Origin of the sequence: Pseudomonas sp. JV241A (genome assembly GCF_900275665.1) — a bacterium.
Taxonomy (GTDB): Bacteria; Pseudomonadota; Gammaproteobacteria; order Pseudomonadales; family Pseudomonadaceae; genus Aquipseudomonas; species Aquipseudomonas wadenswilerensis.
This window is the reverse complement of the sequence record NZ_OPYO01000026.1, coordinates 1-50967: the sequence shown is the minus strand read 5'-3', so window position 1 is coordinate 50967 and position 50967 is coordinate 1. Positions and strand designations below refer to the sequence as shown.

Genomic DNA, 50967 nt, shown 5'->3' with positions numbered 1-50967 from the left:
CCCTGGTGGACAACGAAACCCATGCCGCAGCCAATGGCATCAACAGTCTCGGTGAGAGCTTCACGGTCAGCGTGACCGACACCGATGGCAGTACCGCCAGTGGCGCCATCGACGTCAATATCGTCGACGACATCCCGACCGCAGCGGGCGATACCAACGCGGTCACTGCCACAGAGAACCAACTGACCCTGACCGGCAACGTGTTGACCAATGACGTGCAGGGCGCAGACCGTGTGGCGACCGGGCCGATCACCGCCGGCACCTTCGTCGGCACCTACGGCACCCTGGTGCTGGCCGCCGACGGTTCCTACACCTATACGCTCAACACCAACGATCCGGACTTCTTCAACCTGCAGGGTGGCGGTAACGGCGTCGAGACCTTTGCCTACACGCTGACCGATGCCGACGGCGATGTGTCCACCGCCAACCTGGTGCTGAACGTCAGCAACCTCAACGATCCGGTGACCCTTGATGGCCTGAACGTCAACGGTGGTGAGCTGACGGTCTACGAGAAGAACCTCGGCGACGGCAGCAGCCCGAACACGTCGGCCCTGACCCAGTCCGGCAGCTTCACCGTGACCGCGCCCGACGGCCTGCAGACCCTGACTGTCCAGGGCATCAGTGTGATTACCGGGGGCGTTGCCAATACCTTCCCGCAATCGGCAACCACGGCCCTGGGCAACACGCTGACCATTACCGGCTACAATCCGGCCACCGGAGTCGTCAGCTACAGCTACACCTTGCTCGACAATGAAGCGCACCCGAGCGCCAATGGCACCAACAGCCTGAGTGAAAGCTTCACGGTGACCGCCACTGACACCGATGGCAACACCGCCAGCGGCTCTATCGACGTCAATATCGTCGACGACATCCCGGCCGCAGCGGGCGATACTAACGCCGTCACTGCCACCGAGAACCAGCTGACCCTCACCGGCAATGTATTGACCAACGACGTGCAGGGTGCAGACCGCATTCCAGCCGGGCCGATTACTGCTGGTACCTTCGCTGGCACCTACGGCACGCTGGTGCTGGCCGCCGATGGCTCCTACACCTACACACTCAACGCCAACGATCCGGACTTCAAGAACCTGCACGGTGGCGGCAACGGCATCGAGACTTTCACCTACACCCTGAAGGACGCCGACGGCGACACCAGCACCGCCAACCTGGTGCTGAACGTCAGCAACCTCAACGATCCGGTGACCCTTAACGGCCTTAACGTCAACGGTGGCGAGCTGACGGTCTACGAGAAGAACCTCGGCGATGGCAGCAGCCCGAGCAATCCGGCCCTGACCCAGACCGGCACCTTCACCGTGACCGCGCCCGACGGCCTGCAGACCCTGACTGTCCAGGGCATCAGTGTGATTACCGGGGGCGTTGCCAATACCTTCCCGCAATCGGCAACCACGGCCCTGGGCAACACGCTGACCATTACCGGTTACAACCCGGCGACGGGTGTGGTGACTTACACCTACACCTTGCTCGACAACGAGAATCACCCTACGGCCAACGATACAAACAGCCTGAGCGAGAGCTTTACCGTCACGGCCACCGATACCGATGGCAGCACGGCAAGCGGTTCGATCGATGTGAACATCGTCGACGATGTACCGAAGGCGGTTAACGACACCAACGCGGTCACTGCCAGCGAAACGCAACTGACCCTGACCGGTAATGTGCTGACCAATGACGTTCAAGGTGCCGACCGCGTAAGCGGGCCGATTACCGGTGGAACCTTCGTCGGTACCTACGGCACGCTGGTGCTGGCTGCCGATGGGTCCTACACCTACACCCTGAACGCCAACGATCCGGATTTCATCAACCTGCCCGGTGGCGGCACTGGGGTCGAAAACTTTACCTACACCTTGCGCGATGCCGATGGTGACACCAGCACCGCGACACTGAAGCTCAATGTCAGCAACCTTGATAACCCGGTGACCATTGACGGCCTCAACATCAACGGTGGTGAGCTGACCGTTTACGAGAAGCACCTCAGCGACGGCAGCAGCCCGAATTCACCGGCCCTGACCCAGACCGGCAGTTTCACCGTAACCGCCCCTGACGGCCTGCAAAGCCTGACCGTCGGCGGTGTCAGCGTCGTCAGTGGCGGTGTGGTCAATGGCTTCCCGCAAAGCGGCACCACGCCATTGGGCAATGCCATCACCATCACCGGCTACAACCCGGCGACCGGTGTGGTGACGTACAGCTACACTTTGCTCGACAACGAAAACCATCCCAACGCCAATGGCACCAACAGCCTGAATGAGGCGATCACGGTTGTTGCCACTGACAGGGATGGCAGTTCAGCCAATGCCACCCTTGATGTGAACATCATTGACGACGTGCCAAGCGTGGTCGGGGCCGAACGTTCGGTGACGCCGGGGCAGGTGGATTCCAACCTGCTGCTGATCATCGACGTGTCCGGCAGTATGAACGAAGCTTCCGGCGTACCGGGGCTGACCCGCCTGCAACTGGCCAAGCAGGCGATCAACGCATTGCTCGACAAGTACGACGAGATGGGCGATGTGAAGGTGCAACTGGTGACCTTCTCCAGCGGTGCCGACCAGCAATCGGCAGTCTGGGTGACCGTCGACCAGGCCAAGACTATCGTCAACGGCCTGAGCGCGAACGGCTCGACCTATTACGACTCGGCGATCGATACGGCGCAATCGGCCTACACCACCGGTGGCAAGATAGCCGGGGCGCAGAACATCGTGTACTTCTTCTCCGACGGTGCTCCGACCTCGGGGCATTCCATTACCGCGCCTCGGGAAGCCGCCTGGGAGACTTTCCTCGACAACAATGGCGTCAAATCCTATGCCATTGGCCTGGGCGGCGGCGTCAATGCCGAAAACCTCAATCCATTGTCCTACGATGGCAGTACCCACACCGACACCAATGCTACCGTGGTCACCGACCTCAGCCAGCTCAACTCGGTGTTGTCCGGCACCGTGCAGGGCGCGCCGATCACCGGCAGCCTGTTGAGTGGCGGAATCCTCGGCGCCGACGGCGGCTTCATCAAGTCGCTGCTGGTCGACGGCACCACCTACACTTACGATCCCAAGGCCAATAATGGCCAAGGCAGCTATACCGCCAGTGGAACCGACCGTGGCAGCTTCGATACGGTGACCAACACCTTCAACATCAAGACCGTGCTCGGTGGCACCTTGCTGGTCGACATGGATACCGGTGAATTTACCTACACACCGCCGAAGGACACTGGCAGCACCAGGACGGAAAACATCGGTTTCACTGCCAGCGACAACGACGGCGACCTGAGCAGCGCCAACCTGGTGGTGAAGGTCTACACCAACACCGCGCCGGTAGCGGGCGCCGATCACATCATCAGCAACATCCTCTCCAGCAGCATCGTGGTACCGGCCGCGGCACTGCTGGCCAATGACAGCGATGCCAACAATGACCGACTCAGTGTGGCTTCGACGACCACCTTCGAAACCGGCTGGGCAGCCAAAGGCGCCGGCTTCACGGTGGGCAGCGCAACACCGCCGCAGGTCAACTTCAGCAGTACCGGCAACTCGGCTGCCAACCAGCTCCGGGACCTGCCGCGCAGCGCTTTCAGAGGCCCGGCCAACGCCATGACTGCCGCGCTGATCGTCAACGGCTACCTGGGCAACGTGACCGCGAACAATGCCAACGACGAGGACGTGCTGACGGTCACCTTGAAAAAAGGTGAGACCCTCAAGCTGGATCACGACCGGCCGACGGGCAACATCCTGATGGAGTGGAAGGATGAGAACGGCAGCTATCAGACCATCGCTGACGGAAACACCTTTACCGCCAGTCATGATGGTGTCTACAGCATTCACCTGGTCAACCTGACCAACACGTCGGGCAGCAACGTCAACAACGCTGAAAACTATGCGTTGACCATGACAGTCGACTATTCCAACGCGCAAAACGAGACCTACAACGGCACCTATACCCTCAGCGACGGGCATGGCGGCAGCAGCACTGGCAATGTCGACATCACGTATCAGGAGGGCAACACCCTCACCGGTACCGGCGGCGACGATACCCTGCTGGCAGGCGCCGGTAATGACACCCTCAATGCCGGTGCCGGTAATGACGTCCTGATCGGTGGGGATGGCAACGACTTCCTTTACGGTGGTGACGGCAATGACCAGCTGATCGGTGGTGCCGGCGATGACCTGCTCGACGGTGGCGCAGGTATCGACACCGCCAGTTATAGCGGTGCCGCCAGCGCCGTGACGGTCAACCTCAATACTGCCGGTGGACAGAATACCGGTGGCGCGGGCACCGACACCCTGGTGGCGATCGAGAACCTGATCGGTACTGACTACAACGACACCCTGACCGGCAACGGCAATGCCAACCTGCTCCACGGCGGCCTGGGCAACGACACCCTGATCGGTGGCGGCGGCGACGATGTACTGATCGGCGGGCCGGGCAACAACACGCTGACCGGCGGCACCGGCAGCGATACCTTTTTGTATCAGCAGGGCAACACCGGCCATGACGTGGTCACTGACTTTACGCCTGGCACCGATCATCTGGACCTGTCGCAACTGCTGCAGGGTGAGAATACGACGACAGCGTCGCTGGATGACTACCTGCACTTCAAGGTCACCGGCAGTGGCGCCAGCGTGGTGTCGACCATCGAGGTCAGTTCGGTAGCGGGGGCGGCTCCGACCCAGACCATCGACCTGGCAGGGGTAAACCTGGCCCAGCACTACGGCGTGACGGCAGGGGCGGGCGGGGTGGTTGCGGCGGGGCAGGACACGGCGACGATCATCAACGGCATGCTCAATGATCATTCGTTGAAGGTGGATACCGTCTGACGGTGTAGGCCTGTGGGAGCTGTCTCAGGACGGGCGCCGCAGGGTCTTCTGCCGCAAGATGTAAATGCTCACCAGCACCGCGCTGGTGAGCATGAAGCCCCGCGCCCAGATCAGCGGCACCAGGTAGCAGGACAGGCCAATGCTCAGCCACATCAGGGCGATGGCGTAGAGCTTGCCTTTGAGGGGAATGCCTTCGCCGCTGAGGTAGTCACGAATCCACGGCCCGAGCCGCGGGTGGTTGACCAGCCAGTGGTGAAAGCGCGGCGAGCTGCGCGCAAAGCACGCAGCGGCCAGGAGCAGAAACGGGGTGGTGGGCAGTACCGGCAGGAAGATCCCGATCACCCCCAGCGCGACGCTGAGCCAGCCGGTGGCCAGCAGCAGGTAGCGCATTGACGCCGACTCAGTGGTGGCGAGGTTTGAGCAGGGCTGGCTTCTCGTCCGGTGCGTGCAGCAGCAGGTACAGCGCGGTGAGCGCTTCCGGGATCTGCACAATCATGTCGTCCATCAGGTTGGCATCGCTGGCGATGTCGGCGAACTCAGGCTGCTCATCAAACAGGCCGGAACCGACCATGATCGGCAGGAGCATCTCGCTGACTTCTTCTTCAGCCGATTCGAACCAGGCCTCTTCGCGCAGGAACACGCCCTCCATGAAGCCGATGCACCAGCCGCGCAGGTCGGAGTCGTCCGGATCGTCACCCAGGTCGAGGTCGCATGGCAGCTCGAACTCTTCGTCGCTGGCCAGCTGGCGGGCGATGTGGGCCTTGAGGGCGAGCAGGGTGGCTTCGATGGCTTCGCGCTCGGCGTCGTCCTTGTAATGCGGCTCTTCGGCGAACAGGGCGTCGATCCATTCGCGGTCCGGGACCGACTCGGCACAGATCGACAGCGCGGTCATGTAGCCGTGGGCGGCAACGTAGTCCAGCGCCTCTTCGTGCAGCTCGTCGGCGTCGAGGAAGGCTTGCAGGCGGGTCAATTGCTCGGCGAAGGACATTACGGGGCTACCTTGGGAATAAACGATACTGAATTCTAGCACCTTGCAGCGCAAACGAGGCAAAGGAAGACGTCTATCGCAGAGCATCCTGCGCGGGCGCAGGCTCCGGTATAATGCCCGATTTTTATCCCGCGACCCTCGCAATAACGGGGGCGGGTAAAAACCGCTTACGCATTTTTGAGTGTGGCAGGCGGGTTTTTCGTCCAGCCTGTGCCCAGGATGGTTCTGCGATTTTTGGAGTTTTTATGCTCGAACAGGCTCAGCGCGTCCTCAAGGACATCTTCGGTTACGACAGCTTTCGGGGGCGCCAGGGCGCGATCATCGAATGTGTGGCCAAGGGTGGCGATGCGCTGGTACTGATGCCCACCGGCGGCGGCAAGTCCCTCTGCTTCCAGGTCCCGGCCCTGCTGCGCCCGGGCCTAGCGGTGGTGGTGTCGCCTTTGATCGCGCTGATGGATGACCAGGTGGCGACCCTCGACGAGCTGGGCGTCGCCGCCGCCTCGCTGAACTCCACCCTCAGCGCCGAGCAGCAGCGCGAACTGGCCGGACGTATCCGCCGGGGCGAAGTGAAGATGCTCTACCTGGCCCCCGAACGCCTGGTGCAGCCGCGCATGCTCGACTTTTTGCGTACCCTCGACATCGCCCTGTTCGCCATCGATGAAGCCCACTGTGTGTCGCAGTGGGGCCATGACTTCCGCCCCGAGTACCTGCAACTGGGGCAACTGGCCGAACTGTTCCCCAATGTGCCGCGCATCGCCCTGACCGCCACCGCGGACATGCGCACCCGTGAAGAGATCGTCACCCGCCTGCACCTGCAGAACGCCGAGCGCTTCCTGTCGAGTTTCGACCGGCCGAACATTTTCTACCGCATCGTGCCCAAGGAGCAGCCGCGCAAGCAGTTGCTGGCGTTCCTCGGCGAGCGGCGCGGCAACGCCGGTATCGTCTACTGCCTGTCGCGCAAGAAGGTCGACGACGTAGCGGCCTACCTCTGCGAGCAGGGCTTCCCGGCCTTGCCTTATCACGCCGGCCTGCCTGCCGAGACCCGGGCGTCCAACCAGCGGCGCTTCCTCAACGAGGAAGGCCTGATCATGGTTGCCACCATCGCCTTCGGCATGGGCATCGACAAACCCAACGTGCGCTTCGTCGCCCACCTGGACCTGCCCAAGTCGCTCGAGGCCTACTACCAGGAAACCGGCCGTGCCGGTCGTGACGGCCTGCCCGCCGACGCCTGGATGGCCTACGGCCTGCAGGACATGGTGATGCTCAAGCAGATGCTGCAGAACTCCGAGGGTGACGAGCGTCACAAGCGCATCGAGCAACACAAGCTCGACGCCATGCTTGCCCTGTGTGAAGAAACCCGCTGCCGTCGCCAGATCCTGCTCAACTACTTCGATGAAGAGCTGCCGCAGCCGTGTGGCCACTGCGACAACTGCATCGATGGCGTGCAGACCTGGGATGCCACCGAGCCTGCGCGCCAGGCGCTGTCGGCGGTGTACCGTACCGGTCAACGCTATGGCGTCGGTCACCTGGTGGACGTATTGCTCGGTCGCGATAACGAAAAAATCCGTAACTTCGGCCACGAGAAGCTGGCCGTGTATGGCGTTGGCAAGGACCGTTCCGAGCACGACTGGCGCTCGCTGTTCCGCCAGCTGGTGGCACGCGGTCTGGCCGACATCGACCTCGAAGGCTACGGTGGCCTGCGCCTGTCCGACACCTGCCGGCCGTTGCTGCGCGGTGAAATCAGCCTCGAGCTGCGCAAGGACCTCAAGCCACAAACCAGCAGCAAGGGTGGCAGCAGCAGTGGCGGCAGCCCGGCCAGCCAGCTGGTGCGTGGCGACGAGCGCGAGCAGTGGGAAGCCCTGCGCGCGCTGCGCCGCAAGCTGGCCGAAGAGCACGGCGTACCGCCTTATGTGATCTTCCCCGACTCGACCTTGCTGGAGATGCTGCGCAGCCAGCCCACCAGCCTCAGCGAGATGGGCCGGGTCAGCGGCGTGGGTGCGCGCAAGCTGGAGCGTTACGGCGACGCTTTCCTCGAAGTGCTGGGCGGCGGTGTCGAGGCGCCGAAAATCGTCACCGACCTGCGTCACGAACTGGTCAGCCTGGCCCGGGCCGGCATGACCCCGATGCAGATCGCCGGGCAGTTGAACTGCAGCGAAAAGAACGTCTACAGCCTGCTCGCCGAAGCCATTGGCCGCCAGGAGCTGTCGCTGGACCAGGCCCTGGACCTGCCGGAAGACCTGTTGGGCGAGATACAGGATGCCTTCCTCGATGGCGAAGGCGAGTTGCCGCCGGTGTCGGCCATTGCCGAACAGTTTGGCGGGCGAGTACCTGAAGGGGTGCTGTATTGCGTGCGCGCGGCACTGGCCGCCGAATTCGAGATGTAAACCCGGCTTTGTCATCATTTATAACGATTATCGAGCCACCGGCAGCTGTATGAGCCTTGCCTGTGGCTCAAGGTCATGGTTAGCTGACTAATAATTAGTTCTGATAATGAGTTTCTCTATGCCGTTGACCGACCAACACAAATTCGGGATGCAGCTGGCACACATGTCCCGCGGCTGGCGTGCCGAACTGGATCGCCGCCTGGCCGGTCTGAACCTGTCTCAGGCCCGCTGGCTGGTGCTGCTGCACCTGGCCCGTTTCGACGAGGCGCCGACCCAGCGCGAACTGGCCCAGAGCGTCGGCGTCGAAGGCCCGACCCTGGCCCGTCTGCTCGACAGCCTGGAAACCCAGGGCCTGGTTCGCCGGCAGGCGGTGCTTGAAGACCGCCGGGCGAAAAAAATTCTTCTCTGCCCGCCGGCCAAGCCGCTGATCGACCAGATCGAAACCATTGCCAATGCCTTGCGCGCCGAGCTGTTTGTCGGTGTCGATGAAGAGGAGTTGCGCGTGTGCATGCGTGTCCACGCGCGGATCCTCGCCAACCTGGAAAAGTCCTGATCACCCTCAGAAGGTGTGACCGAGATTGAGGTACAACGCCTTCTGATTCTCGCTGTTGGCCCCGTAGCTGAAGTTCAGCGGCCCCAGGGGCGTCTCGAAACCGACGAAGATGCTGGCTGCATTGATGTAGCCACTGTCGAACTCGTTGTCGTTGTTCCAGGCCCGGCCGCGCTCCAGCGAGCCACCGAGGTACAGCGGGAAGTCCAATGGCAAGTAGGCGCGCGGGGTCAGGCGACGGTAGTAGACCATGCGCATCAGGCTGACGTTCTGCCCGGACACCGAGTCCTGGCGAAAGCCCGACAGCTGCCGGGCGCCGCCGAGCACGAAGCTTGAGGTCACCACCTCGGCGTCATCCAGCGTACGTCCGTACTGGCCGCCCAGCACCCAGGTGTTGGGGCCGCTGCTCATGGCCTTGTCCAGCTTGAATGCCCATTGCCGGTAGCGCTGGTCGGATCCCAGACCCTCGTCGTACTGGCGCAGCACCAGGTTGATGTCCTCGCCACTGTGGGGGAAGTAGACGTTGTCAAGGGTGTCGAACGAGTACTTGAGCTCGTAGAAGCCTTCGCTGAAGCTAAATCTTGGCAGGTCCTGATCGCCGATCCGGACATCGGCCTTGCCCCAGGCCTGGCCGACGCCGAAGCGCACCTCGCCGCTGTTGCCGATCTGTCGTCCGAGGTTAAGACCGAAACCATACCGCTCCAGGCGGTATTCGGCGACCGGGTCATCGTCCAGGGTTGCCTCGATATTCTGCGAGCCCAGGTTCAGGTAGGGGGCAATGAAGTAGCGCGAGCCGGCATCCAGCGGCTGGTAGAACTCGCTGTAAAGCTCCTGCTGGTCGCCGATCTGCGCCCGGGTCAGCCATTCGGCCCCGAGCGTGTTGATGCCATTGACCCGGTAGCTGGCGCCGATGTTGAAGGCGCTGTCGCCGCGCATGTCGTCCGACAGGTTCAGGCCCAGACGCAGGTAGTCGGTACCGCCTCGACGGCCGCGCGCGTTGATCACCAGGGTGTTGTCAGCACCTTTGTGTACCACCCGGTATTGCACGCGATCGAAGTAGTCCAGGCCATAAAGGGTACCCATGTCGGTCTGCAGGCGGTCCAGCTCCAGTGGTTCGCCGATGGGTTGGCGAATGTAGTAGCGGATCACGTCGTCACTGACCTTCGAGTCGTTCTCGATACGGATCGCGGTGATCACCGGGGTGCGCTGGCTGGGCGAGCGCGCGGCCAGCAGTTCGCCGTCGCTGGCTTGCGGGCGCTTGAGCACTGCCAGGCGCGCGTCCAGGGCGCGCGCGGCTCGGTAACCGGCGTCGATCATGTCCTGGGCCCGGCCGAAATCGGTGACGCCGAAGCTCGACAGGGGGGGCTGGATGAGGATGTCGTCGCGGTGCAGGGCCGCCAGTTGCTCCTCGGAGTTACGCCGGGTCATGAGAGTGATTGACTGGTTGAGCACATCAACCACGGTCGCCAGTTGCTTGCGGCTGCGTAGCGGGGTACCGATATCGACGACGATCGCCACGTCCACGCCCATCTCGCGCGCGACATCCAGGGGAATGTTGTCGACCATGCCGCCATCGACCAGCAGCCGGCCATCCAGCTCGACCGGAGCGAACACCGCCGGGATCGACATACTGGCGCGAATCACCTGGGGCAGGTGGCCACGGCGAAATACCACTTTTTCGCCGCTGGCGATGTCGGTGGCGACGGCGCGGAAGGGGATCGGCAGCTTGTCGAAGTCGCGGGTGTCGCTGGTGTGGGCGAGCATGCTTTCCAGCAGCAGCGCCAGGTTCTGGCCCTGGATCACCCCCAGCGGCAGGCCCAGGCTGCCGTCGTCGCGAAAGCTGAGTTTCTGTTTGACGAGGAAGTCGCGGTCGTCCTGTTTACGCCGGAACGGCACGTCCTTGCGCGGCGGCGCGTCGGACAGCGCCTGCTGCCAGTCGATGTTCAGGGCGAGTTTCTCCAGCTCGTCGATCTTGTAGCCGGAGGCGTACAGGCCGCCGACCACCGCGCCCATGCTGGTGCCGGCAATCGCATCGACCTTGATGCCCTGTTCCTCCAGGGCCTTGAGTACGCCGATATGGGCCAGGCCGCGGGCAGCACCGCCGGAGAGCACCAGGCCGACTTTCGGTCGGGGCGCTTCGGCTGCCAGCAGCGGGAAGGAAACGAACATCAGCAGCAGGGATAACAGCAGGCGGTGCATCATGGCTCTCGGAGCGAAGGCTAAAGACCGCTAGTATAAGCGTGCCCACATGTCAGGAGACCTTCAGTGTATGTCCGCGCCTAAACCGGAAATTGTCATTACCTACTGCACCCAGTGCCAGTGGCTGCTGCGTGCCGCCTGGCTGGCCCAGGAACTGCTGAGCACCTTCAGCGACGACCTGGCCCGGGTGGCCCTTGAGCCCGCCACCGGCGGCACCTTCCGCATTACCTGTGATGGCGTGCAGATCTGGGAGCGCAAGGCCGATGGCGGCTTCCCGGAAGCCAAGGTGCTCAAGCAGCGCGTGCGCGACCAGATCGACCCGCAGCGCGACCTCGGCCACAACGACCGGCCCTGACCCTCAGCCTTCTACGGCCGCGGTCTTGCTGATCTGGCTGCCGGCCGCCAGACGGCTGGAAATGACGATGGCGAGGATGATCAGGACGCCGCCCAGGAGCATGCGCAGGGTCGGGGTTTCGGCAAAAATCAGCCAGGCCATGGCAATGCCGTAGACCGGCTCCAGGGCAAAGACCACTGCGGCGGTGCGCGCCTTGATCACCGCCAGGCTGGCGACGAACAGGCTGTGCGCCACACCTGTGCAGAATACGCCGAGCAGGCCGATCCACAGCCAGTCCATGGCGCTGACGGCGCCCAGCGCTGGCGCCGCCGCCGGCAACAGGCACAAGGCGACCACGGCGTTCTGGCACAAGGCTGCCTGCACCGCCGGAATCCGCCCGGAGCCGGCGCGGTTGGTCAATGACAGCAGCGAAAACAGCAGGCCCGAGAGCAACGCCCAGAGCAGCCCGCCGGTGGCCTGGCTGGCCAGGTCGAAGTCCGGGGTTACCAGCACCAGGCCGATGCTCACCAGCAGCACCAGAACGATCTCGTTGCTGCGGATGCGCTCGCGAAACAGCAGCCCTTCGAGGATCACGGTAAAGGCCGGGAAGCTGGCAAAACCCAGGGTGGCGATGGCGACGCCGGCGACTTTCACGGCGATGAAGAAACTTACCCAGTGCCCGGCCAGCAACACCCCGCCGAGCAGCAGACGGCGCCAGTCTTGAGCCTGCAGGGGCTGCCAGGCCTTACGCGCAAATCCTGCGAATATGGCCAAGGCCAGCACGGCAAAAGCGGCCCGGCCGAAGACGATGATTGCAGGCGCGGCGCTGGCCAACTTGCCGAACACGCCGGTGAGGCCGAAGAACAGTGCGCCGATGTGCAGGGCGCCGAGGGCAGTGCGGTGATTCATGGAGATCCTTGTGGTAGGCCAGGGCAGCGGCGCCAGTTTACGAGCCGGGCGCTGGCGCTGTCTGTCGCGGTCCTCGCGTCAATTGTCTGCAGAGTCGCGCCGCAGGGCGCCGGGGGAGCGGCCAAAGGCCTTGAGCATGGCGGCGGCAAAGGCGCTTTGCGAGCTGTAGCCGACCTGGCAGGCAATCTCGCCGATCGGCAAGCAGGTATCGCGCAGCAGTTGCCGTGCACGCAGCAGGCGGCGCTGGCGCACATAGTCCATGGGCGTGACCCCGCATTCGGCCATGAACCGCGCATGCAGGCGCGCGCTGGACAGCCCGGCCAGGCGCGCCAGGTCGGCCACCTGCAGCGGGTAGGCGGCGTTCTGCTCGATATGGGCGTCGAAGCGCGCGTAGGGCAGTGACCTTGTTGTCGCCGCCCGCGATGCGTCACTGCTCAGACTGGCCAGCAGCAATACCGCACCTTGCTGGGCAATCAGCGGATCGTTGATCGGGCTGGCCGCCAGCCAGTCGACCAGTTGCTGCTGGCGATGGTCCAGGTTCAATGGCCCGGCCCGCTCCAGCAGGCGCTGGCTGGCGTCCAGGTGCCCGCCCAGACACTGGCTCAGCCAATTGTCGGTGGGGATGTCCAGCACCAGGCAGTCGCTGCCGGCAGCACTGCCGCAGGTGTGGTGGCGGCCGGCCGGGACCACCATCAGTGCCTGGCGGTCAAGCCGCGCGCCGCGGCCTTCGACCTCGAATTCCAGGCGCCCGCGCAGGCCGAACACCAGTTGCGGGTGTTCGTGGCTATGGGCGATCAGGTCGTGGCGATAATGGCGCAGGGAAAGTATCGAGCCGCTGCTCATCGAAAGGTCCTCCGGCAATCGCCGCAGTGTACAGGCTGGGAGGCGGGCCGGGCATGTCATCAGATCGACACCTGGCGGTCACGGTCGATTCACCGCCGGTTGGCAAGCTGGCGCAAACCTTCCCGGAGCCTGCCGATGACCCGTGCCGAGCTTGCCAGACCCTCGCGCAAACAGCGCGTACGCACCTTGTGGATATCGGACGTGCACCTGGGTACCCGGGATTGCCAGGCCGAGCACCTGTCGCAGTTCCTCAAGGGCTACCAGGCGGACCGCATCTACCTGGTCGGCGACATCATCGATGGCTGGAAGCTGCGTGGCGGCATGTACTGGCCCCAGGCGCACACCAACGTGATCCGCCGTCTGCTGACCATGAGCAAGCGCGGCACCGAAGTCATCTACGTCACCGGCAACCATGACGAGTTCCTGCGCCGCTATTCCAAACTGGTGCTGGGCAACATCCAGCTGGTCGACCAGGCCGAGCACCTGACCGCCGATGGCCGGCGCCTGCTGGTGATTCATGGCGACCAGTTCGACGTGATCACCCGCTATCACCGCTGGCTGGCGTTTCTGGGCGATTCGGCCTACGAGTTCACCCTGACCCTCAACCGCTGGCTCAACCACTGGCGTGCGCGCTATGGCTATGGTTACTGGTCGTTGTCGGCGTACCTCAAGCACAAGGTCAAGACCGCGGTCAGCTTCATCAGCGACTTCGAGGAGGCCATCGCCCATGAATGCGTCAAGCGCGGTTTTCACGGCGTGGTCTGCGGGCATATCCACCATGCCGAGATCCGCAAGGTCGGCGAGGTGGATTACCTCAACTGCGGCGATTGGGTCGAGTCGTGCACGGCGCTGATCGAGCACTGGGATGGCACTATCGAACTCTATCGTCTGGCGGACGCCCAAGCCGAAGCCGCCCGGCGCCTGGCCGGGCTCGAAGAGCTGGTTGATTCAGGCAGTGGCGGCGGGTTGTTGTAGCGCGGCCTTGTAGATCGACTGCCGGGGCTGGGCGAACAGGCGCTGCAGCATCGGTTCGAAGAAGCTCAAGGGCTGGCTGTCGTAGCCCGGATCGAACGCCGCCGCATCGTAGCGGGTGCAGAACTCGATGGTTTGCTGGTATTGCGGATGGTCCTGGAATTGTTCGCGCAGGTGCCGGTCCATGCCCAGGTGGTGGAAAAAGTAGTAACCCTGGAAGACCCCGTGTTTTTCCACCATCCACAGGTTTTCCGGGCTGATGAAGGGCTTGAGGATGGCGGCGGCGATGTCCGGATGGTTGTAGCTACCGAGGGTGTCGCCGATGTCGTGCAGCAGTGCGCAGACTACATATTCCTCATCGCGCCCGTCGCGCCAGGCGCGGGTCGCGGTTTGCAGGGAGTGGCTCAGGCGGTCGATGGGAAAGCCGCCAAAGTCGCCGTCGAGCAGGCGCAGGTGCGCGAGGATGCGATTGGCCAGCTGGCTGGTATAGGCCCTGAAATCATCGGCGATGATCGCCCAGTCCTGCTCGGTACCGTCCTGCATGTGGATAAAACGGGCCTGCTGATTCATCGGCACTCCGAAGCGCGGTGTTTCAGGGCACTCTACCCCCACCATCGGTCGGGGCAGTGGCCGCGCGGGACGGGTTTCTGACCTTGCGGGCCGAAATCAGAAGCTGACCTTGCCGCGCAGCATGTCGCGGTACATGGCAAAGTCGCCGATCAGGCTGTACAGCGGGTGCTTGAAGGTGGCCGGGCGGTTTTTCTCGAAGAAGAAGTGGCCGACCCAGGCAAAGCCGTAACCGGCAAAGGGCAAGGCCAGCAGCAAAAGCCAGTTGCCGCTGCCCAGGGCAAAGGCGAGCAGGGCGATGACCAGGCTGGTACCGACAAAGTGCAGGCGACGGCAGGTGGGGTTGCTGTGCTCGCGCAGGTAGTAGGGGTAGAACTCGGCAAAACTGCGAAATTGCTGAGGGCTGTTCACGACACTGCTCCAGGGTCTGGTCGATCTGACGAAGATACACGGCGTGGAGCCTGATCTGAGTCTAGAGTGAGTAACACTACAGAGCAGTGACAATAGGCGCCAATTGAGTATCCTTTGAGTTCGCCGCAGGAGCGGCTTGTCGGTAAGAAAAGAAGCCAGCCATGAGCGAAAGAACCACTTCAGCAAGCTGGGCATCAGGGATCGTCAAGGCACTCGAACTGGAAGGGCTCGATTGCCGTGCCATGTTCAAGCAGCTCGGCCTGGATTTCGCCGCGCTCGATGACCCCGACGCACGTTTTACCCAGGATTCGATGACCCGCCTCTGGCAATTGGCGGTCGAGCTCTCCGGCAACCAGGCGATCGGCCTGAACATGGCGCGGGTGGTGCGCCCGGCATCCTTTCATGTGGTCGGCTATGCGTTGATGTCGAGCCGCACCCTGGCCGAGGGTTTCGAGCGGCTGGTGCGTTATCAGCGGATCATCGCCGAAAGCTCCGACCTTAGTTTCCGTCTGGAGCCCGACGGCTATGCGCTGGTTCTTACCGTTCATGGCGATCACCTGCCGCCCACCCGACACAGCGCCGAAGCCTCGCTGGCCTGCGCCCTGTCGCTGTGCAGCTGGCTCAGCGGGCGGGTGATACAGCCGCGGCGGGTGCTGATCCAGGGCCCGCAGCCCAGGGACCTGACCCCTTACAAGACGGCATTCCATGCCCCGCTGGTATTCAGCGCGCCCTACGATGCGCTGGTGTTCGAACGTGCCGACATGGAGGCACCGCTGCCGACTGCCAACGAAGCCATGGCTGTGCTGCACGACCGTTTTGCCGGCGAATACCTGGCGCGCTTCTCGGAAAGCCGGGTCACCCACCGCGCACGCCAGGTGCTGTGCCGGGTCTTGCCCCAGGGCGAGCCCAAGCGCGAAACCATCGCCCAGGCCTTGCACCTGTCCCAGCGCACCTTGCAGCGGCGATTGCAGGAAGAAGGCACGAGCTTTCAGACGCTGTTGGACGATACCCGCCGCGAGCTTGCCGAGCAGTACCTGGCGCAAGCCAGCATGACCCTGCTGGAAGCCGCCTATCTTCTGGGGTTCGCCGACCCGAGCAACTTCTTCAGGGCGTTTCGCCGCTGGTTCGATATCACCCCGGGCGAGTACCGGGCGCGTTTGAGCGGGGCCGCGGCGGCCCCGGTAGAGAACGAGTCGGTCAGTGACGCCAGAACGCAGGCATACACAGCACCAGCACCGTAATGATCTCCAGACGGCCGAGCAGCATGCCGAACGCCAGGATCCACTTCGCCGCATCCGGCAGGGTGGCGAAGTTGCCGGCCGGGCCGATGGTTTCGCCCAGGCCCGGGCCCACCCCGGACACGGTACTGGCGGCGCCGGTCAGCGCGGTCATCCAGTCCACACCCAGCAGCGACAGGGCCAGGGCGATGACACAGATGGTGATGGCGAAGAAGAACGAGAAGGTCAGGATCGAACGCACGATCTCTTCATCGAGACGGTGGCCGTTGTATTTCTGCTTGATCACCGCCCGTGGGTGGATCAGCTGATTCAAGTTGGCCTTGAGCAGGATGTAGGCGACCTGGAAGCGGAAGATCTTGATGCCGCCGGCGGTCGAGCCCGAACAACCGCCAACGAAGCCCAGGTAAAAGAACAGCATCAGCGAGAAATTGCCCCACAGGCTGTAGTCGCCCAGGGCAAAGCCAGTGGTGGTGACCACCGAGGTCACGTTCAGGGCCACGTGACGCAGGGCGTCGAGCCAGTGCAGGTTGGTGGTGGCCCAGTACCAGGTGCCCAGTACCAGCCAGGTCGCTACCAGCATTGCCAGCAAACCCTGAACCTGCTGATCCTTGATCAATGCCTTGCGATTGCCACGAATGGTCGCCACGTACAGGGCGAACGGCATACTGCCGAGAATCATCACCACCACCGCGACCCAGTGCACCGCCGGCATGTCCCACTTGGCCAGGGACTGGTCGGAGGTGGAGAAACCGCCGGTGGAGATCGCCGACATGGCGTGGTTGATCGCATCGAAGGGGTTCATGCCGGCCAGCCAGAAGGCCAGGGCGCCCAGGGTGGTGATGCCGATGTACACCAGCACGATCGACTTGGCGACCATGTGCGAGCGCGGCATGACCTTTTCCGAGCGGTCCGAGGATTCGGTCTGGAACAGGCGCATGCCACCGATACGCAGCAGCGGCAGGATCGCCACGGCCATGGCGATAAAGCCGATACCGCCGAGCCAGTGCAGCAGCGAGCGCCACATCAGGATGCCCGGTGACATGTTGTCCAGGCCGCTAAGCACGGTGGCGCCGGTGGCGGTGATGCCGGACATGCTTTCGAAAAAGGCGTCGGTGTAGCTGATGTGCTGGGTCAGCAAAAACGGCAGGGCGGCGAAAATGCACACCACCAGCCAGCTGCTGACCGTCAGCAGGTACATGTCGCGCGGGCGCAGGTGCACATGCTCGGGGCGGCCCTGAATGACCAGGGCAAGGCCTGCAATAAAGGTGATCATGCTGGCCCAGAGAAACGACGGCAGATCGCCCGTGCGGTCGAAGATCACCAGGGTGGCCATGGGCACAACCATGCTGATCGCCAGGGTGATCAGGAAGATGCCGATGATGAAACCAATGATCCTTAAGGTCGGCAACGCCATGTGATCTGCTCTGACTCGAAACGGAAGGGCGCCATTCTACCTATGGCCCCCTTTAAGTAAACGCTAGAATAGCCCGACATTTATTCACAAGGGGTAGCCAATGGAGGCTCTCGACGCATTGCTCAACCGTGTTTCGGTCCCACGCCTGATGGAGCCGGCACCCAATGCCGCACAACGCGAGGCGCTGTTCCAGGCCGCGCTGCGGGCGCCGGACCACGGCCAGTTGCGGCCCTGGCGCTTTTTGACGGTAGAAGGCGAGGCGCGGACGAAGCTTGGCGAACTGCTCGCCGAAGCGGTAAAGCTCAGCGGTGAGGCAAGTGAGGCGGCGCTGGACAAGGCCCGGGCCATGCCATTGCGGGCGCCGTTGCTGGTGGTTGTGGTAGCGCGCCTGCAGGATCATTTCAAGGTGCCGGCATCCGAGCAGCGTCTGGCGGCCGGTTGTGCCGCCCACGGTATTCTGCTGGCCGCCCATGCCCAGGGCATCGGCGCGGTGTGGCGCACCGGTGAGCTGTCGTACAGCAAGCATGTGGCCAAGGGGCTGGGGCTGGCGGATAACGAAGAGATCATCGCCTTCCTGTACCTGGGTACCCCGCAGCATGAGCCGCGCACGGCGCCAGTGCTGGCGACGGCTGACTTCGTCAGTGCCTGGGGGTAAGTTTTTGCAGGGGCTGTGCCGCCCCTACCGCCGGCAAGGCCGGCTTCCACAGTGGACCTGTGTGCACCGGACCTGTGGGAGCTGGCTTTGCCAGCGATGGGCTGCGCAGCAGCCCCGGCATTCTCAAGCCTTGCCCGGCCCGACTAGCGGCAATTCCAGCCTGGCCACAAACCCGCCTTCCGGGTGATTGCCCAGGCTCAGGTTGCCGCCGTGGCGCTCCGCCGCCTTGCGCGCAATCGCCAGGCCCAGGCCGTGGCCGGCGGCGCTTTGCCCGGGCGCACGGTAGAACGGCTCACCCAGTTGCGCCAAGTGCTCCGCGGCCACTCCCGGCCCGTGGTCACGCACGCTCAGCACTATCTTGTCGTTATCCCGTACCCCGGTAATTTCAATCGGTTGCCCAACCGGATTGAAACGCACGGCGTTGCGCAACAGGTTATCCAGCGCCCGTTCCAGTAGCGTCGGCCAGCCTTGCAGGTTGAGCCCGGTTTCATGCCGCAGCTGGATGTCCTGCTCCGGCGCACCCAATTGCGCGTCCTTGTGCACGGAGGCCAATAGCGCATCGAGGTCCACCGGCTCGGCCCGCGCCTGATCGGCATCGACCCGCGCCAGCACCAGAATCTCGCTGATCAGCGCTTCCAGGCGGTCGCATTCACGGGTAAGGCGTGGCCACAGGGCCTGGCGCTGCTCGGGTTCGGCACGTTCAGCCAGGGCCAGGGCGATGCGCAGGCGCGCAAGGGGCGAGCGCAGTTCGTGGGAAACGTCGCGTAACAGCTGGCGCTGGCTGCCGATCAGGCTCTGCAGCCGTGCACCCATGCGGTTGAAATCGTTGGCCAGCACGCCGAACTCGTCACGGCGGTTGGCCAGGCGCGCCAGGCTGTTCTGCTGGTAGGTGGTCTGCCCCAGGTCATGCACGGCGCCGCGCAGGCGGCTCAGCGGGCGGGTGATCGACAGCGTCACCAACAGGCTGAACAGGGTCAGCACCACCAGGGCGATCCCCAAGGCACTCAACGGCCAGAGCAAGCTGTCACGGTGCCAGGCGTCCAGCTCCGGGTGCGGGATGCGATAGATCAGCAGGTAGGTCTCACCGCTGTCGGGGCTGGTGTATTCCTCGGTCAGCCGTCGCCATGGCAGGCGCCGGTCATCATTGTGGCGGCGCGCCTCGAAGGCGGCTGCGCGGCGCGGGAAGGTGCCGGGAACCACCGCATCGCCACTGTCGTTGAGCACCTGCACATCGATGTTGTAGCGGCGCTTGCGGTGTTCCAGGTAGTGCTGGGCATATTCCGGCCCTTGCTGCTCATAGCGCTGGGTCCAGTTCTTGGCCAGGGTGTTGAGTCCCGGGTGGCGGCTGAGAATCCAGGCGTCCTGGTTCAACATGTGGCCGAGCAGGATCGACAGCCCGGCAACCAGGGCGATGGCCAGCCAGAAACTGGCCAGGACGCGCCAGAACAATGAACGCAAAAGAGGCACCTCTAACGGAAAAAGCCCGGCCTGCTGGGGCAGGCCGGGCGGGTGGCTGACAGCTTACTGGGCCTTGTTGGCTTTTTCAGCTTTCCAGGCTTTGAACTCGGCCCATTCGGCGCGGCGCTCGTCCTGCTTCTTCGTCATCTCGTCAAACTGCTTTTGCTGTTCAGGTTTGAGCAGGGCGCGAATTTCGGCCTGGGTTTTGTCTTTCTTGGCTTTGAGCTCGTCTTTCAGAGCCTTCTGGTCAGCGGCCGGGAGCTTTTCCAGGTAGCGCTGGGTGATTTCGTGGCGGCTTTTCATCTGCTCGCCCATCAGCGTGCCGATCTGCTGGCGCTGTTCACGGCTCAGGTCCAGCTGGGCGAAAGGCGCTCCACCGCGGTGGTGCTCGCCGTGACGCGGGCCGCCGGCATCTGGCATGGCCATGGCGACGGTGGGCAGGGCGGCAGCGAACATCAGGGCGATAAGGGTCTTGCGCATGGTGACTCTCCTTTCTGAGGCCGGTCGTTACCGGATGTGCCCAGTCTAGGGAGATCAAGGTCAGCGGCGGTCAGGCAAGGGTAAAGCTTGGGTAAAGATGCCTGCGCGCCGCGCTGACATTACAGGCTGTAGTAGTAACCGCGACTGCGCAGGGCGACGATGCGCGGGCGGCCATCGGCGTGCGGGCCGATTTTCTTGCGCAGGTTGCTGACATGCATGTCCAGGCTGCGGTCGTACAGGGTCAGCTTGCGGCCCAGGGCGAGCTGCGCCAGTTCCTGCTTGTCCAGCGGCTCGCCGGGCTGGCGCAGCAGCGCTTCGAGGATGCGGCTTTCGGAGAGGGTCAGGGTCAGTTCGTGCTCGTCGATGCTGACCACGCCACGGGCCGGGCTGAAGCACAGGTCGCCGATTTCCACCTGGCTGGGCGTCGCATTGGGGTGGCTGCGGCGCAGCACGGCGCGCAGGCGGGCGGTGAGTTCGCGCGGATCGCAGGGTTTGGCCAGGTAATCGTCAGCGCCCAGCTCCAGGCCGAGAATCCGGTCCAGCGGCTCGCCACGGGCCGAAAGCATCAGCACTGGCAGTTCGGCGTGTTCGCTGCGCAGTTGCTTGAGCAGCTCCAGGCCGCTGCCATCGGGCAGCATCACGTCCAGCACGACAGCGGCCGGCGCCTGTTCGGCCAGCGCTTTACGGGCGCTATGACCATCGTGGCAGGCACGTACCACGAAACCTTCCTGGGTCAGCCAGCTGCCGAGCAGCTCGCAGAGTTCCTGGTCATCATCAATCAGTAACAGCTCGCTCATGACTCACTCAATTCAACCATTGCCGACGCTTTCTGTGTCCGCCACTGGCAAAGATACCGCAGAGTGCCGCAAACAGGGCAACTGCGCCACCAATCAAAAACCATTGTTGCTGGTCGGTGATGAGTTTCGGCGCAGCGCTGGCCTGCAATTCCTTGAGCGCCAGTTTCAGGCGCTGGTTTTCCTGGCGCAGGCGGGTGAGCTGAGCGCTTTCGCGTTCGCTGTCGGCGTTGTGCAGTTGCTGGACCAGGGTTTCGCGCAGGCGCTCGCTTTCCTTCAGGCGCTGTTGCAGCTCGGTGATCTGGCTGCCGGCACTGAGCGACAGCGGGGTGCTGGAGCTGGCGGGCTCTTCGGCCTGGGCCAATGGGGTCAGCAGCAACAGGCACAGCAGCAGGGACAACGGACCTTGACGCATCGGAACTCCTGATTCCATTGGATGGTTCAGGAGGTTGTCGGCCATCGGGCGAGAATAATGAGCAATTGCGAAGAGAAAGCTGCAAAGGGCGGTGCGCCGGCTCGGCCACCGCCCTTGGGCATTACGGCAGGACTTGCTTGAACGGCTTGACGATGACGTTGGCGTAGACGCCGGCGGCAATATACGGGTCGGCGTCGGCCCAGGCCTGGGCGGCGCTCAGCGAATCGAATTCGGCGACGATCAGGCTGCCGCTAAAGCCTGCGGCGCCCGGGTCGTTGCTGTCGATGGCCGGGTGCGGGCCGGCCAGGACCACGCGGCCTTGTTCCTTGAGCTGCAGCAGGCGCTCGATATGCGCCGGGCGTGCGGCCAGGCGTTTTTCCAGCGAATCGGCTACGTCTGTGGCAATGATGGCGTAAAGCATGTCATTCCTCGTGCTTGGGAGTGGAAGGCGGGGTGGTGGGGTCGCTGTCGTGCAGGTGACGGGACAGGTAGACGCCCTGGGCCACCAGGAACAGCACGGTCATGCCCAGGCTGCCGAATACCTTGAAGTCGACCCAGATGCTCTGGAAGGTGAAGGCGACGAACAGGTTGGCCGCGCCGCAGAACAGGAAAAAGCCGATCCAGGCGATGTTCAGGCGCGTCCATACTGGCTCCGGCAGGGCCAGGGCGTGACCCATGATGCGCTTGATCAGCACCCGGTCACCGATGAAGTGGCTGCCGGTGAAGGCCAGGGCGAACAGCCAGTTGACCACCGGCGCTTTCCATTTGAGGAAGGTTTCACTGTGGAAGGCCAGGGTCAGGCCACCGAACACCAGGCAGGCGACCAGGGTCAGCCACTGGCCTTTCTCCAGCTTGCGCTGACGAAGGAACAGGGCGCCGTAGACCACCAGCGAGCTGATGATCAGCATCGCCGTGGCGCTGTAGATGCCACCGAGCTCGAAGTTGTGCCCGGCGAATTCAACAGCGCGCGGTTCGAGCTTGTAGACGATGAAGAACAGGAGCAGCGGGATGAAATCGATGAATTGTTTCACAGTGGCAGCCAGAAGCAGGATGTGACGGCATAATAACAAACATCAATGACAGCGAAAGCGCCACCTATGAATGTTGATCTGCACTGCCACAGTACGGCCTCCGACGGCGCCTTGTCGCCAACGGTCCTGGTCGCCCGGGCCCATGAGCACGGCGTGCGGATGCTCTCGCTGACCGACCACGACACCCTCGAAGGCCAGCTCGAAGCCCGCGCTGCCACCCAGGCCCTGGACATGCAGTGGGTCAGCGGCATCGAGCTGTCGTGCACCTGGGGCGGGGCGACCATCCACATACTGGGTTACAACTTCCCCCTCGACGCCACGCCTTTACAGGCCGCCGTCGAGTCGCTGCACCGTGGCCGCTGGCTGCGCTCGGAAGAAATCGACCGACGGTTGGCGCTCAAAGGCATGAAAGGTGCGCTCGACGGCGCCCGGGCCATTCAGCAGGAGTTGGGCGACAGCGGCAATGCCCCGGCGCGCCCGCATTTTGCCGAGTACCTGGTGCGCGCAGGCTACGTAAAAGACCGCGCCGAGGCGTTTCGCAAGTGGCTGGGGGCCGGCAAGCTGGGTGATGTGAAACTGCACTGGCCGACGCTGGAAGAGACCGTCGAGACCCTGCGCCAGTCCGATGCCTGGGTCAGCCTGGCCCACCCGATGCACTACGATTTAACCCGCAGCAAGCGCCGCCGGCTGATTGCCGACTATATTCAAGCAGGCGGGCAGGCACTGGAAGTGGTCAACGGCATGATGCCGGCTGAACAGGTAGGCACCCTGTCGATCCTGGCCCGTGAATTCGGTCTGCTGGCCAGTGCCGGCAGTGATTTCCATGGCCCTGGCACCTGGGGCGAGATCGGTGTCTACCGGCCATTGCCAGAGGACCTGCCACCACTGTGGCGCCGATTCAAACATGAGCAGCCTATCGCGGCAGTCTGAACAGGAAGAGAACGTGAGTCAGTTTTTCCAGATTCATGCGGAAAACCCGCAACCGCGCCTGATCAAACAGGCCGTCGAAATCATTCGCAAGGGCGGCGTGGTGGTCTATCCAACAGACTCCTCCTACGCCATGGGTTGCCAGATCGGCGACAAGAACGCCATTGAACGGGTTCGCCGCCTGCGCCAGCTGGACAAGAACCACAACTTCACCCTGATCTGTTGCGACCTGTCGCAGATGGGCCTGTTCGCCAAGATCGACACGGCTACCTTCCGCCTGCTCAAGGCCCATGTGCCAGGGCCGTATACCTTCATCCTCAACGCCACCCGCGAAGTGCCGCGCCTGCTGCTGCACGAAAAGCGCCGCACCATCGGCCTGCGCGTGCCGTCCAACCCGATTGCCCTGGCCCTGCTCGAAGAACTCGGCGAGCCGCTGATGAGCGTCAGCCTGATCATGCCCGGCGAAGACGAGCCGATGACCGACCCCTACGAGATCCGCCAGGCCCTGGAACATCACGTCGACCTGATCATCGATGGCGGCTTTGGTGACCTCAAGGCCTCGACCGTGATCAACCTGGCCGGCGATGAACCGGAAGTGATCCGCGTCGGTTGCGGCGACCCTGCGCCGTTCATGGTCGAAGCGTGAGCCAGGCCACCACCACCGAACCGAGCATCGACCCGCAAGCAGGCGCCCAGCAGGAACTGCCGCTGGTACTGGTGTATGGCGAAGCCATGACCGAGATGCCGGTGGACCTGTACATTCCGCCGGATGCCCTGGAAGTGTTCCTCGAGGCTTTCGAAGGCCCGCTGGACCTGCTGCTGTACCTGATCCGCAAGCAGAACGTCGATATCCTCGACATCCCGGTAGCGGAAATCACCCGCCAGTACATGGGCTACGTCGAACTGATGAAGACCGTGCGTCTGGAACTGGCCGCCGAGTACCTGGTGATGGCGGCGATGCTTGCCGAGATCAAGTCGCGGATGCTGCTGCCGCGCTCCGTCGAGGTCGAGGAAGAGGAAGCCGACCCGCGCGCCGAGCTGATTCGCCGTCTGCAGGAATACGAACGCTTCAAGGCTGCCGCCGAAGGCATCGATGGTCTCAGCCGGGTCGGCCGCGAGGTGATCGTGCCGCGCCTGGACGCGCCGCAGGCGAAGGCGCGCAAGCTGGTGCCCGAGGTCAGCCTGGAAGAGCTGCTGGTGTCGATGGCCGAAGTACTGCGCCGCGGTGATCTGTTCGAAAGCCACCAGGTCAGCCGTGAGGCGCTGTCGACCCGCGAACGCATGAGCGAAGTGCTCGAGCGCCTCAAGGGGGGCGGCTTCGTGCCCTTCGTCGAACTGTTCACGGCCGAGGAAGGCAAGCTCGGGGTGGTGGTGACTTTCATGGCGATTCTCGAACTGGTCAAGGAATCCTTGATCGAACTGGTGCAAAATGAGCCTTTTGCGCCGATCCATGTCCGCGCCCGCGCCGAGTAACAACTGAGCAAGCCCATGAACCTGAATGAACCGCGCGACCTGGCGCCCCTGCTCGAGGCTTTTTTGCTGGCCTCGGGCAAACCGCAATCCCTCGAGCGCCTGTACGAGCTGTTCGAGGAAGCCGAGCGCCCGGAGCCTGCGGTGTTCAAGAAGGCTCTGGAGGTGCTGCGCAAGTCCTGCACCGGCCGCGCCTTCGAGCTCAAGGAAGTGGCCTCGGGTTTCCGTTTGCAGATTCGCGAGGACTACGCGCCCTGGGTCGGCCGGCTGTGGGAAGAGCGCCCGCAGCGCTACTCCCGGGCACTGCTGGAGACCATGGCGCTGATCGCCTACCGCCAGCCCATCACCCGCGGCGAGATCGAAGATGTGCGCGGTGTGGCGGTCAACACCAACATCATCAAGACCCTGCTCGAGCGCGAGTGGATTCGTATCGTCGGTTACCGTGAAGTGCCCGGCAAACCGGCAATGTTCGCTACCACCAAGGCTTTTCTCGACCACTTCAACCTGAAGAATCTCGACGAGCTGCCGCCACTGGCCGAACTGCGCGAGATGGAGCCGGAGCCCGAACCGCTACTGGCGCTGGACGACGCGCCGGTGCCAGCGCATTTGCAGGCCCTGGCCGATGCCAGCGCCGAGCCGGAAGAGCCCCAGGAAGAAACCAGCTTCCGCAGCTTGCTGACCGAGCTGGACGCCATGGAAGAAGGGCTGAAGACCGATTTCGATGACCTGATCGACGAGGCGCCTGCCGACCTTGACGCCGAACCACTGGAAACCGAACCGCAAATGCCGCGCGAGTAACTTCAGCCGCTGGGCGCGAAGCGCCGGCAACTTTTACAATTTCGGCTAGTCTCAGGTGCGTTCACGCCGCGATCAGCGTATGATTCGCGACCCTTTTTGGCGCTTGTTCGCCATACCAGATTTTTGTAAATACACCGGGAGGTGCCCAGCATGAGTGAAAAAGACCTGCAAGAAACCCAGCCATTGCCGCCATCAGGCGAGAAACTGCAAAAAGTTCTCGCCCGTATCGGTGTGGGTTCGCGCCGTGACGTCGAGGCCTGGATCAGCCAGGGCCGGATCAAGGTCAATGGCGTCAATGCCAGCCTTGGCCAGCGTGTCGACCTGCACGATGCGATCTCGGTCGACGGCCGCGTGATCAAGCGCGAAGAAGCCGCTGAAACCGTGCGCCGGGTGATCATGTACAACAAGCCCGACGGCGAGATCTGCACCCGTGACGACCCGGAAGGCCGTCCGACCGTGTTCGACCGCCTGCCACGGCCGAAAGAAGGCCGCTGGATCAATATCGGCCGCCTCGACATCAACACCACCGGCCTGCTGATGTTCACCACCGACGGTGAGCTGGCCAACCGCCTGATGCACCCGTCCTACGAAATGGACCGTGAGTACGCAGTGCGCGTGCGTGGTGAAGTCGACGAAGACATGATTGCCCGCCTCAAGGCCGGTGTCGTGCTCGAAGACGGCCCGGCGCGTTTCACCGATATCCAGGAAGCCCCTGGCGGTGAAGGCTTCAACCATTGGTACCACTGCGTGGTGATGGAAGGCCGCAACCGTGAAGTACGCCGCCTGTGGGAATCCCAGGGCCTGGTGGTCAGCCGCCTGAAGCGCGTGCGTTTCGGTCCGGTGTTCCTCAACTCCGACCTGCCGATGGGCCGCTGGCGCGAAATGAGCCAGCAGGAAGTCGACATCCTCGCCGCCGAAGTGGGCCTGACCCCGGTGGCCATGCCGGCACTGAACCACAAGAGCAAGGACAAGCTCGAGCGCCTGCAGCGCAAGTCCACCCGTCCTTTGGGCCGTGGTGAGCGCGTGCGTAACCTGCGTCCGGCTCAGGATGGCGCTGCTACCGGCGAGCGCCCTGCGCGCCAGCCCCGGGGTGAAGCCGAGCGTCCGGTTCGTCAGCCGCGTGGCGACGAGCGTCCAGCCCGTCAACCGCGTGGCGAGGCCCCACGCAAGGACAGCGGCCGTGGCAGCACCGTGGCCGAGCGCCCGAGCGACATGAACAAGCGCGGCAAGCCGGCGCCCAAGCGTCCGGGCAGCACCCGCAACAAGCCGCGCCCGTAAGTCGGGTGGGGTAGGAGCCAACCTTCGGGTTGGCTTTTTTTTGCCCGAATTTCCTTGTCTTACAGACACTTCCGTAAGGTGTGGCAAGTTTTTAAACCACCTTGTAAATAAATCGTTACAAATACTGGCCGATAAGCGGGCCTTCGGTGCAGATTTTCCCCGCTGTAAACAGAACTTGCCGGAACGCCCGGGCCAGGGCGCTTTACGTGCCCGTCAACGGCTTGTTCGCAAGCCCTGGGAACGGTGAGATAGGCGCCATTGCCGTGTGCAAAGCCGGGCCGGAGAGCCGGGCATTCAATAAGAACAAATGGAGGCGCCATGTACGCCAATTACCCCCCCAGGCTAGAACCCTTCCTCAGGACCGGTGCGTTTTGTCGTCAGACAGTTACGCAACGTGTTGACCCCTGCGCGTCTGTAGGGGTATACAATGCGCCGCGTTTTAACTGTGACCCCAATGCGTACCGCGCACTCTTGCTGACACCCGGCTGATTCGCCCACGGCTTTTGCCCTGGATGGGCAGCAGTTGTCCAAGATCTTCAAGGTAATCACCTTGTTAATTCCGCTGCGCCACGAGCGCGGTGGGTCCGATTCCGTCACAGATAAAAACAAGCAGGTGACTTCGTTCATGAGTGGACAAAACACACATTCAGGCGAGCTGAAACGCGGCCTGAAAAATCGCCATATCCAGTTGATCGCCCTGGGCGGTGCAATCGGTACCGGGCTGTTCCTGGGTTCGGCCGGGGTGATGAAGTCGGCGGGCCCGTCGATGATCCTCGGCTATGCGATCTGTGGCTTCATCGCCTTCATGATCATGCGCCAGCTCGGCGAGATGATCGTCGAAGAGCCGGTGGCCGGTTCCTTCAGTCACTTCGCGCACAAATACTGGGGCGGTTTCGCTGGCTTCCTGTCGGGCTGGAACTGCTGGATGCTGTACATCCTGGTGGGTATGTCGGAACTCACCGCGGTCGGCAAGTACGTGCACTACTGGTGGCCGGAGATCCCGACCTGGGCCTCGGCGGCTGCCTTCTTCATCCTGATCAACGCGATCAACCTGGCCAACGTCAAAGTGTTCGGCGAGGCCGAGTTCTGGTTCGCGATCATCAAGGTCCTGGCCATCGTCGGCATGATCGCCCTGGGCAGCTGGATGCTGGCCAGCGGTAGCGGCGGCCCGCAGGCTTCGGTGAGCAACCTGTGGGAACACGGCGGCTTCTTCCCCAATGGCGTCAGCGGCCTCGTGATGGCCCTGGCGATCATCATGTTCTCTTTCGGCGGCCTGGAAATGCTCGGTTTCACCGCAGCCGAAGCCGAAAAGCCGAAGACCGTGATCCCCAAAGCGATCAATCAGGTGATCTACCGCATCCTGATTTTCTACATCGGTGCCCTGGTGGTGCTGCTGTCGCTGACCCCATGGGACAGCCTGGTCACCAGCCTCGATGCGGCCGGTGGTACCTATGGCGCCAGCCCGTTCGTGCAGGTTTTCTCGCTGCTGGGCAGTGATGTTGCCGCACACATCCTCAACTTCGTGGTCCTGACCGCGGCGCTGTCGGTGTACAACAGCGGTACCTATTGCAACGCGCGCATGCTCTACGGCATGGCCGAGCAGGGCGATGCCCCGGCGGGCCTGGCGAAGATCGACAAGCGCGGCGTGCCGGTGCGTTCGATCATGGCTTCGGCTGCGGTGACCCTGGTTGCGGTGCTGCTCAACTACTTCATCCCGCAGCATGCGCTGGAACTGCTGATGTCGCTGGTGGTTGCCGCCCTGGTGATCAACTGGGCAATGATCAGCTACTCGCACCTGAAGTTCCGCCAGCACCTGAACAAGACCGGCCAGACCCCACTGTTCAAGGCCCTGTGGTACCCCTATGGCAACTACATCTGCCTGGCCTTCGTGGTGCTGATCCTGGGCATCATGCTGCAGATCCCGGGCATCCAGATTTCGGTCTATGCGATTCCGGTCTGGCTGCTGGTGATGGGCGTGTGCTACAGCCTGAAAACCAACCGCAGCAAAGCGGCGGCCGCGGCAACCCCGGCATCGCTTAAACGCTGATTCACCCGGTTGAAAAAAACGCCCCGCTCTGCGGGGCGTTTTTGTTTACAGGTAGATGATCTCGATCGTGGCCGAGCCGTCGAGGTGGATGTCCTGGCGGTTGTCCAGCTCGTCGGTGGCAGCGATCACCGGCATGATGTTGATCGGCGTGCTCAGGTGGCGGATGGCGATCGGGCCGCTAATGTTGTTCTCGACATCGTTGAAGCCGAGCAGGGTGGTGGTGGTCAGCGGTTTGCTGGTACTGCCCGCGGTGCTCCAGCCCGTGCCGCGGGTCGACTGGGTGACGTACACCGCCGGCAACTGGTCGGCGCTGATGTGCAGCGGGTCGATCTGCACCTCGTACAGGCCGATCTTGTTCTCGCTGGCATCACGGCCCAAACCATAGAAGTTAAGGGAGTCGACCACGGCGCTGCCATCGCGGTTGTCCTGCATCAGCAGGGCATAGCGCGCCGGGCTGTCGCACTGGATCGACAGGTTCAGCTGGCGCGTGGGCAGACGCGTGCGTTTGTCGCTGTTCAGGGTCTGCATGCTGATCTTGCCGTAATTCACCACCCCGCCCTGGGACAGCATCGGCGTGCAGGCCGCTGGCTGGATCTGCCATTGCAAGGCAAGTTCTGCATGGCTGCCGGGTAGCGGAGCAACGAACTGCCCGGTTGTACGGAACGCGGTCGACTCGCGCACTTCAAAGGCCTTGGCGGACAGTTCGGCTTCGAATACCAGGTTCAGGCTCAGGCTGCGGCCTTGCACCGCCTTGCCGGCGCGGACGGGGACCATGCCACTACGCGGTTGCCAGCCCAGCGAGCCACTGGCCGGGCCCGGTAGCGCGCCGGCCTGCTCGATCCGGGCCAGGTCGACTCGCTCGCCGTCGACAAAGGCATCCTCGGCACGCATTCGGTAGTGACCGCCAGCGGCCAGTTCGAAGCGCTCGGTATCCAGGGCATTGGCTGTGTAGAACAGGCTCAGGTCGGTGGGTTCGCTGCAGCTCAAGGTCAATTGGGCGGTTTTCTCCAGTAGCGCCAGGCCCGGGCTGCCGGGTTGCAGGCGGGTTCGGTCGAGGGTGCCATAGTCCAGCGGCGCCGGAGTGACGTGCAGTCGGCATTCGCCGGCAATGGCAGTCAGCGGCAGGCTGAAGAGAAGAAGCAATACAAGCTGGGAATTTTGCCGGGTGTTCATGATTTGACGCGTCCTCACCAGAGCGGTGTATGGAAGGACGACACAACGTGTGGCTGCCGTCTGGCGTCATGTCGTCGCGAAAGGGCTTCAACTGCAGGTGCGTTGGACCTGGGTGTAGTAGCTGTCGCTGACGGCGACAGTGTCGGGGTCAAGGGTCACGCGGCACTCGCGGGCCTGGTGGTCGCTGACGATCAGGTGACCGATATCGGCGCTGTTGTCGATGAACACCAGTCCGCCCGGTTGCACCAGGTTGATGAAGCGCCCGCGGTCGTCGAACACCGAAGCGCCACTGGCCAAGGGCTGGCCGCTGTCGTCGAGCAAGGTCAGCAGTACCCGGCGGGTACTCCAGGCCCGGAAACTCAGGCGCGGCACTGCCCCGCGACTGGCGTGCAGCACACCGGCACCCTGGTCGACATTGATGTGGGTCGGCAGGCTCTGGCTGTCTACCTCGACCGGGCTTTTGCCATAGGCGGCCAGCGAGGCGATTACCGCGTTGCCGGCGTAGTCGGTCCACACCGGCCCGCTGGGCGTGCTGGCCTTGACCCCGGAGGTGTCGGTGACCGAAAGGATCGCGAAGGTGTCGCGGATCGGGTAGGGCGAGGGTGTGATCCCGGCGCCATGTACCGCGATACCGCCGCGCAGGCCCAGGTTGTAGTTGGTGTTATCGCCATCGCCGCTGTAGTTCAGGTCCAGTTGGGTGTAGCGCGGTAACGCGGAAAGACCGGCGCTGGCCAGGGTGCTGGAATCGCCCGAACGGTGCTCGGCACCCAGGCGGTAGCCAAAGCTGTCGTTGACCTGTTCGTTGTAGGCAACGGTACTGGTGGTGCTGGTGTCGTTATGGCGCACGCTGCTGCGCAGGCGCCGACGACCATCCAGCGGGAGGCTGGCGCTGAAGTACAGGGCGTCGTCGTTGTAGCCATCGTTGCTTCCGAGGGCTTTTTCTACCGTCGCCGAGAGCGTTACACCGTTGTAGCTGTTGCCCCAGGACAGGAACAGCCGCTGGCTGCTGTCGTGCTCGTAATAAGTGGTTTGCGTGTAACCCAGATTGAGGCTGCCCAGGGTGTGGCTGGCCCAGCGCAGGCTGGTGCTGAACTGGTCGCGGTAGCTGGAGATGAGCTGATCGTTGTCGCGGTAGGTGCTGTCGAGCAATTCGCGGTAGCCGCGGCTGCGGTGGTTGCCGGCCACCAGGCTGCTCCATTGTTCGTGCAGTTGCCAGTTGAGCTGGCCGCCCAGTTGCGCACCTTGTTGATCAAGGCTGCTGGCGTGTGTGCCGATGGCAAAGACTTCAGCGCTGACCCGTGGCGTGAGCGCCGTGCCGAGGCTGGCGCCCAAGCTGCGATAGCCCTGGGCGAGGATCAGGCCGCTGCTCAAGCTTGAGGTATTACCCAGGGCGCCGGTCTGGCCCAGGCTCACCACCGCCGGGTCGTCCGTGCCATGACCATGACTGCGCACCACGCCGGCGCCGACACTGTAACCGCTTTGCGGGCGGGCGCTGGCCGCCAGGCTGGCCGGCACGCGAAAGCGCCGTTGCTCGCCATTGGTCTCGATCACCGTTACTTCCAGGTCCGAGCGCGAGGTAATGCGCGGTATGTTAGTGAGGGTGAAGGGCCCGGGCTGCACCACCGTGCTGTACAGCAAGGCGCCGTTCTGGTGCACCTCGACCCGCGCCTGGCTGTTGGCGATGCCTTGTACGCTGGCGGTGTCCAACTGTGACAGCAGGCCGTACTCGGGAGTGACCTGCGCACCGATGATCTGCGCCCCGTTGAGCACCGGGTTGACCAGGCTGATCTCGCCGGCCTGGAACAGGCTGCGCTGCTGGGCGAAGCTGCGTTGCACATAGGTGTCGAGCATTTCGCTGCGCACCTTGCCGTCGAAGCGGCTGTGCACCTGGCGGCTGCGCAGGATCCAGTTGTCCAGGTTCACCCCCACTTCGGTGTTGGCTGCGGCATAACGGCTGGATTCACCGTCATAGCGGTTGAACGAGCCGAAGATGTCATAGTTCAACAACCCGGCGACACCGCCCTGGCTGTAGCCATCGGACCATTGTCGTTCGTCCCGCAGCGCCTGGTCCGGCACGAACAACCGCACTTGGTGCTGACCGGGTTGCAATTCGACCTGGGCCTGGGGGAAGGCCGTGCCCAGGGCCCGGCAGTCCGGGTCGGTGGGCATGTCCTGTTCATCCAGGGTGGTGGACCATTCGGCGGGTTGGCGCAGCCCGGCGAAGGCCAGCAAGGCGTCATCGACGCACAGGCTGCCATCTTCGCCGAAACGCGCCTGGGTGGTGCCCTTGTCGCGGCCGTTGACGCTCAGGCTGACCTGCTGGCGCCCAGGCGGGAAGCGCGTTTGCCGGCCGAACAGAGCGGCAAGTTTAGGGTCGATACCGCGCTGGCGCAGTACCTCCTGGTCGAACACGCTGTGCTCCGGCGGGGTGGGTTCATTGGCCGCGCGCGCCGGCTTGAAAGTCTCAAGGCCCAGCAGGGTGAGACACAACCCCAGTATCAATTGCTCGCGCGGACGGGGTTTGCCAATGGCATCAACGATGACCTTCACAGGATGCTTGCCTCATAGGGATCGACCGCAAAGCCATAGACCGTGGCCGGTTGAAAGCGCACGGTGTTGGCCGCGGCGGCGGCATCAGGCAAGTCGAGGGTGATGGTTTCGTTGGCCAGCACGTAGGTGCGGCCAAGGTCCAGGGCGTGCTGGCCGGGCAGCAGTTTCAGTTCCTGGGCCAGGCGCACCACGTAGGGCGTGTTGTTCTCCACCCGCAGCTGTTTGCCGTCGATGCGCCAGGCCAGGCCTTTCCAGGGTTCGCTGTTGCGCGCCAGGCCCTTGGGGTGAAGGATCACCGGCAGGTTCTGGCGCACGCCGAAGTTGACCCGCATAGCCCCGGGGTCGCCCGGCGCGGTTTCGCGGATGCCTTCGAAGATCACCCGGCGCAGGCGTTGGGTCTGCAGCGGCTGGTTACCCACGTAGTGGAAGATCACCTGCTGCTCTTTGCCTGCCTCTACCCGGGCCACCGTGGGCTGCACCACCAGCAGGTTGTCGGTGTCTTCGCTCGGGTTTTCGATGAACACCGCCAGCAGGGCGGCATGGGGGTCGGTGTTGGTGACCACGAAGTCGCTGCCGTTGGCGCGGGCTTCTTCAACGATCACCACCGAAGTCCGGGGCACCATACCGTCGGCGTGTGCCTGTATCAGAGGTAGGGTGCAGATGAGAATCGCAGGCAGCAGGCTGCCGGCAAAGGATTTGCACGCAATAGTCATGGTTGTAAGGTTCTTGTGCGGTGCCGAGCGCAGCTCCCCTCGAGTTGCATCCGGCAAGCTCGAAGCGGGGGAGTGCGCTGGCCGTGGAGTAGGACCGGGTCGCGAGAATCCTTGTTCACGACCCCTGGAGTGAGCGACTAGAGATAGACCAGCTCAACGGTCGTACTGCCGTCCAGCTCTACGCGGTCGCTGAAAGGCAGCTCCTTTTTGACATGACCATGGATGTTCATGACGACGCTCACGCTGCTCGCTGCTGAAGGCCTGGGCTCGACACCCGTGGAGAAGCCCAGTCGAAACTGAGGCATGTACCCTGCTTCTTCAACCATGCCGGTCGAGACAATGGTCCAGGAGTTGCCGGCGTCCATTGACTCCACGGTCGTGCCTTGCACACCATCGATCAGGACATCTTCGCTATTCCATCTGAGCAGGTATCCACCAATGTTCTGGTCCTGATGCTTGCCAAGGCCGAACAGTGCCCCGCCAGCCTGGCCGCTGTCTCGGCGGTTGTCATTGGCGATGAGGGCGAAGGTTGCTGGGGTGCTGCACTCAATGGAGAGGTTTAGCGACTTTGCAGGCAGCAGGTAGCCATAAGAAATCTCTTCAAGCTCGGTTACCGCGAGGGAGCCATAATCAACCACACCGCCGTTGGCGAATGTCGGGGCACACGCCGATGGCGTAATGTTGCCGGTTACGGTCAGGTCTGTGGTCGCGGCCAGGGCCGTGGCAGACGCCAGGCTCACAAGCACCGCAAGGGACAGTGCAGACTTTTTCACAACGCTTTCCTTCTGGTGTTGGCGGTTGCTGGTGGCCCGTATCGCGAATACGGTCATCCCCCCCCAGGTAACGGGCAGCAGGGAGGGGATGGCGTTCGGCGGGCTCTTGTCTCAGCGGCGGGTGTTAGAGGTAGATGACTTCGATGGTCGCGCTGCCGTCCAGCTCCATGGCGCCGTTCAGGGTCAGGCCTTTGTTGATACTGCCGCGCACATCCATGGTTACGTTGACACTGGTTGCTGGCGTCGGGCCCAGGTTAGTGCCGCTGGAGAATCCTGTGAGCGTATTTGGCGCTCGCCCGGCGTCGAAAAGACCGCCGTTGATGACGTTGGTCCAGCTGTTGCCGCCATCCTCGGATACCAGGTTGAGGCCTTGTGCGCCGTCGACCACGGTGCTTTCGTACTCCCAGACCATGCCGTATTGCCCGATCGACTGGTCCTGGTGCTTGCCAAGCCCGAACAGCCACGGGCTGGCGGGGCTGCTGTCGCGGCGGTTGTCGTTGGCGATCAAGGCGAAGGTGGTAGGCGCGCTGCATTCAATGGAAAAGTTCAAGGACTTCGCCGGTAGCTGGTACTGGCTAGGGGTCTCTTCGAGGTCGCTCAAGGCGAGGCTGCCGTATTCGACCAAGCCACCATTGCTCAAGGTCGGCGTGCAGGCGGCCGGGGTGATGATCCCGGTCACGGTCAGGTCAGTGGTGGCAGCCATAGCGTTGGCCGTTGCCAGGGACATCAGCACAGCAAGGGACAGGACGGAGTTTTTCACAACGGTTTTCCTTTTAAATGTTGGTGTTGGGTACTGCGAGGTGTCCCGTTTCGCGAGCGCAGTTGACCGCTCCCTGGCCAATGGCAGGGAAAAGTTTCGGGCGTTCGGCGGGATCTTTTATGCGGTCGGTGAAGGACCGCTACGCGTTTGCGTTCTGTGACCGGCTAGAGGTACTGCAGCTCGATGACCATGTGCCCATCCAGCAGCTCTTCGTCCAGATGTGTCATGTCGTTGCGCAGCCAGCCTGTAACCTCCAGGCGCAGGTTCAACTGCTCGGCGGCTGACGGGCTGCTCTGGCCGCGCCGGGCAAAGCCCAGGCGTGAGTCGGGCTTGTCGCCCAGGTGCTCGAAGCCGCCACCGGGCATACGAGTCCAGGTGCTGCCTTTGTCTTCGGAATAGAGGGTGTCGGCTGGCAGGCTGTCGAGGGTCGCGTCACTGTCCGCCCACACCGCGCTGTAAAAGCCCAGGGCCTCGCCGCTGGTGGTGGTGCCCAGACCGAAAGCCCTGGGCGCTGGCATCGAGGCGCTATCGCGGCGATTGCCGGTGGCTACCAGGGCGAAACGGGTTGGACGGTCGCAAACGACGGTGAAGGTCAGGTTGCGCGGCGGCAGGATCGAGTGATCGGGAATGACGGGTTGGGGAGGGAGTTCTGGCATGGAAATATTGCCGAAATCGACCTGGCCGCTTCCGGAAAGCGACGGCGTGCAGGCTGCCGGGGTGATGGTGCCGCTGATGTTGACGTCAGTACTGCTGGCATGTGCGCCAGCACTGACAAAGGTCAGCAGTGCGGTCAGGGTGCACAAACGTTTGGTGTTCATTGTTCGGTCCTTTGAAAATGAATGAACCTCCGTGCCGTTGTTGGTCTTATGCAGGAATCGGCAGCGGATGGCTCTTCAGGCAGCGCAAGGCAAGCTTGCTCTGCCAGTTACCAGGGACGAATCCCTGATCCTGTGTCATCCGTGACGATTTTTCACACGTTTTTGTTAGACGATAGAGCGTGCGAATGTTTGGTTTTATGTGCTTTGCTTGGCCTTGCCCAGGGTAAACAGCGGGAGCATAGTGCTCGGCAAGGCCGTCTGTGTTGTTCGGATGCCGATTACGCCCAAAAAAATGTTCGTGTAAAGGGGTTTTGATTGAAAAATTGTGCAAATACTGCACCGAAATCGGCAGAGAGCGGAGAGCGATTGCGCCAGGAGCGTACCCGTCTGGGCTTGCGTCAGGATGATTTCGCCCAGCTTGGCGGGGTCAACCGCAATACCCAGGGCAGTTATGAAAAAGGCGAGCGCAATCCGGACGCCGCTTACCTGGCGGCGGTAGCAGGCGCAGGTGTCGATGTGCGATACGTGATTACGGGGGTGCGCACGATTGATGGTGGCGCTTCGTTGAACGAGCCGGAACAGCGATTGCTGGCTCAATACCGATCATTGGCTATCGCCGACCAAGAAGTTGTGCATAGAATTGTCGGGGCCATGCACGACGCGAAAGGTAGTGGCGCATAGCTATTATCTCAATTTTCCTACGAAACGCTCGGAACGGTCCTGGTGGGTCCGCAGGGAATTGCTCGTAACGTCGATGCATTCAGTCTCGTTAGGGAAGGGTGATCATGTCGGAGCATAAAACCTGCGCATTCAACACGGAAAGTGACGCTTCATCGGTGCAAGCCTTGAGCGAAGTCGAAAACGAGCTACTGATTTTGTTTCGCCAATTGTCCCCAGTTGATCAGGGCTGCGTGCACCGGGTGGCTGAGGTACTGTGCCAGGGGGCGGAGGGGGGGCGCTCGTGAACGCCGTTGAGCAACCGGCCTCATTGCTTTTAAAGGATTTACGATGTTGCAGTTATCCAACGCGGTGCAGATACCGGACGACGAGATCGAGTTGACCGCCATCCGCGCCCAGGGCGCCGGCGGCCAGAACGTCAACAAGGTCTCCAGTGCCGTGCACCTGCGTTTTGACACCCAGGCCTCATCGTTGCCGGCGTTCTACAAGGAACGCCTGCTGGCCCTGAGCGACAGTCGCATTACCCGTGACGGGGTGATCATCATCAAGGCCCAGCAGTATCGAACCCAGGAACAGAATCGTGCCGATGCCCTGGAGCGCCTGCGCGAACTGATCCTCTCGGCCATCAAGGTCGAGAAGGCGCGACGCCCGACCCGGCCGACCCTGGGTTCCAAGACCCGGCGCCTGGACACCAAGAGCAAGCGCGGGGCCATCAAGGCCGGGCGCGGCAAGATCGATTATTGAGACAGGTGCCGCGTTGGTTGCAGGCGGGCCTGGCGGTACAGATACAGGCTCAGTAACAGGCCGCAGAACGACGCGCCGGCAGCAAAGACAAAGATAGAAGCGAAGCCGAATCCGGCGGCAATCGCCCCGGCCAGTGGCCCGGTGATGCCCAGCGACAGGTCGATGAACAGCGAATAGGCGCCCACGGCCGCGCCGCGATTGGAGGCGGAGACCAGATTGACCGCTTCGACCCCCAGGGCCGGAAACACCAGCGAGAACCCAAAGCCGCTCAGCGCCGCACCGGCCAGGGCCAGCTCGGCACTCGGCGCCTGCCACAGCAACAGCAAGCCGAGGGTTTCCACCGACAGGCAGGCGATGGCGACCCGATAACCACCGATACGGTTGATCAGGTTGCCGAACAGCAGCCGGGCGCCAATGAAACAGGCGCCGAACAGGCTCAGGCACAGGGCGGCGTTGTTCCAGCTGTGGCTGGCGTAGTACAGGGTGATGAAGGTGGCGATGGTGCCGAAGCCGATCGAGCCCAGGGCCAGCCCCGAGCCATGGCCGAATACCCGGCCGAGCACGTGCAGAAACGGCAGGCGTTCACCGGCAACCACAGGGGCGGCGGTTTTCGGCCAGGCCAGGGCCAGGCCCAGCACGCACAGCAGCAAAATGCTGGCGCCCATGCTCCACAGGCCGAACTGCTGCACCAGCACCACGCCCAGCGGTGCGCCGATGGCCAAGGCGCCATAGCTGGCGATGCCGTTCCAGGAGATCACCTTGGCGGTGTGTTGCGCGCCCACCCGGCCAATGCCCCAACCGATCGAGCCCGAGCCGACCAGGCTTTCGGCGCTGCCCAGCACCAGGCGGCCGACCAACAGGCTGGCCAGGCTCAGCCATGGCGCATGTTGCAGCCACGCTGAAATCAGCATGAACACGCCGCTCAAGCCACAACCGGCCAGGCCGTAGAGCACGGCGCGCTTGCTGCCCAGATTATCGATGATGCGGCTGGCGTAGGGGCGGCTGAGCAGGGTGGCCAGGTATTGCACGCTGATCACCAGGCCTGCGACCACGGCGCCGAAGCCGAGGTCGTTATGCACGTAGCCGGGCAGCACGGCCAGGGGGATGCCGATGTTCAGGTAGCCGATGAAGGTAAACAGGACGATGGAGACGACTTGCAGGGTGACCGCAAGGGAGCGCGGTGAGTCGGGCATGAGGGGGCTTTCGTAATAGAGGAATTCTTGACGGTGTGAAAACGTGTTGACGGGGTGGTCCCTGCATCAGCCGTTTTCACACAGTCTGATCGTTGCGCGATTATTCCTGGTCGGCGCTGGAAGTTTCGTCGCCGTCGTAGTCAGCCTGGGCTGGTTCGGCGCTGTGAGTGGCAGGAGTCTGCTCTTCTGGGTTCAGGCTTGGGAAGGGAAGATTCGGGATTTCATGCATCTCGTCGTTCCTCGCAAGTGTGTGGAAAGGCTGCGCAAGGCGCGCATGGGCTTGTGAAAGCCCGTGCAGGATACAGGAGTCTGAATGACAGTATGAATTTTCCTGCTGATTGGTGTTGAAGAGCGGGGGATCTTCGGGGCTGCTTCGCAGCCCATCGCTGGCAAGGCCAGCTCCCACAGGGTTTGGTATATGCAGATCCCGTGTGGGAGCCGGCCTTGCCGGCGATGCTTTTAACGACAGACGTCGGCGATGGCGGCAGCCAGTGCTTCAAGGCGTGCCGCATCGGCGCCGGCGATGTTCGCCCGGCCAGTGCCGACCATGTACACGCTGTGGCGCTCACGCAGTTGCTTGACCTGCTCCGGCGACAAGCCGGTGTAGGAGAACATCCCGCGTTGTTCGGCAATGTGCGCGAAGCGTTCGCTCAGGCCATGGGGTGCCAGGGCCTCGACCAGCCCGACGCGCAGCTCGGCGATGCGCTGGCGCATGGCCTCGACTTCTTCGACCCACAGGCGCTTGAGGTTGGCGTCGCCAAGAATCTGCGCCACTACCGCCGCGCCATGGTCCGGTGGCGTCGACCACAGGTTGCGCGCCAGCAAGGCCAGCTGGCTGCGCACATCCACCAGCTTTTCGGCATCATGGCTGCACACCAGCAGGGCGCCGGTGCGGTCACGATAGAGGCCGAAGTTCTTCGAGCAAGAGCTGGTAATCAGCAGCTCGGGCAGTTCGGCGGCGAACAGCCGTACCGCCCAGGCGTCTTCTTCCAGGCCATCGCCAAAGCCCTGGTAGGCAAAGTCGATCAGCGGCAGCAACTCGCGACGGCGCACCACGTCCAGCACGGCACGCCAGTCATCCTGGCTCAGGTCGAAACCGGTCGGGTTATGGCAGCAGGCGTGCAGCAATACCACATCGCCTGTTGGCGCGGCTTCCAGGGCAGCGAGCATCCCGGCGACATTCAGGCGGTTGTCCGCACCGACGTAGGGATAGTGGCTGACCTTGAGGCCGGCGCCGGCGAAGATGGTTTCGTGGATCGGCCAGGTCGGGTCGCTCAGCCAGATACCGCGGCCAGGCAGGCAGTGCTCGATGAACTCCGCTGCCAGGCGCAGGGCACCGGTACCGCCCGGGGTCTGGGTAGCGCCGGCGCGCTGGTTGCTGAGCAGCGACGAATCACTGCCCAGGACCAGTTCGCCGATCAGCCGGCCAAAGGCCGCATCGCCATGACCGCCGACGTAGCTCTTGCTGGCCTGCTGCTCAAGCAGGCGCTGTTCGGCCTGCTTGACCGCGGCCGGAATCGGCGTCAGGCCCTGGGCATCCTTGAACACGCCGACACCGAGGTCGAACTTGTTCGGGTTGCTGTCCTTGGCATATGCCTCCATCAGCCCGAGGATCGGATCGCCGGGTACGCGCCCGATGGCGCCGAAGTGCATTACTTGCGGCCTTCGGCGGTGCTGGCGACCTCGTCGGTACGCGCGGCCATGATGAAGTCGTTACGGTGCAGGCCCTTGATCGAGTGGCTCCACCAGGTCACGGTGACCTTGCCCCATTCGGTCAGCAGGCCTGGGTGATGACCTTCGGCTTCGGAGATTTCGCCAACGGCGTTGGTGAAGGCCAGGGCATGCTTGAAGTTTTTGAACAGGAAGACTTTTTCCAGCTGCATGATGCCGTCACGGACTTCGATGTTCCAATCCGGGATCTGCTTGATCAGTACCGGCAGTTCTTCGTCGCTGACCTGTGGAGCATCGGCACGGCAGGCTTCGCAGTGGGCTTGGTTCAAGGCGTTCATAAGGTTTTCCGCAAGTGTTTGTTATTGGTTTGCAAGGTCGCTCAGGCGGCGACCTTGGGTGGAAATTTCGGTGCGTGCAGGCCCATCTTCATCGCCGTGTGAACCATGCCCATGATGTCTTCGTGGGCCAGGTCGAACAGGCGCTTGAGGTTGGGCAGGGCGAAGTACAGCGGTTGCAGGATATCGATGCGATACGGCGTGCGCATCGCTTCCATCGGGTCGAAAACCTGGTGCTCGGGCTCGTCGGACAGGCTGTAGACGGTCTCTTTGGGCGAAGACAGGATGCCGCCGCCGTAGATCTTGCGGCCCTGCGGGGTGTCGACCAGGCCAAACTCGATGGTCATCCAGTAGAGGCGGGCGAGGTACACGCGCTCTTCCTTGGTGGCCTGCAGGCCGAGCTTGCCATAGGTGTGGGTGAATTCGGCGAACCACGGGTTGGTCAGCAATGGGCAGTGGCCGAAGATCTCGTGGAAAATGTCCGGTTCCTGCAAGTAATCGAGCTCTTCTTCGGTGCGAATGAAGGTCGCCACCGGAAAGCGTTTGCTGGCCAGCAGTTCGAAAAAGGTCTGGAAGGGGATCAGTGCGGGTACGCGGGCAACTTGCCAACCGGTGGTGGCGCCCAACACTTTGTTGATTTCGCCCAGCTGCGGGATACGGTCGTGAGGCAGGCCCAGCTGTTCGATGCCGTCCAGGTATTCCTGGCACGCGCGGCCTTCGATCACCTTCAATTGACGGGTAATCAGGGTGTTCCACACCGCATGTTCCTGCTGCGGGTAGTCGATAAAACCCTGCGCATCGGGCTCGCGAGCCACGTATTGCGTCTGTTTCATACTGCTCTCCTGCTGAGGGCCATTCTTGTTATGTGATCAAGCCATTGCCCCTAGTGATAACCCTCAATTGTGCTGTTTGCAGCGGCCTGGCGGCGGATTTGAGATGATTTCGGCCTGGATTTTGTAACGATAACTTTACGAAATAGCCAGCATCCAGAAAAAACGGGGGCTTTAACCCTTGAAACCTCAGCTATCTGTCACATAATCTTTACGACTATTCTTCGGTCGCTGTAAAAAAATGCCCGACGTGCCGCGTACCAGACCTTCTTGTAGGACATTTCATGCGTATTAAAGTGCATTGCCAAAACCGCATCGGCATCCTGCGCGACATTCTCAACCTGCTGGTCGAGTACGGCATCAACGTCGCCCGCGGCGAGGTCGGTGGCGAGCATGGCAATGCCATCTACCTGCACTGCCCGAACCTGATCAACCTGCAGTTCCAGGCCCTGCGGCCCAAATTCGAATCGATTGCCGGGGTTTTCGGCGTCAAGCGCGTAGGCTTGATGCCCAGTGAGCGCCGGCACATGGAGCTCAATGCCCTGCTCGGCGCCCTGGATTTCCCGGTGCTGTCGATCGATATGGGTGGCTCCATCGTTGCCGCCAACCGTGCGGCGGCGCAATTGCTCGGGGTGCGGGTCGACGAGGTGCCGGGCATTCCGCTGTCGCGTTATGCCGAGGATTTCGACCTGCCGGAGCTGGTGCGCGCCAACAAGTCGCGGATCAATGGCCTGCGGGTCAAGGTCAAGGGCGATGTGTTCCTCGCCGATATCGCGCCGCTGCAGTCCGAGCATGACGACAGCGAGGCCCTGGCCGGCGCGGTATTGACCCTGCACCGCGCTGACCGCATCGGCGAACGCATCTATAACGTGCGCAAGCAGGAGTTGCGCGGTTTCGACAGTATCTTCCAGAGCTCGCGGGTCATGGCGGCGGTGGTGCGCGAGGCGCGGCGCATGGCGCCGCTGGATGCACCGCTGCTGATCGAAGGTGAAACCGGCACCGGCAAAGAGCTGCTGGCCCGTGCCTGTCACCTGGCCAGCCCTCGTGGCCAGGCGCCGCTGATGGCGCTCAACTGTGCCGGTTTGCCCGAGTCCATGGCCGAGACCGAATTGTTCGGTTACGGCCCAGGGGCGTTTGAAGGCGCGCGGGCAGAGGGCAAGCTTGGGCTGCTGGAGCTGACGGCGGGCGGCACCCTGTTCCTGGATGGCGTCGGTGAGATGAGTCCGCGCTTGCAGGTGAAACTGCTGCGCTTCCTGCAGGACGGCTGTTTCCGTCGTGTAGGCAGCGATGAAGAGGTGTACCTGGATGTGCGGGTGATCTGCGCAACCCAGGTCGATCTGTCCGAGTTGTGCGCCCGTGGCGAGTTCCGTCAGGACCTCTACCACCGCCTTAACGTGCTGTCGCTGCACATTCCGCCGTTGCGCGAATGCCTGGACGGCCTGCCGCCGCTGGTCGAACACTTTCTCGACCAGGCCAGCCGGCAGATCGGTTGCCCACTGCCCAAGCTTGCACCTGCAGCAATGGAGCGCCTGAGCCAGTACCACTGGCCGGGCAACGTGCGGCAACTGGAGAACGTGTTGTTCCAGGCGGTTTCGTTGTGCGACGGCGGGGTGGTCAAGAGCGAGCATATCCGCTTGCCGGACTACGGTGGCCGGCAACCGCTGGGCGAGTTTTCCCTTGAGGGCGACCTGGGGCAAATTGTCGGGCGTTTCGAGAAGGCAGTGCTGGAACGATTGATGAGCGAATTTCCCAGCAGCCGTGCACTGGGTAAACGCTTGGGTGTTTCCCATACAACAATTGCCAACAAGTTGCGTGAACATGGTGTTGGCAAGTCGGATTAATTAATCCGTCGTTAATAAAGCATGGGTAATAGAGGCAGGTTGTTAGTTGCAGGCATGACGGTAAATGAGTGCAGCGCGCCTCGTTCGTTAACAACCGAGGCGCTGCAGGCGGTCAATCCGTTGGATCAACCGTTCGAGCAACCGTTACCCATCACCCGGTACTCGAGAATGTGGCGCTTGCCCTGGGAGTCTTCGTAGGTCATGCGCGCCGGGACCACTTCGCAGACATTCGGGACTTCGCTCATGGAAATAACCTTGGCGATGTCCAGGTGCTGCGAGTAACTGTACTGTTCAACCGGAATCTGCTCGGCGCCGCCATTTGCAACTTCCTCGGCCATGGCCACGCTGCAAAGACTACCCAGTGCCAATACCAGTAAAGCTTTCATCTTCATTTTTACCTGTCTAAGGTCGTAAGGGGGCACGCAGCGCTTGTGGCGCCGCGTGTACAACATCATCAACTATCACGATTATTTGCCGATTAACTTCCCTTCGTGGGGGGCTACAAGAAAGTTAATCGTGGTGCCGTTGCTGGCGAGGTGAATTCTAGGAGTGCGGCCTGGGCTTAAACAGCCACGGTTTTGATAAACACTGTTGGCAGAAACTGTAACAATCGCCTGGCAGGCTGCCGGATTTTTTTATTTTTCCACCGTGCAGGCCCGGCCTTGAGCCTTCGTCGCTGGTTGCAGGGAGAAAAGACGAGGGCGTTACTACCAACGTCGAATGGCCGGCGCAGTCTGGTACAGTTACAACGAGGTCATACAAAAACAACTATTACACCGAGGTAACAAAGATGAGTGCGGCTCCCCTGTATCCCGTTCGTCCCGAGGTTGCGGCCAACACGTTGACCGACGAGGCGACCTACAAGGCCATGTACCAGCAGTCGGTGATCAACCCGGACGGCTTCTGGCGCGAGCAGGCTCAACGCCTCGACTGGATCAAGCCTTTCACCAAGGTCAAGCAGACCTCCTTTGACGACCACCATGTCGACATCAAATGGTTTGCTGACGGCACTCTGAACGTTTCCTACAACTGCCTGGACCGTCATCTGGCCGAGCGCGGCGATCAAATCGCGATCATCTGGGAAGGCGACGACCCTTCCGAACACCGCAACATCACCTACCGTGAACTGCACGAGCAAGTGTGCAAGTTCGCCAACGCCCTGCGCGGCCAGGATGTGCACCGGGGTGACGTGGTCACCATCTATATGCCGATGATCCCCGAGGCCGTGGTCGCCATGCTGGCCTGCGCCCGTATCGGTGCGATCCACTCGGTGGTATTCGGCGGCTTCTCGCCTGAGGCGCTGGCCGGGCGCATCATCGACTGCAAGTCGAAGATCGTCATCACCGCCGACGAAGGCCTGCGTGGCGGTCGCCGCACTGCGCTGAAAGCCAATGTCGACCTGGCCCTGACCAACCCGGAAACCAGCAGCGTGCAGAAGATTATCGTCTGCAAGCGCACCGGTGGCGACATCGCCTGGCACCAGCACCGCGACATCTGGTACGAAGACTTGATGAAGGTTGCTTCCAGCCACTGCGCGCCGAAGGAAATGGGTGCCGAAGAAGCGCTGTTCATCCTCTACACCTCCGGTTCCACCGGCAAGCCCAAGGGCGTGCTGCACACCACTGGCGGCTACATGGTGTATGCCGCACTGACCCACGAGCGGGTGTTCGACTACCGTCCGGGCGAAGTCTACTGGTGCACCGCCGACGTCGGCTGGGTCACCGGCCACAGCTACATCGTCTACGGCCCGCTGGCCAACGGTGCGACCACCGTGTTGTTCGAGGGCGTGCCGAACTATCCGGACATTACCCGCGTGTCGAAGATCATCGACAAGCACAAGGTCAACATCCTCTACACCGCGCCGACCGCCATTCGCGCGATGATGGCCGAAGGTCAGGCCGCGGTTGCCGGTGCCGACGGCTCCAGCCTGCGTCTGCTGGGTTCGGTGGGCGAGCCGATCAACCCGGAAGCCTGGAACTGGTACTACCACACCGTCGGCAAGGAGCGTTGCCCGATCGTCGATACCTGGTGGCAGACCGAGACCGGCGGCGTGCTGATCAGCCCGCTGCCGGGCGCTACCGCGCTCAAGCCGGGCTCGGCGACCCGTCCGTTCTTTGGCGTGGTACCGGCACTGGTGGACAACCTCGGCAACCTGATCGAAGGCGCTGCCGAAGGCAACCTGGTGATACTCGATTCCTGGCCGGGCCAGTCGCGTTCGCTGTATGGCGATCATGACCGCTTCGTCGACACCTACTTCAAGACCTTCCGCGGCATGTACTTCACCGGTGACGGTGCCCGTCGCGACGAAGACGGCTACTACTGGATCACCGGCCGCGTCGACGACGTGCTCAACGTCTCCGGCCACCGCATGGGCACCGCCGAGATCGAAAGCGCCATGGTCGCCCACCCGAAAGTCGCCGAGGCCGCAGTGGTTGGCGTGCCGCATGACATCAAGGGGCAGGGTATCTATGTCTACGTCACCCTCAACGGTGGCGTCGAACCGACCGAGCAACTGCGCCTGGAGCTGAAGAACTGGGTGCGCAAGGAGATCGGTCCGATTGCCTCGCCGGATGTCATCCAGTGGGCGCCGGGGCTGCCGAAAACCCGCTCGGGCAAGATCATGCGCCGCATCCTGCGCAAGATCGCCACGGCCGAGTACGACGGCCTGGGTGATATCTCGACCCTGGCGGATCCGGGTGTGGTGCAGCACCTGATCGATACCCACAAGGACATGAGCAAGGCTTCGGCCTGAGTCTGAAACTGCTTCGCAGCCTATCGCCGGCAAGTCCGGCTCCCACAGGGTGATGTTTCCACTGTGGGAGCTGGCTTGCCAGCGATGAGGCCCTCATGTGTTACTCAAATGCCCCGTCCGGCATCTGCCGGCGGGGCTTTGTGCATTCTGTTACTTCGACAATCATCGGTAACCCTTCTGTCACCGCTTTCGCACAAAAGCGGGGCAAAGCGAAACGCCCAAGTGCCTTTTCGGAGCATTTTTTCGCGGCTTTGCGACCTGCTGAAACGCTACGCTTGCCGGATTAGAAGGCTTTGCCAATAATAGGCCCGCTTATTGCTTCTTTGATTGGTTATTTGTCTTTTGCTTTTGCATATTCCGTGAAAGCTGTCAATATCTCCGGCCCCGTGTTCCTGCGCTTCTGTAACTAGTTGTCGCATTGAAGAAATATCGGCTTCGGAGCTGTCGTTAAAATGCCGATCACTCGCTCGCCGCGTCTACTTCAATGCCGACCCTGCGCAGCTCGCGTTGTACCCATTCGCATATCGGGCAGTCCTCAACCCTGCCTTGTATTGCCCTTTACCGATGGAGTTCCAGATGAAGAAACTCGCACTGCTTGGCGCCCTGGCGCTGTCCGTGTTTTCCCTGGCAGCGCTGGCTGATGAGAAACCGTTGAAAATCGGGATCGAAGCCGCCTACCCACCGTTTGCATCGAAGGCGCCGGACGGCAGCATCGTCGGCTTCGACTACGACATCGGCAACGCCCTGTGCGAAGAGATGAAGGTCAAGTGCGTGTGGGTCGAGCAGGAATTCGACGGCCTGATCCCGGCACTCAAGGTGCGCAAAATCGACGCCATCCTGTCCTCCATGTCGATCACCGAAGACCGCAAGAAGTCCGTGGACTTCACCGGCAAGTACTACCTGACCCCGGCGCGCCTGGTGATGAAGGAAGGTACTGCCGTCAGCGAAGGCCTGACTGAACTGAAGGGCAAGAAGATCGGCGTGCAGCGTGGCTCGATCCACGACCGCTTTGCCAAGGAAGTGCTGGGTGCGCAAGGCGCCACCATCGTTCCTTACGGCACCCAGAATGAAATCTACCTGGACGTCGCCGCTGGCCGTCTGGATGGCACCGTCGCCGATGCTACGCTGTTGGAAGACGGTTTCCTGAAGACTGACGCCGGTAAAGGCTTCGCCTTCGTTGGCCCATCGTTCACCGACGCCAAGTACTTCGGTGACGGCATTGGTATCGCTGTACGCAAAGGCGACGCGCTGAAAGACAAAATCAACGCGGCCATCGCCGGCATCCGTGCCAACGGCAAGTACAAGCAGATTCAGGACAAGTACTTCAACTTCGACATCTACGGCCCAGAAGCCAAGTAAATCGTCGACGTTTCACCTGTTCAATGGTGCAAGCAGCAGAGACTCTGAGGTTTGCACCATTTTTTCATCCCTAAGGTCGAGGACCTCATCATGTTGAAAGGCTACGGGGCAGTCATCCTCGACGGAGCGTGGCTGACGCTACAGCTCGCCTTGTCGTCCATGGCCCTGGCCATCGTGCTCGGTCTGATCGGTGTGGCGCTGCGTTTGTCGCCAGTGCGCTGGCTGGCCTGGCTCGGCGATCTGTATTCCACCGTGATCCGCGGGATTCCCGATCTGGTACTGATCCTGCTGATCTTCTACGGCGGCCAGGATCTGCTCAATCGCGTCGCGCCGTTGCTGGGCTTTGACGACTATATCGACCTCAATCCGCTGATGGCGGGTATCGGCACCCTCGGTTTCATCTTTGGTGCCTATCTGTCGGAAACCTTCCGTGGTGCGTTCATGGCCATTCCCAAGGGGCAGGCCGAAGCCGGCATGGCCTATGGCATGAGCAACCTGCAGATTTTCTTCCGGGTGCTGGTGCCGCAGATGATTCGCCTGGCGATTCCTGGCTTCACCAACAACTGGCTGGTCCTGACCAAGGCTACCGCACTGATTTCGGTGGTCGGCCTGCAGGACATGATGTTCAAGGCCAAGCAGGCGGCCGATGCCACTCGCGAGCCTTTCACCTTCTTCCTGGCGGTAGCGGCGCTGTACCTGGTGATCACCAGTGTTTCGCTGCTGGCCCTGCGTTACCTCGAGAAGCGCTACTCGGTAGGCGTAAAGGCGGCTGATCTATGATTTTCGACTACAACGTCATCTGGGAAGCGCTGCCGCTGTACCTGAACGGCCTGCTGACCACCCTCAAGCTGCTGGCGCTGTCGCTGCTGTTCGGTTTGCTGGCGGCCATCCCGCTGGGCCTTATGCGCGTTTCCAAGCAGCCGCTGGTGAACATGAGCGCCTGGCTCTACACCTACGTGATCCGTGGCACACCGATGCTGGTGCAGCTGTTCCTGATCTACTACGGCCTGGCCCAGTTCGAAGCGGTACGTGAAAGCTTTCTCTGGCCGTGGCTGTCCAGTGCGACCTTCTGTGCCTGCCTGGCCTTTGCCATCAACACCAGCGCCTATACCGCCGAAATCATCGCCGGCAGCCTCAAGGCCACGCCGCACGGCGAGATCGAGGCGGCCAAGGCCATGGGCATGTCGCGGGTCAAGATGTACCGCCGCATTCTCTTGCCGTCGGCCCTGCGCCGGGCGCTGCCGCAGTACAGCAACGAAGTGATCATGATGCTGCAGACCACCAGCCTGGCGTCGATCGTGACCCTGATCGACATCACCGGTGCAGCGCGCACGGTCAACGCCCAGTACTACCTGCCGTTCGAGGCCTATATCACGGCTGGCGTGTTCTACCTGTGCCTGACCTTCATTCTGGTGCGCCTGTTCAAGCTGGCCGAGCGTCGCTGGCTCGGCTACCTGGCGCCGCGCAAGCACTGAGGCCTGCGCCCACTTTTTCGCCCTGAGCGTTAGCTCAAGACTGACTGCTTTGTGAGAATCGACAGCATGTACAAACTCGAAGTCCAAGATCTGCATAAACGCTACGGCAGTCACGAAGTGCTCAAGGGCGTGTCCCTGGCGGCCAAGGCAGGCGACGTGATCAGCATCATCGGCTCCAGCGGTTCGGGCAAAAGTACTTTCCTGCGCTGCATCAACCTGCTTGAGCAGCCGCACGCGGGCAAGATCCTGCTCAACAACGAAGAACTCAAGCTGGTGGCCAACAAGGACGGCGCGCTCAAGGCCGCCGATCCCAAGCAGCTGCAGCGCATGCGTTCGCGCCTGTCGATGGTGTTCCAGCACTTCAACCTGTGGTCGCACATGACCGCGCTGGAAAACATCATCGAAGCGCCGGTGCACGTGCTGGGCATGTCGAAAAAAGACGCCCTGGAAAAAGCCGAGCACTACCTGGCCAAAGTCGGTGTCGCCCACCGCAAGGACGCCTATCCTGGGCATATGTCCGGTGGTGAGCAGCAGCGCGTGGCAATTGCCCGGGCGCTGGCCATGGAGCCGGAAGTGATGCTGTTCGACGAGCCGACCTCGGCGCTCGACCCGGAACTGGTCGGTGATGTGCTCAAGGTCATGCAGTCGCTGGCCCAGGAAGGCCGGACCATGGTCGTGGTCACCCACGAAATGGGCTTTGCCCGCGAGGTGTCGAACCAGCTGGTGTTCCTGCACAAGGGGCTGGTGGAAGAGAGCGGCAACCCGCGCGAAGTGCTGGTCAACCCGCAATCGGAGCGTCTGCAGCAGTTCCTCTCGGGCAGCCTGAAGTAAGTTTGCCGTCCTGCACCAAAATGGGTCATGCTGCGTCGCAAGCGCAGCCTGACCAGGCTCTAACTTCTTGACCTTTCTCAGGTTTCGGACCGCACCCCATGACCACCCAGCGAATCGGTTTTCTCATCTGGCCCAGCACCAAAGCCCTGACCCTGGCGCTGGCCGAAGAGGTGTTGCGGGTTGCCCAGAGGGTCCATCCGGAAGTGGTCTACGAGCTGTCGTTCCTGCAGGCCGAAGCACCTGGCGAAGGCGCCTGGCGCTTGCCGGGCGAGCCATGGGCCGGCAAGCTCGAAGGTTGCCAGAAGCTGTTTTTGCTGGCTGACGAGCCGCCCCAGGCCGTGGCGTCGAGCCTGGCCAGCGCACTCAAGCAGCTGGTACGTGCCGGTTGCGTGGTCGGCGGCCTGTCGGCGGGGGTTTACCCGTTGGCGCAGTTGGGCCTGCTCGATGGTTATCGGGCTGCGGTGCACTGGCGCTGGCAGGATGATTTCGCCGAACGCTTCCCCAAGGTCATTGCCACCAGCCACTTGTTCGATTGGGATCGCGACCGTTTGACGGCGTGCGGCGGCATGTCGGTAATCGACCTGCTGCTGGCGGTGCTGGCTCGCGATCATGGTGCCGAGCTTGCCGGTGCGGTGTCTGAAGAGCTGGTGGTCGAGCGAATTCGCGAAGGCGGCGAGCGCCAGCGCATTCCGCTGCAAAACCGTCTCGGCTCCAGCCATCCGAAGCTGACCCAGGCCGTGCTGCTGATGGAAGCCAACATCGAAGAGCCGCTGACCACCGACGAGATCGCCCAGCATGTGTGTGTATCGCGCCGCCAACTGGAGCGGATCTTCAAGCAGTACCTCAATCGCGTGCCGAGCCAGTACTACCTGGAACTGCGCCTGAACAAGGCGCGGCAGATGCTGATGCAGACCAGCAAGTCGATCATCCAGATCGGGCTGTCCTGCGGGTTTTCTTCCGGGCCGCATTTCTCCAGCGCCTACCGCAACTTCTTTGGCGCAACGCCGCGCGAAGATCGTAACCAGCGACGTAGCAGCAGCCCGTTCGAACTGTCGTCGGTGCCCGCGGAGCGCGGCTGATAGCCGATGCTATCGCCGGCAACGCCGGCTTGTGTCTTGAGGTAGGAATAGAATCAGAAGTGAGAGCGGTGAATGGCAAGCTGTACGCCGGTAGTGCTTAAAGCACGTGTGGGAGCAAAGCTGCCATTCACCTCTCCACTCTGGCCCGAGCCCGAACAGTTGATTGAGCGCCTCTCGAATCACAAGCGTGGGCCAAGCCAGAGCGCTCTCACAACTGAGTGTAAGAGGGTTCAGCCATGTTGTCTTCTGTTGGAATCGACACTGCCAAAGCCACTTTGGAAATCTGCATCAAGCCTCAGAAAATCCGCTTCGAAGTGGCCAACAACTCCGCAGGCTTCGAGGTGTTGCTTGAGCGTCTGAAGGACTTCAATATCAGTCGAGTGCTGATCGAAGCGACAGGCGGCTACGAG

Annotated in this window: 48 protein-coding genes; 22 read left to right on the top strand and 26 right to left on the bottom strand. The window is 62.5% G+C overall.

What is annotated here, in order from left to right; translation table 11 throughout:
* Positions 1-4820: Ig-like domain-containing protein (locus JV241A_RS17525; RefSeq protein WP_134063731.1), on the top strand; the 4820-nt coding region annotated here is incomplete at its 5' end.
* 24 nt (positions 4821-4844) lie between these two features.
* On the opposite strand, the gene JV241A_RS17520 is transcribed toward JV241A_RS17525, so the two are convergent.
* Both JV241A_RS17520 and JV241A_RS17515 read right to left on the bottom strand, forming a co-directional pair.
* Positions 4845-5210, bottom strand: a complete 366-nt coding sequence (locus tag JV241A_RS17520) for a YbaN family protein (RefSeq protein WP_115088176.1) — start codon at positions 5208-5210, stop codon at positions 4845-4847.
* A 10-nt stretch (positions 5211-5220) separates the two neighbouring features.
* Positions 5221-5808 carry a YecA family protein gene (locus JV241A_RS17515; RefSeq protein WP_134063729.1) on the bottom strand — a complete coding sequence of 196 codons (588 nt, stop codon included), beginning with the start codon at positions 5806-5808 and terminating at the stop codon, positions 5221-5223.
* 245 nt (positions 5809-6053) lie between these two features.
* Here JV241A_RS17515 and recQ point away from each other — a divergent pair, with 245 nt between their 5' ends.
* Both recQ and JV241A_RS17505 read left to right on the top strand, forming a co-directional pair.
* Positions 6054-8192: a DNA helicase RecQ gene (gene recQ, locus JV241A_RS17510; protein ID WP_115088174.1), complete on the top strand. Its 2139-nt coding sequence runs from the start codon at positions 6054-6056 to the stop codon at positions 8190-8192.
* A 118-nt stretch (positions 8193-8310) separates the two neighbouring features.
* Positions 8311-8745 carry a MarR family transcriptional regulator gene (locus JV241A_RS17505; RefSeq protein ID WP_115088173.1) on the top strand — a complete coding sequence of 145 codons (435 nt, stop codon included), beginning with the start codon at positions 8311-8313 and terminating at the stop codon, positions 8743-8745.
* 6 nt (positions 8746-8751) lie between these two features.
* Here JV241A_RS17505 and JV241A_RS17500 read toward each other — a convergent pair whose 3' ends face one another.
* The gene (locus tag JV241A_RS17500; RefSeq protein ID WP_115088172.1) at positions 8752-10941 is read right to left on the bottom strand and encodes a patatin-like phospholipase family protein; all 2190 of its coding nucleotides are present in this window, start codon (positions 10939-10941) and stop codon (positions 8752-8754) included.
* Between the two features lie 70 nt (positions 10942-11011).
* Here JV241A_RS17500 and JV241A_RS17495 point away from each other — a divergent pair, with 70 nt between their 5' ends.
* On the top strand, positions 11012-11296 hold the full coding sequence (locus tag JV241A_RS17495) for a SelT/SelW/SelH family protein (RefSeq protein WP_038996489.1): 285 nt from the start codon (positions 11012-11014) through the stop codon (positions 11294-11296).
* 3 nt (positions 11297-11299) lie between these two features.
* Here JV241A_RS17495 and JV241A_RS17490 read toward each other — a convergent pair whose 3' ends face one another.
* Positions 11300-12184 carry a DMT family transporter gene (locus JV241A_RS17490; protein WP_134063726.1) on the bottom strand — a complete coding sequence of 295 codons (885 nt, stop codon included), beginning with the start codon at positions 12182-12184 and terminating at the stop codon, positions 11300-11302.
* Between the two features lie 78 nt (positions 12185-12262).
* Positions 12263-13027: an AraC family transcriptional regulator gene (locus JV241A_RS17485; RefSeq protein WP_134063724.1), complete on the bottom strand. Its 765-nt coding sequence runs from the start codon at positions 13025-13027 to the stop codon at positions 12263-12265.
* Positions 13028-13162: 135 nt separating this feature from the next.
* Here JV241A_RS17485 and JV241A_RS17480 point away from each other — a divergent pair, with 135 nt between their 5' ends.
* Entirely contained in the window at positions 13163-14002 is an 840-nt protein-coding gene (locus JV241A_RS17480) for a UDP-2,3-diacylglucosamine diphosphatase (protein WP_115088169.1), read from the top strand.
* On the opposite strand, the gene JV241A_RS17475 is transcribed toward JV241A_RS17480, so the two are convergent.
* Together JV241A_RS17475 and JV241A_RS17470 are read right to left on the bottom strand one after the other, a co-directional pair.
* Complete coding sequence (locus JV241A_RS17475) at positions 13976-14569, bottom strand: HD domain-containing protein (RefSeq protein ID WP_134063722.1); 594 nt, start codon at positions 14567-14569, stop codon at positions 13976-13978. The two genes, JV241A_RS17480 and JV241A_RS17475, sit on opposite strands and share 27 nt — an antisense overlap.
* 96 nt (positions 14570-14665) lie before the next feature.
* Positions 14666-14977 carry a DUF962 domain-containing protein gene (locus tag JV241A_RS17470; RefSeq protein WP_134063720.1) on the bottom strand — a complete coding sequence of 104 codons (312 nt, stop codon included), beginning with the start codon at positions 14975-14977 and terminating at the stop codon, positions 14666-14668.
* A gap of 161 nt (positions 14978-15138) precedes the next feature.
* On the opposite strand from JV241A_RS17470, the gene JV241A_RS17465 reads away from it, so the two are divergent.
* The gene (locus JV241A_RS17465; RefSeq protein ID WP_134063718.1) at positions 15139-16218 is read left to right on the top strand and encodes an AraC family transcriptional regulator; all 1080 of its coding nucleotides are present in this window, start codon (positions 15139-15141) and stop codon (positions 16216-16218) included.
* On the opposite strand, the gene JV241A_RS17460 is transcribed toward JV241A_RS17465, so the two are convergent.
* Complete coding sequence (locus tag JV241A_RS17460) at positions 16175-17629, bottom strand: TrkH family potassium uptake protein (protein WP_115088165.1); 1455 nt, start codon at positions 17627-17629, stop codon at positions 16175-16177. The two genes, JV241A_RS17465 and JV241A_RS17460, sit on opposite strands and share 44 nt — an antisense overlap.
* A 100-nt stretch (positions 17630-17729) precedes the next feature.
* Here JV241A_RS17460 and JV241A_RS17455 point away from each other — a divergent pair, with 100 nt between their 5' ends.
* Positions 17730-18284 carry an NAD(P)H nitroreductase gene (locus JV241A_RS17455; protein ID WP_134063716.1) on the top strand — a complete coding sequence of 185 codons (555 nt, stop codon included), beginning with the start codon at positions 17730-17732 and terminating at the stop codon, positions 18282-18284.
* 123 nt (positions 18285-18407) lie between these two features.
* On the opposite strand, the gene JV241A_RS17450 is transcribed toward JV241A_RS17455, so the two are convergent.
* The 6 genes from JV241A_RS17450 to JV241A_RS17425 all read right to left on the bottom strand — a co-directional run bounded on the left by JV241A_RS17450 (position 18408) and on the right by JV241A_RS17425 (position 22462).
* Complete coding sequence (locus tag JV241A_RS17450; RefSeq protein ID WP_134063714.1) at positions 18408-19742, bottom strand: HAMP domain-containing sensor histidine kinase; 1335 nt, start codon at positions 19740-19742, stop codon at positions 18408-18410.
* A gap of 63 nt (positions 19743-19805) precedes the next feature.
* A complete protein-coding gene (locus JV241A_RS17445; RefSeq protein WP_115088162.1) occupies positions 19806-20222 on the bottom strand; it encodes an LTXXQ domain protein in 417 nt (138 codons plus the stop codon).
* Between the two features lie 119 nt (positions 20223-20341).
* Positions 20342-21019, bottom strand: a complete 678-nt coding sequence (locus JV241A_RS17440; protein ID WP_115088161.1) for a response regulator transcription factor — start codon at positions 21017-21019, stop codon at positions 20342-20344.
* 7 nt (positions 21020-21026) lie between these two features.
* Positions 21027-21431, bottom strand: coding sequence for a translation initiation factor 2 (locus JV241A_RS17435; protein WP_115088160.1), 405 nt, complete (start codon positions 21429-21431; stop codon positions 21027-21029).
* Between the two features lie 121 nt (positions 21432-21552).
* Positions 21553-21852, bottom strand: a complete 300-nt coding sequence (locus JV241A_RS17430; protein WP_115088159.1) for a YciI family protein — start codon at positions 21850-21852, stop codon at positions 21553-21555.
* 1 nt (position 21853) lies between these two features.
* A complete protein-coding gene (locus JV241A_RS17425) occupies positions 21854-22462 on the bottom strand; it encodes a septation protein A (protein WP_205125916.1) in 609 nt (202 codons plus the stop codon).
* Positions 22463-22528: 66 nt separating this feature from the next.
* On the opposite strand from JV241A_RS17425, the gene JV241A_RS17420 reads away from it, so the two are divergent.
* From JV241A_RS17420 to JV241A_RS17395, 6 genes are all read left to right on the top strand, one after another.
* Positions 22529-23392: a PHP domain-containing protein gene (locus tag JV241A_RS17420; protein WP_134063712.1), complete on the top strand. Its 864-nt coding sequence runs from the start codon at positions 22529-22531 to the stop codon at positions 23390-23392.
* Positions 23393-23405: 13 nt separating this feature from the next.
* The gene (locus JV241A_RS17415) at positions 23406-24035 is read left to right on the top strand and encodes an L-threonylcarbamoyladenylate synthase (protein WP_115088156.1); all 630 of its coding nucleotides are present in this window, start codon (positions 23406-23408) and stop codon (positions 24033-24035) included.
* Between the two features lie 128 nt (positions 24036-24163).
* Positions 24164-24862, top strand: a complete 699-nt coding sequence (locus JV241A_RS17410) for a ScpA family protein (protein WP_166675712.1) — start codon at positions 24164-24166, stop codon at positions 24860-24862.
* Between the two features lie 15 nt (positions 24863-24877).
* Positions 24878-25657 (top strand): SMC-Scp complex subunit ScpB, encoded by a 780-nt coding sequence (gene scpB, locus JV241A_RS17405; RefSeq protein WP_134063710.1) that lies wholly within the window; start codon positions 24878-24880, stop codon positions 25655-25657.
* Between the two features lie 150 nt (positions 25658-25807).
* Positions 25808-26935: a 23S rRNA pseudouridine(2605) synthase RluB gene (gene rluB / locus JV241A_RS17400; RefSeq protein ID WP_115088153.1), complete on the top strand. Its 1128-nt coding sequence runs from the start codon at positions 25808-25810 to the stop codon at positions 26933-26935.
* 625 nt (positions 26936-27560) lie between these two features.
* Positions 27561-28982: an amino acid permease gene (locus JV241A_RS17395; RefSeq protein WP_115088507.1), complete on the top strand. Its 1422-nt coding sequence runs from the start codon at positions 27561-27563 to the stop codon at positions 28980-28982.
* 45 nt (positions 28983-29027) lie between these two features.
* Here JV241A_RS17395 and JV241A_RS17390 read toward each other — a convergent pair whose 3' ends face one another.
* The 6 genes from JV241A_RS17390 to JV241A_RS17365 form a co-directional block, all read right to left on the bottom strand.
* The gene (locus JV241A_RS17390) at positions 29028-30155 is read right to left on the bottom strand and encodes a DUF1120 domain-containing protein (RefSeq protein WP_134063708.1); all 1128 of its coding nucleotides are present in this window, start codon (positions 30153-30155) and stop codon (positions 29028-29030) included.
* A gap of 87 nt (positions 30156-30242) precedes the next feature.
* Positions 30243-32705: a fimbria/pilus outer membrane usher protein gene (locus JV241A_RS17385; RefSeq protein ID WP_134063706.1), complete on the bottom strand. Its 2463-nt coding sequence runs from the start codon at positions 32703-32705 to the stop codon at positions 30243-30245.
* Positions 32702-33418 carry a fimbria/pilus chaperone family protein gene (locus JV241A_RS17380; protein WP_134063704.1) on the bottom strand — a complete coding sequence of 239 codons (717 nt, stop codon included), beginning with the start codon at positions 33416-33418 and terminating at the stop codon, positions 32702-32704. The genes JV241A_RS17385 and JV241A_RS17380 overlap by 4 nt, the downstream gene beginning before the upstream one ends.
* A gap of 137 nt (positions 33419-33555) precedes the next feature.
* Positions 33556-34191, bottom strand: a complete 636-nt coding sequence (locus JV241A_RS17375) for a DUF1120 domain-containing protein (protein ID WP_134063702.1) — start codon at positions 34189-34191, stop codon at positions 33556-33558.
* Positions 34192-34315: 124 nt separating this feature from the next.
* Entirely contained in the window at positions 34316-34951 is a 636-nt protein-coding gene (locus JV241A_RS17370; protein WP_134063700.1) for a DUF1120 domain-containing protein, read from the bottom strand.
* Between the two features lie 164 nt (positions 34952-35115).
* Positions 35116-35769, bottom strand: a complete 654-nt coding sequence (locus JV241A_RS17365) for a DUF1120 domain-containing protein (RefSeq protein ID WP_115088147.1) — start codon at positions 35767-35769, stop codon at positions 35116-35118.
* Positions 35770-36135: 366 nt separating this feature from the next.
* Between JV241A_RS17365 and JV241A_RS17360 the strand changes: the two genes are divergently transcribed.
* Positions 36136-36450: a helix-turn-helix domain-containing protein gene (locus JV241A_RS17360; protein WP_115088146.1), complete on the top strand. Its 315-nt coding sequence runs from the start codon at positions 36136-36138 to the stop codon at positions 36448-36450.
* Between the two features lie 327 nt (positions 36451-36777).
* Positions 36778-37191, top strand: a complete 414-nt coding sequence (arfB, locus tag JV241A_RS17355) for an alternative ribosome rescue aminoacyl-tRNA hydrolase ArfB (protein WP_115088144.1) — start codon at positions 36778-36780, stop codon at positions 37189-37191.
* On the opposite strand, the gene JV241A_RS17350 is transcribed toward arfB, so the two are convergent.
* The 5 genes from JV241A_RS17350 to phhA all read right to left on the bottom strand — a co-directional run bounded on the left by JV241A_RS17350 (position 37185) and on the right by phhA (position 41223).
* Positions 37185-38384 (bottom strand): MFS transporter, encoded by a 1200-nt coding sequence (locus tag JV241A_RS17350; RefSeq protein ID WP_134063698.1) that lies wholly within the window; start codon positions 38382-38384, stop codon positions 37185-37187. The two genes, arfB and JV241A_RS17350, sit on opposite strands and share 7 nt — an antisense overlap.
* A 100-nt stretch (positions 38385-38484) precedes the next feature.
* Positions 38485-38613, bottom strand: coding sequence for a hypothetical protein (locus JV241A_RS27830; protein WP_258578902.1), 129 nt, complete (start codon positions 38611-38613; stop codon positions 38485-38487).
* A gap of 230 nt (positions 38614-38843) precedes the next feature.
* Positions 38844-40037: an amino acid aminotransferase gene (locus JV241A_RS17345; protein ID WP_134063696.1), complete on the bottom strand. Its 1194-nt coding sequence runs from the start codon at positions 40035-40037 to the stop codon at positions 38844-38846.
* Entirely contained in the window at positions 40037-40393 is a 357-nt protein-coding gene (locus JV241A_RS17340) for a 4a-hydroxytetrahydrobiopterin dehydratase (RefSeq protein WP_036994257.1), read from the bottom strand. Before JV241A_RS17340 ends, JV241A_RS17345 begins: the two co-directional genes overlap by 1 nt.
* A 41-nt stretch (positions 40394-40434) precedes the next feature.
* Positions 40435-41223: a phenylalanine 4-monooxygenase gene (phhA, locus tag JV241A_RS17335; protein ID WP_134063694.1), complete on the bottom strand. Its 789-nt coding sequence runs from the start codon at positions 41221-41223 to the stop codon at positions 40435-40437.
* Positions 41224-41504: 281 nt separating this feature from the next.
* On the opposite strand from phhA, the gene JV241A_RS17330 reads away from it, so the two are divergent.
* Positions 41505-43061, top strand: a complete 1557-nt coding sequence (locus tag JV241A_RS17330) for a sigma-54-dependent transcriptional regulator (RefSeq protein ID WP_134063692.1) — start codon at positions 41505-41507, stop codon at positions 43059-43061.
* Between the two features lie 125 nt (positions 43062-43186).
* Here the strand turns inward: JV241A_RS17330 and JV241A_RS17325 are convergent, their stop codons facing one another.
* Positions 43187-43447 carry a DUF2790 domain-containing protein gene (locus tag JV241A_RS17325; protein WP_115088139.1) on the bottom strand — a complete coding sequence of 87 codons (261 nt, stop codon included), beginning with the start codon at positions 43445-43447 and terminating at the stop codon, positions 43187-43189.
* Positions 43448-43851: 404 nt separating this feature from the next.
* Here JV241A_RS17325 and acs point away from each other — a divergent pair, with 404 nt between their 5' ends.
* The 6 genes from acs (at position 43852) to argR (ending at position 50557) form a co-directional block, all read left to right on the top strand.
* Complete coding sequence (gene acs / locus JV241A_RS17320) at positions 43852-45813, top strand: acetate--CoA ligase (RefSeq protein ID WP_038996456.1); 1962 nt, start codon at positions 43852-43854, stop codon at positions 45811-45813.
* A 576-nt stretch (positions 45814-46389) separates the two neighbouring features.
* A complete protein-coding gene (locus tag JV241A_RS17315) occupies positions 46390-47172 on the top strand; it encodes an ABC transporter substrate-binding protein (RefSeq protein WP_115088138.1) in 783 nt (260 codons plus the stop codon).
* 90 nt (positions 47173-47262) lie between these two features.
* Positions 47263-47952, top strand: a complete 690-nt coding sequence (locus tag JV241A_RS17310) for an ABC transporter permease (RefSeq protein ID WP_010226646.1) — start codon at positions 47263-47265, stop codon at positions 47950-47952.
* Complete coding sequence (locus tag JV241A_RS17305) at positions 47949-48647, top strand: ABC transporter permease (RefSeq protein ID WP_038996454.1); 699 nt, start codon at positions 47949-47951, stop codon at positions 48645-48647. Before JV241A_RS17310 ends, JV241A_RS17305 begins: the two co-directional genes overlap by 4 nt.
* Before the next feature lie 66 nt (positions 48648-48713).
* The gene (locus tag JV241A_RS17300) at positions 48714-49478 is read left to right on the top strand and encodes an ATP-binding cassette domain-containing protein (protein ID WP_010226650.1); all 765 of its coding nucleotides are present in this window, start codon (positions 48714-48716) and stop codon (positions 49476-49478) included.
* Between the two features lie 98 nt (positions 49479-49576).
* Positions 49577-50557, top strand: coding sequence for a transcriptional regulator ArgR (argR, locus tag JV241A_RS17295; RefSeq protein ID WP_134063690.1), 981 nt, complete (start codon positions 49577-49579; stop codon positions 50555-50557).
* The last annotated feature ends 410 nt before the right edge of the window (positions 50558-50967 follow it).

Coding starts and splice junctions, on each gene's coding strand:
- JV241A_RS17520 (WP_115088176.1), bottom strand. CDS start 5,210: ATGCGCTACCTGCTGCTGGCCACCGGCTGGCTCAGCGTCGCGCTGGGG.
- JV241A_RS17515 (WP_134063729.1), bottom strand. CDS start 5,808: ATGTCCTTCGCCGAGCAATTGACCCGCCTGCAAGCCTTCCTCGACGCC.
- recQ (WP_115088174.1), top strand. CDS start 6,054: ATGCTCGAACAGGCTCAGCGCGTCCTCAAGGACATCTTCGGTTACGAC.
- JV241A_RS17505 (WP_115088173.1), top strand. CDS start 8,311: ATGCCGTTGACCGACCAACACAAATTCGGGATGCAGCTGGCACACATG.
- JV241A_RS17500 (WP_115088172.1), bottom strand. CDS start 10,941: ATGCACCGCCTGCTGTTATCCCTGCTGCTGATGTTCGTTTCCTTCCCG.
- JV241A_RS17495 (WP_038996489.1), top strand. CDS start 11,012: ATGTCCGCGCCTAAACCGGAAATTGTCATTACCTACTGCACCCAGTGC.
- JV241A_RS17490 (WP_134063726.1), bottom strand. CDS start 12,184: ATGAATCACCGCACTGCCCTCGGCGCCCTGCACATCGGCGCACTGTTC.
- JV241A_RS17485 (WP_134063724.1), bottom strand. CDS start 13,027: ATGAGCAGCGGCTCGATACTTTCCCTGCGCCATTATCGCCACGACCTG.
- JV241A_RS17480 (WP_115088169.1), top strand. CDS start 13,163: ATGACCCGTGCCGAGCTTGCCAGACCCTCGCGCAAACAGCGCGTACGC.
- JV241A_RS17475 (WP_134063722.1), bottom strand. CDS start 14,569: ATGAATCAGCAGGCCCGTTTTATCCACATGCAGGACGGTACCGAGCAG.
- JV241A_RS17465 (WP_134063718.1), top strand. CDS start 15,139: ATGAGCGAAAGAACCACTTCAGCAAGCTGGGCATCAGGGATCGTCAAG.
- JV241A_RS17460 (WP_115088165.1), bottom strand. CDS start 17,629: ATGGCGTTGCCGACCTTAAGGATCATTGGTTTCATCATCGGCATCTTC.
- JV241A_RS17455 (WP_134063716.1), top strand. CDS start 17,730: ATGGAGGCTCTCGACGCATTGCTCAACCGTGTTTCGGTCCCACGCCTG.
- JV241A_RS17445 (WP_115088162.1), bottom strand. CDS start 20,222: ATGCGCAAGACCCTTATCGCCCTGATGTTCGCTGCCGCCCTGCCCACC.
- JV241A_RS17440 (WP_115088161.1), bottom strand. CDS start 21,019: ATGAGCGAGCTGTTACTGATTGATGATGACCAGGAACTCTGCGAGCTG.
- JV241A_RS17435 (WP_115088160.1), bottom strand. CDS start 21,431: ATGCGTCAAGGTCCGTTGTCCCTGCTGCTGTGCCTGTTGCTGCTGACC.
- JV241A_RS17430 (WP_115088159.1), bottom strand. CDS start 21,852: ATGCTTTACGCCATCATTGCCACAGACGTAGCCGATTCGCTGGAAAAA.
- JV241A_RS17420 (WP_134063712.1), top strand. CDS start 22,529: ATGAATGTTGATCTGCACTGCCACAGTACGGCCTCCGACGGCGCCTTG.
- scpB (WP_134063710.1), top strand. CDS start 24,878: ATGAACCTGAATGAACCGCGCGACCTGGCGCCCCTGCTCGAGGCTTTT.
- rluB (WP_115088153.1), top strand. CDS start 25,808: ATGAGTGAAAAAGACCTGCAAGAAACCCAGCCATTGCCGCCATCAGGC.
- JV241A_RS17395 (WP_115088507.1), top strand. CDS start 27,561: ATGAGTGGACAAAACACACATTCAGGCGAGCTGAAACGCGGCCTGAAA.
- JV241A_RS17390 (WP_134063708.1), bottom strand. CDS start 30,155: ATGAACACCCGGCAAAATTCCCAGCTTGTATTGCTTCTTCTCTTCAGC.
- JV241A_RS17380 (WP_134063704.1), bottom strand. CDS start 33,418: ATGACTATTGCGTGCAAATCCTTTGCCGGCAGCCTGCTGCCTGCGATT.
- JV241A_RS17365 (WP_115088147.1), bottom strand. CDS start 35,769: ATGAACACCAAACGTTTGTGCACCCTGACCGCACTGCTGACCTTTGTC.
- arfB (WP_115088144.1), top strand. CDS start 36,778: ATGTTGCAGTTATCCAACGCGGTGCAGATACCGGACGACGAGATCGAG.
- JV241A_RS17350 (WP_134063698.1), bottom strand. CDS start 38,384: ATGCCCGACTCACCGCGCTCCCTTGCGGTCACCCTGCAAGTCGTCTCC.
- JV241A_RS27830 (WP_258578902.1), bottom strand. CDS start 38,613: ATGCATGAAATCCCGAATCTTCCCTTCCCAAGCCTGAACCCAGAAGAG.
- JV241A_RS17345 (WP_134063696.1), bottom strand. CDS start 40,037: ATGCACTTCGGCGCCATCGGGCGCGTACCCGGCGATCCGATCCTCGGG.
- JV241A_RS17340 (WP_036994257.1), bottom strand. CDS start 40,393: ATGAACGCCTTGAACCAAGCCCACTGCGAAGCCTGCCGTGCCGATGCT.
- phhA (WP_134063694.1), bottom strand. CDS start 41,223: ATGAAACAGACGCAATACGTGGCTCGCGAGCCCGATGCGCAGGGTTTT.
- JV241A_RS17330 (WP_134063692.1), top strand. CDS start 41,505: ATGCGTATTAAAGTGCATTGCCAAAACCGCATCGGCATCCTGCGCGAC.
- JV241A_RS17325 (WP_115088139.1), bottom strand. CDS start 43,447: ATGAAAGCTTTACTGGTATTGGCACTGGGTAGTCTTTGCAGCGTGGCC.
- acs (WP_038996456.1), top strand. CDS start 43,852: ATGAGTGCGGCTCCCCTGTATCCCGTTCGTCCCGAGGTTGCGGCCAAC.
- JV241A_RS17315 (WP_115088138.1), top strand. CDS start 46,390: ATGAAGAAACTCGCACTGCTTGGCGCCCTGGCGCTGTCCGTGTTTTCC.
- JV241A_RS17310 (WP_010226646.1), top strand. CDS start 47,263: ATGTTGAAAGGCTACGGGGCAGTCATCCTCGACGGAGCGTGGCTGACG.
- JV241A_RS17305 (WP_038996454.1), top strand. CDS start 47,949: ATGATTTTCGACTACAACGTCATCTGGGAAGCGCTGCCGCTGTACCTG.
- JV241A_RS17300 (WP_010226650.1), top strand. CDS start 48,714: ATGTACAAACTCGAAGTCCAAGATCTGCATAAACGCTACGGCAGTCAC.
- argR (WP_134063690.1), top strand. CDS start 49,577: ATGACCACCCAGCGAATCGGTTTTCTCATCTGGCCCAGCACCAAAGCC.